The sequence below is a fragment of the Phaeobacter sp. HS011 genome, assembly GCF_018101215.1.
Lineage (GTDB): Bacteria > Pseudomonadota > Alphaproteobacteria > Rhodobacterales > Rhodobacteraceae > Phaeobacter > Phaeobacter inhibens.
Genome location: NZ_JAGEUF010000007.1, coordinates 223,634 through 264,912 on the forward strand (window position 1 = coordinate 223,634; position 41,279 = coordinate 264,912).

At 59.6% G+C, this 41,279-nt stretch carries 31 protein-coding genes and 1 riboswitch; of the genes, 24 read left to right on the forward strand and 7 right to left on the reverse strand.

Annotated features, from left to right (window positions below; genetic code table 11):
- The first annotated feature begins 181 nt into the window (after positions 1 to 181).
- The 3 genes from J4721_RS15315 to J4721_RS15325 all read left to right on the forward strand — a co-directional run bounded on the left by J4721_RS15315 (position 182) and on the right by J4721_RS15325 (position 3,349).
- A complete protein-coding gene (locus J4721_RS15315; protein ID WP_014875267.1) occupies positions 182 to 505 on the forward strand; it encodes a 2Fe-2S iron-sulfur cluster-binding protein in 324 nt (107 codons plus the stop codon).
- On the forward strand, positions 505 to 1,368 hold the full coding sequence (locus J4721_RS15320) for a VCBS repeat-containing protein (protein WP_102858922.1): 864 nt from the start codon (positions 505 to 507) through the stop codon (positions 1,366 to 1,368). The genes J4721_RS15315 and J4721_RS15320 overlap by 1 nt, the downstream gene beginning before the upstream one ends.
- Before the next feature lie 205 nt (positions 1,369 to 1,573).
- Positions 1,574 to 3,349: a DUF1217 domain-containing protein gene (locus tag J4721_RS15325; protein ID WP_211002938.1), complete on the forward strand. Its 1,776-nt coding sequence runs from the start codon at positions 1,574 to 1,576 to the stop codon at positions 3,347 to 3,349.
- A gap of 634 nt (positions 3,350 to 3,983) precedes the next feature.
- Here the strand turns inward: J4721_RS15325 and J4721_RS15330 are convergent.
- The 3 genes from J4721_RS15330 to purD form a co-directional block, all read right to left on the reverse strand.
- Positions 3,984 to 4,616 (reverse strand): LuxR C-terminal-related transcriptional regulator, encoded by a 633-nt coding sequence (locus J4721_RS15330; RefSeq protein ID WP_211002937.1) that lies wholly within the window; start codon positions 4,614 to 4,616, stop codon positions 3,984 to 3,986.
- Positions 4,617 to 4,760: 144 nt separating this feature from the next.
- On the reverse strand, positions 4,761 to 5,642 hold the full coding sequence (locus J4721_RS15335) for a bestrophin family protein (protein WP_211002936.1): 882 nt from the start codon (positions 5,640 to 5,642) through the stop codon (positions 4,761 to 4,763).
- A gap of 414 nt (positions 5,643 to 6,056) precedes the next feature.
- A complete protein-coding gene (gene purD, locus J4721_RS15340; protein WP_211002935.1) occupies positions 6,057 to 7,322 on the reverse strand; it encodes a phosphoribosylamine--glycine ligase in 1,266 nt (421 codons plus the stop codon).
- A gap of 144 nt (positions 7,323 to 7,466) precedes the next feature.
- On the opposite strand from purD, the gene xseA reads away from it, so the two are divergent.
- A complete protein-coding gene (gene xseA, locus J4721_RS15345; RefSeq protein WP_211002934.1) occupies positions 7,467 to 9,032 on the forward strand; it encodes an exodeoxyribonuclease VII large subunit in 1,566 nt (521 codons plus the stop codon).
- Between the two features lie 77 nt (positions 9,033 to 9,109).
- Here the strand turns inward: xseA and J4721_RS15350 are convergent, their stop codons facing one another.
- Positions 9,110 to 9,523 carry a hypothetical protein gene (locus J4721_RS15350; RefSeq protein WP_102849413.1) on the reverse strand — a complete coding sequence of 138 codons (414 nt, stop codon included), beginning with the start codon at positions 9,521 to 9,523 and terminating at the stop codon, positions 9,110 to 9,112.
- A 230-nt stretch (positions 9,524 to 9,753) separates the two neighbouring features.
- On the opposite strand from J4721_RS15350, the gene J4721_RS15355 reads away from it, so the two are divergent.
- The 16 genes from J4721_RS15355 (at position 9,754) to J4721_RS15430 (ending at position 30,382) form a co-directional block, all read left to right on the forward strand.
- A complete protein-coding gene (locus J4721_RS15355; RefSeq protein ID WP_211002933.1) occupies positions 9,754 to 10,431 on the forward strand; it encodes a lysoplasmalogenase in 678 nt (225 codons plus the stop codon).
- A gap of 112 nt (positions 10,432 to 10,543) precedes the next feature.
- Positions 10,544 to 11,791, forward strand: coding sequence for a signal recognition particle-docking protein FtsY (ftsY, locus tag J4721_RS15360; protein WP_211002932.1), 1,248 nt, complete (start codon positions 10,544 to 10,546; stop codon positions 11,789 to 11,791).
- A gap of 98 nt (positions 11,792 to 11,889) precedes the next feature.
- A complete protein-coding gene (locus J4721_RS15365; protein ID WP_014875257.1) occupies positions 11,890 to 12,792 on the forward strand; it encodes an EamA family transporter in 903 nt (300 codons plus the stop codon).
- A 123-nt stretch (positions 12,793 to 12,915) separates the two neighbouring features.
- Positions 12,916 to 13,530, forward strand: a complete 615-nt coding sequence (locus J4721_RS15370) for an inner membrane-spanning protein YciB (protein WP_014875256.1) — start codon at positions 12,916 to 12,918, stop codon at positions 13,528 to 13,530.
- 162 nt (positions 13,531 to 13,692) lie between these two features.
- A riboswitch (SAM riboswitch) is annotated at positions 13,693 to 13,771 on the forward strand.
- 60 nt (positions 13,772 to 13,831) lie between these two features.
- A complete protein-coding gene (gene metZ / locus J4721_RS15375) occupies positions 13,832 to 15,022 on the forward strand; it encodes an O-succinylhomoserine sulfhydrylase (protein ID WP_211002931.1) in 1,191 nt (396 codons plus the stop codon).
- A gap of 210 nt (positions 15,023 to 15,232) precedes the next feature.
- Positions 15,233 to 16,336 carry a GTP cyclohydrolase FolE2 gene (gene folE2 / locus J4721_RS15380; protein ID WP_014875254.1) on the forward strand — a complete coding sequence of 368 codons (1,104 nt, stop codon included), beginning with the start codon at positions 15,233 to 15,235 and terminating at the stop codon, positions 16,334 to 16,336.
- 224 nt (positions 16,337 to 16,560) lie between these two features.
- Positions 16,561 to 17,319, forward strand: a complete 759-nt coding sequence (locus tag J4721_RS15385) for a hypothetical protein (protein WP_211002930.1) — start codon at positions 16,561 to 16,563, stop codon at positions 17,317 to 17,319.
- A 64-nt stretch (positions 17,320 to 17,383) separates the two neighbouring features.
- Positions 17,384 to 18,832 carry a TrkH family potassium uptake protein gene (locus tag J4721_RS15390; protein ID WP_211002929.1) on the forward strand — a complete coding sequence of 483 codons (1,449 nt, stop codon included), beginning with the start codon at positions 17,384 to 17,386 and terminating at the stop codon, positions 18,830 to 18,832.
- Between the two features lie 157 nt (positions 18,833 to 18,989).
- Positions 18,990 to 20,228 (forward strand): aspartate kinase, encoded by a 1,239-nt coding sequence (locus J4721_RS15395; RefSeq protein ID WP_014875251.1) that lies wholly within the window; start codon positions 18,990 to 18,992, stop codon positions 20,226 to 20,228.
- 45 nt (positions 20,229 to 20,273) lie between these two features.
- Positions 20,274 to 22,514 carry a phosphoenolpyruvate--protein phosphotransferase gene (gene ptsP, locus J4721_RS15400; protein WP_211002928.1) on the forward strand — a complete coding sequence of 747 codons (2,241 nt, stop codon included), beginning with the start codon at positions 20,274 to 20,276 and terminating at the stop codon, positions 22,512 to 22,514.
- Positions 22,515 to 23,176: 662 nt separating this feature from the next.
- Positions 23,177 to 25,471 carry a bifunctional salicylyl-CoA 5-hydroxylase/oxidoreductase gene (locus tag J4721_RS15405; RefSeq protein ID WP_211002927.1) on the forward strand — a complete coding sequence of 765 codons (2,295 nt, stop codon included), beginning with the start codon at positions 23,177 to 23,179 and terminating at the stop codon, positions 25,469 to 25,471.
- The gene (locus J4721_RS15410) at positions 25,468 to 26,241 is read left to right on the forward strand and encodes an SDR family NAD(P)-dependent oxidoreductase (protein ID WP_102849408.1); all 774 of its coding nucleotides are present in this window, start codon (positions 25,468 to 25,470) and stop codon (positions 26,239 to 26,241) included. Before J4721_RS15405 ends, J4721_RS15410 begins: the two co-directional genes overlap by 4 nt.
- Positions 26,241 to 26,699, forward strand: a complete 459-nt coding sequence (locus J4721_RS15415; RefSeq protein ID WP_076616317.1) for a MarR family winged helix-turn-helix transcriptional regulator — start codon at positions 26,241 to 26,243, stop codon at positions 26,697 to 26,699. The genes J4721_RS15410 and J4721_RS15415 overlap by 1 nt, the downstream gene beginning before the upstream one ends.
- Complete coding sequence (locus tag J4721_RS15420) at positions 26,696 to 27,499, forward strand: enoyl-CoA hydratase family protein (RefSeq protein WP_014875246.1); 804 nt, start codon at positions 26,696 to 26,698, stop codon at positions 27,497 to 27,499. The genes J4721_RS15415 and J4721_RS15420 overlap by 4 nt, the downstream gene beginning before the upstream one ends.
- A 104-nt stretch (positions 27,500 to 27,603) precedes the next feature.
- Complete coding sequence (locus tag J4721_RS15425; RefSeq protein ID WP_061049052.1) at positions 27,604 to 28,764, forward strand: acyl-CoA dehydrogenase family protein; 1,161 nt, start codon at positions 27,604 to 27,606, stop codon at positions 28,762 to 28,764.
- Position 28,765: 1 nt separating this feature from the next.
- A complete protein-coding gene (locus J4721_RS15430; protein ID WP_211002926.1) occupies positions 28,766 to 30,382 on the forward strand; it encodes an AMP-binding protein in 1,617 nt (538 codons plus the stop codon).
- Positions 30,383 to 30,414: 32 nt separating this feature from the next.
- Here the strand turns inward: J4721_RS15430 and J4721_RS15435 are convergent, their stop codons facing one another.
- Together J4721_RS15435 and J4721_RS15440 are read right to left on the reverse strand one after the other, a co-directional pair.
- Positions 30,415 to 31,536 (reverse strand): glycosyltransferase family 2 protein, encoded by a 1,122-nt coding sequence (locus tag J4721_RS15435; RefSeq protein ID WP_211002925.1) that lies wholly within the window; start codon positions 31,534 to 31,536, stop codon positions 30,415 to 30,417.
- A 3-nt stretch (positions 31,537 to 31,539) separates the two neighbouring features.
- Entirely contained in the window at positions 31,540 to 34,605 is a 3,066-nt protein-coding gene (locus J4721_RS15440; protein ID WP_247656147.1) for a glycosyltransferase family 2 protein, read from the reverse strand.
- A 699-nt stretch (positions 34,606 to 35,304) separates the two neighbouring features.
- Between J4721_RS15440 and J4721_RS15445 the strand changes: the two genes are divergently transcribed.
- Positions 35,305 to 35,985: a hypothetical protein gene (locus J4721_RS15445; protein ID WP_247656148.1), complete on the forward strand. Its 681-nt coding sequence runs from the start codon at positions 35,305 to 35,307 to the stop codon at positions 35,983 to 35,985.
- Positions 35,986 to 36,128: 143 nt separating this feature from the next.
- Here the strand turns inward: J4721_RS15445 and J4721_RS15450 are convergent, their stop codons facing one another.
- A complete protein-coding gene (locus J4721_RS15450; protein ID WP_014875240.1) occupies positions 36,129 to 36,920 on the reverse strand; it encodes a DeoR/GlpR family DNA-binding transcription regulator in 792 nt (263 codons plus the stop codon).
- A gap of 149 nt (positions 36,921 to 37,069) precedes the next feature.
- Here J4721_RS15450 and J4721_RS15455 point away from each other — a divergent pair, with 149 nt between their 5' ends.
- The 3 genes from J4721_RS15455 (at position 37,070) to J4721_RS19930 (ending at position 41,115) form a co-directional block, all read left to right on the forward strand.
- Positions 37,070 to 39,493 (forward strand): FAD-dependent oxidoreductase, encoded by a 2,424-nt coding sequence (locus J4721_RS15455; RefSeq protein ID WP_247656149.1) that lies wholly within the window; start codon positions 37,070 to 37,072, stop codon positions 39,491 to 39,493.
- 17 nt (positions 39,494 to 39,510) lie between these two features.
- A complete protein-coding gene (locus J4721_RS15460; protein WP_211002922.1) occupies positions 39,511 to 40,437 on the forward strand; it encodes a choline/ethanolamine kinase family protein in 927 nt (308 codons plus the stop codon).
- 243 nt (positions 40,438 to 40,680) lie between these two features.
- On the forward strand, positions 40,681 to 41,115 hold the full coding sequence (locus J4721_RS19930; RefSeq protein ID WP_371816082.1) for an HAD family hydrolase: 435 nt from the start codon (positions 40,681 to 40,683) through the stop codon (positions 41,113 to 41,115).
- Positions 41,116 to 41,279: the final 164 nt, after the last annotated feature.

The window sequence follows — 41,279 nt, forward strand, 5'->3', positions numbered from 1 at the left end:
CCGCTGCCCAGGGACGGGTGCCACACCCACGGCCCAAAAAGGGCAGCGCAGGGCGCAAATGGGTCAGGGTGCCCCGGCGCCGGATCGCAGGAGTTTTACCCAAGCCGCGGTTTCTGACTGGCGCGGTGGCCGGTGGTTGGCTACAACCTCGGACGCAACGCGAAAAAGGATGCAGCTGACGATGGCAAAGATCACTTATGTCGAACACAATGGTGCCGAACACGTTGTGGAGGTGGCCAACGGCCTGACCGTGATGGAAGGCGCGCGCGACAACAATATCCCCGGTATTGAGGCAGATTGCGGCGGTGCCTGCGCCTGTTCGACCTGCCACGTCTATGTCGATGCCGGTTGGGTGGAAAAACTCCCCGCCAAGGATGACATGGAAGAGGACATGCTGGATTTCGCCTATGAGCCTGATCCCGCCCGCTCACGCCTGACCTGCCAGATCAAGGTGACGGATGATCTGAACGGTCTTGTGGTGCATATGCCCGAGAAACAGATCTGATGCTGTCGGGGTCTCAGGCGCGGCGTTCTCTGTCGCGGGCCTGGCCCCGGTTCATGCGCCGCGCAGCGCGGGCCTTGCGTCTGTGGCAGGCGGTGGTTGGTGGCGACGGCGCCAAACGGTCGGATTACGCCGGGATCTGCGGCGTTGTCCTGCCGCTTGTCTTTAGCCTTGGTGCCGGAGCAGCCGCGAACGCGCGGCCGGTCCTGACAGACGCGCAGTTCGAAGGGCCGGTCACCCATTATCCGCACGGGGTCTTGGGGGATCGTATTGAGTATTCTGCGATGGTGCTGCGGGACAGCCGTGGGCGCAGCCATCGCATCGACCTGCCTGTCGGCGGGGCTGTCTTTGAGGATCTGTCACCGCGACTGTGGGATGTGACCGGAGATGGTCAGCCGGAGGCGGTGGTTGTTGAAAGCGATCCGCAGGCCGGCGCACAGCTGGCAATCTATGGCCTGCGCGGCGGGGCATTGCACAAGATCGCGGCAACCCCGCATATCGGCACCCGGTTTCGCTGGCTTGCGCCGGTTGCTGCGGCGGATCTGGACGGCGACGGCCATATCGAGATCGCTTATATTGACCGACCGCATCTGGCCAAGACCCTGAGGGTCTGGCGCTACCGGAACGGGGCGTTGCAGCAGGTGGCGCAGAAGGTGGGGTTGACCAATCACCGCATCGGCGAGGATTATATCACCTCCGGGCTGCGTGACTGCGGGGCCGGGCCTGAGCTGATCACGGTTGATGCCGGGTGGACGCGCATCATGGCAACGTCGCTGGTGGCCGGTCGGTTGATCAGCCGTGATATCGGCGTGTTTTCGAACCGGGACCAATTGACGGCGCGCTTGCACTGCCTGGACCCGGCATAGCCGGATAGGCATGCGGTGGGCGCCATCAAACCCATTGATAAAGTTACGCGTATTTTTTCCCCGCTGCCTGCGCTGCGCGCCCATTGCGTTGCAGGTTTGTTCACCAATTTGCCTGTAGTCTCTTGCCAAAGACACCTCCCGGGGGGCTGCGGATTAGGCCGGGGCGATCCGTGGCGGACCTCGTTTGCAAGCAGGAGACAGGCGCGTGACCTTTTCACCCTATGTGCTGGGCACCGGTATCGCCGGATGGAATTTCCTGGACCGAACCCGTGTCCAACAGCAGCAGATTTTTGAGAAATCGCCGATCCTGGATCGGGCGGTGCAGGATTTCACCCAGAAGATCGAGGGTATCCAGAGCTCGGATCAGCTGCTGGATGACTATAATGTGCTGAAGGTCGCGCTGGGGGCCTTTGGCCTTGATGAAGATATCAACAACCGCGCGTTTATCAAAAAGGTGCTGGATTCCGATCTGTCGGAGCCGACGTCATTTGCCAACCGCCTGAACGATAACCGCTATCTTGGTCTTGCTCAGACCTTTGGCTTTGGCAATGATGCAGGGCCGCAGTTGCCCAGCTCCAGTGTTGAAAAACCCTATGCCAATGTCGCCAGCCCGGAGGATCTGCTGTCCAACCAGACCCTGCTTAATCAGGCGCTGGACGATTTTGGTCTGAAAAAATACGCGGGCAACGAGTTCTTTCTCATGCGGGTTCTGGAATCCGACACCACCGATCCTGCGTCGTTTGTGAACCGGCTGAGCGACAGCAAGCTGGCCGATTTCGCCAATGCGTTTCAGTTCAATCAGCCACCTGAGTACACCAGCAGCATGGAGGCGCTGGTGGGGGAATTCAATGCCATGAATGATGGCAATGGCCCTGCCAATGCGGATGAGTTGTTGGGAAATGAGGACCTGTTGAAGGCGGTCGTCGACAGCTTCGATCTGGAATATACTAATACCATCTTCCTCAAGCGGATGCTGGAATCCAATCCATATGATCCGGATTCACCGGTGAACCAGCAGGAGGATCCGCGCTATCTGGCGATGTCGCGGGCCTTTGGCTTTGGCATTTCCGACATCAACAGCTTTACCAGCCCGGAGGAGCTGCTGGCGCAGCCCCAGCTGCTGGAAGATGCACTGGAGCAGTTCAATCTCAGCAACCCCGGTGAACAGTATATCCGGGATGTGCTGGAGTCGGATCTGTCGGATCCGAATTCCTTTGTGAACCAGCCAAGCAATCTTGCCTTCTATGACTTTGCCGAAGCCTTTCAGAGTGAGTGGCCAAGCGCGCCCAGCCGGATGCAGGTGCTGGCCGATGAGGTGGGTGGCAAACTGGCGGGCTATGAACAGCCACAACAGTTTGTCTTTGATTTCGACGCCTTTGAGGCGGGGCTTGATGTGTTCAATATCAGTGAGCGGGAGCTGGATTTTGACGTAATGATCAAGGCGTTTGAATCCGACCTCTCCTCCGAGATTTCATATGCAAACCTGCACCGAGATCCGAACCTCAAGGCAATGGCGCATGCTTTTGCCTTCAACCCGGGGGGCAGTGATCACACCTATCCGGCTGGCTTTGCGCAGGAAATCGCAGATCTATACAAGGATCGGAATTTCGAAATCGCTATCGGAGAAAGTGACCCGAACATGCGTCTGGCGCTGTCGCTGGAGCGTGAGTTGCAGTCGATCGCGGATGCGGGGGGCAGCGAAGATGCTCATTGGTTCGGGATCATCGGATCGCCGCCGCTCAAATCCATGTTCGAGACGGCGCTTGGCCTGCCTGCGAGTTTTGGGCAGCTTGATGTCGACCGTCAGGTGAATGAGATGAAAGAGCGTGCGCAGACATCCTTTGGCACGACGCATCCGGCTGATCTGCTGGAGCCGGAGACATTGGACGCGTTTCGCAACCGCTTCCTGCTTCTGAGCGGGCTGAACAGCGATCAGGCGGCAAATGGGTTCAGTGATCCGATCTTCACCCTGTTCCAATAGGGCTGATTGGGTGCTTGGTCACCGTGATGGTTGCACGGTTTGACTTCGGGCGTCGATGCCTGACTGTTGGGGCGGCGTGCTGGGGTAACTAGCATGATGGAGTGGTGGATTTGTACAGGTGTGCGCTTTATCTGGCCATGGGGGCACGGATGAAATGATCTGCGGCATGTGTCCTGACGCCATGATTTTGACAGATGCACTAGACAATGGTCCGAGCATGTAGGGCCAGATCTCAGCGAGCTTGGTCATACCTGGTTGGGCCATCAGACTTGATCACTTTGCAATGTCTCACATCGGGTTCGATCAGACCTGGCCGCCTGATACTGGGATGGACCATACCGGGCGTGAATAACCCGAAGCTGGACCGCCTTGAGCCAGGCCATGATTGGCGCTGGACGTCTTCTGTGTCGCATGTCCCGAAATTGACAGAACACGGGCGCATGACATGCCGCATGACTGTACCAATCAGATTGAACGGGCAGAAGATTGGGCGGACCAATGTGGACGGAAACCGGTGAAGCCCGCAGATCGACACGGACCGAGCGGTCTGCCGTGGCTCACCGGCAAATCGCTGCCGGATTTGGATTGGCTCAGGTCCGAGATTGCCGCCCAGTGCAGAGACCGCCGCGGAGGATCAAGGCTCGGCGCTGCCAACCACATGGTCCCCATCGATATCGCCAAGCGAGGAGAACAGTGCGGCAGTATTGCTGACCCCCATCTTTTTCAGCAACCGCGCCCGGTGGACCTCCACTGTGCGATAGCTCAGACAGAGGCTTCGGGCGATTTCCTTGCTGGTCTTGCCCTCGCAGAGCAGGGAGTAAACTTCCCGTTCGCGCCGGGTTAGCGGTTGATAGGGGCGTGAGCGTGACAGATCAGCGAAGCTCCAGACCGCGCGCGCCAGCGGATCCTCAGGGGTGAAACTGTGGCCACGCACCCGCACCCAGAACAGGCTGCCATCCTTGCGCCGCATGACCCGTTCGTCCCAATAAGGGGCCCCTGTGCCCAAAGTATCGTCACCGCGGCTGCGGAGGTTCAAAAACTCCTCCTCAGAGGGGTAGAGAAAGGCAAACAGCTGGTCGAGAAGTTCCGCGCGGGGATAGCCGAAGATTTCGCAGAACCGCCGGTTGCAGTCCCTGAGCACCCGGTTTTCTGTGACGACGATTCCGACCGGCAGGAAGTCATAGGCCAGCCGCATCAAATCACGATTGGCAAAGAGCTGATCAAGTGTTTCGGGGCTGGGATGGGTCTGCGGGGGCTGGGCCGTCATCTGATCTTGCTGGTGCTCCTCGGGTGGCCATAGGGGGGATCAAACCCGCTGACGTGACATGAGTTGCGGGTGGTATGGCTGTTATTGCGGGGACCTTAGCGGAGTGATGCCATCGTGAAAACCGGCTGCAGGACGCGCCGGTGATCAGGACAGGTAGTAATCCACCGGCTGCAGTGGTGGTGGCGGCTCCTGTCCCAGTTTTGGGGCCAGTGTTCGCTCTATCGTGCGGCAGATCGCATCCAGCGGCAGGCTATTCACGGTTTCACCAAAGGGATGCGACAGCTCCTCGGTCACTTCGGCAAGACCAAAGAATACATAGGCCACAATGCCCACAAATATCGGTGTTAGCCAGCCCGCGCCGTTTATCAGTGCAAAGGGCAGTAACAGGCAGTAGAGATAGGTCGTGCGAAACACCAGCAGCGAATAGACATAGGGCAGCGGCGTGGTGGCGATGCGTTCACAGCCGGCCTGCGCCAGCGCGATGCTGGCCGTGCGTTCGGCCAGTGCCTTGCGGGCAAATCCATCGTCAGCACCAATGGCAACCGCTGCGGTGAGCGCATCCAATGCGGCGCAAGGGGCATGTGGTGATTCCGAAAAATCATCGCTTGCCCAGCGGATTGCGGGGGATGTGTCGGCTTCCTTGCGCAGATTGATGCGGTGCAGGTGCAGGAACCCAAGGGCGAGCCGCAGGATTTGCGCCCGCCTGTCAGGCTCCGCAACGAAGAGGTCGACTTCGCGGCTGAGGCTGCGCAGATCCGCTACCAGCTGGCCCCACAACCGCCGCCCTTCCCACCAGCGATCATAGGCGGCGTTGTTGCGAAACCCCAGAAACAGCGAGAGCGCGATGCCAAAAACCGCGAAAGGCGCCGCATTTGTGTGGGGCAGCCGCATGACGTTGGCGTCGATCCACAATACCAGCGCAGACAGGGCCGAAAGCCCGAGGATCCGGGGCAGAATGCGGGGCAGGACGGAGCCGCGCACCGCAAACAGCAGCTGCATCAGTCCGGGTTTGTCACGAAGGATCATCGTCGGTGGGCTCCGAAGGAAGATGGGCGGGCAAGTACATGCTGGCGCGGGGCTGGCAGATTTCTGCGCTAATTTTTGGCGCATAAGAGGTCGGCGGAAGCTTAGACCGCAATCAGGTGCATGGCGGTGCCGAAAACGGCAGCTTACAGGCGTTTGCGGCGGTTTGCTGTCGGGTTTGCAGAGGCGAGATTAGGGGCGCGGGTGGTCTGGCCACGGCCGATGCCTTGCAGTGTAGAGCGACCGGCGTTCTCCATGGGGGGGTATCGGCAGAGCTGCGCGGATATTCGGGCGTTCAGAGATGCAGAGATCCGGTTGGAAGCGATGCCGCCGGGCGCTTTGCGCCCGGCCATGCCCAACTGTGTCGGGCAATCTTTGATTGATCGTGAACAGGCGGGAGGGCCTGCTGTGCGGGTTCTATTTCAGCGCGCGCCAGCCGATATCGCGACGGAAGAACCCTTGCGGCCAGTCGATGCCATCGACCATCGCATAGGCACGGTCACGGGCCTCTTGCAGGGTGTCGCCCCGCGCGGTCACATTCAGCACCCGGCCACCCACCGCCTGCATCTTGCCAGCTTCGGCCTTTGTGCCTGCATGGAATACCATATTGCTGCTGTCTTCGGGTAGGGCTTCCAGGCCTTTGATTTCAGATCCTTTTTTGTAGCTGCCAGGATAGCCTTCCGCTGCCATCACCACGGTGATCGCATGGTCGTCGGCCCAGTTCACCTGTGTTTCAGCCAGACGGCCTTCAGCGGCGGCCTGCATCAGATCCAGCGCTTGCGCGCCGAGGCGCATCATCAGCACCTGACATTCCGGGTCGCCAAAGCGGACGTTGTATTCCACCAGCCGGGGCTGCCCGTCCTTGATCATTAGACCGGCATAAAGCACGCCCTGATAGGGCATACCGCGCTCGGCCATCACCCGCATGGTGGGCTTTACGATCTCTTCCATCGCTTTGGCCTCAATCTCCGCCGACAGCACCGGCGCGGGGGAATAGGCCCCCATGCCGCCGGTGTTCGGGCCGGTGTCGCCTTCGCCAACGCGCTTGTGATCCTGGGCGGAGCCGATGGCCAGCACATCTTCGCCGTCCACCAGCACAAACAGGGAGGCTTCTTCGCCCTCCATGAATTCCTCGATCACCACCTCGGCGCCGGCACCCCCAAAGGCACCGCCGAACATGTCGTCGATTGCCTTGATTGCCTCGGCTTCTGTCATGGCGATGATCACGCCCTTGCCTGCGGCCAGACCGTCAGCCTTGACCACCGTGGGCGCGCCGTGGTTGCGCACATGCGCCTTGGCCGCTTCGGCGTCGGTGAAATGGCCGTAAGCTGCGGTGGGGGCTTTTGCCGCGTCGCAGATTTCCTTGGTAAAACTCTTGGAGGCTTCGAGCTTTGCCGCGGCCTCAGACGGGCCGAAAACCAGAAGCCCGGCGTCGCGCAGCCGGTCCGCAACCCCAGCGGCAAGCGGCGCCTCGGGACCAATGATCACGAAATCGATGGCGTTTTCCTCGGCGAATGCGGCCACCGCGCCCCCATTGTCGATGTCGAGGGAGGCGCAATCGGCGATCTGGGCAATGCCGGCGTTGCCCGGTGCCACGATCAGTTTGTCGCATTTGGGGTTCTGCATCACCGCCCAGGCCAAAGCATGTTCGCGCCCGCCGCTGCCGAGGATAAGGATGTTCATTGACGCATTCTCCGATCTGCCTGAGCCCTGTGACTCCCCGGCGCCAGCCGGGGCTTGCCTTGCTTGCCGCGGGTTCTATGCTGCGCGGACTTTCAAAACAAGAACTCAGTAGGTGCCTTCGCGCCGCAGGAGAGCAGCCCCGCCATGTCAGACCTGTTTGATGATCCAGCCCCATCCGACCGGCCCGGGCAGAATGCCCCCGAATTCACCGTTTCGGAGATCTCCGGCGAGGTGAAGCGCACGCTGGAGGGGACCTTCGGCCGCATTCGGGTAAAGGGCGAGGTGGGCCGGGTGTTCAAGGCGCGCTCCGGGCATCTCTATTACGATATCAAGGATGATCGTTCAGTGCTGGCCTGCACCACGTGGAAGGGGCAGATCGCGAGCCTCTCCGTGGTGCCGGAAGAGGGGCTGGAGGTGGTTGTGACCGGTCGGCTGACAGCGTTCGGCGGGCAGTCGAAGTACAACATGAACGTCGATGAGGTCGCGGTGGCCGGGCAGGGCGCGCTGATGGCGCTCCTGGAAAAGCGCAAGAAACAGCTGGAGGCCGAGGGCCTGTTTGCGCCCGAGCGTAAGAAACCGTTGCCGTATCTGCCGGAGATCATCGGGGTGGTGACCTCGCCCTCGGGGGCCGTGATCCGCGATATCCTGCACCGGCTGCGCGACCGTTTCCCGCGCAAGGTGCTGGTCTGGCCGGTAGCGGTGCAGGGCGCCAACTGCGCGCCGGAGGTGGCCCGCGCCATCGAGGGGTTTAATCAGCTGACACCGGGGGGCGCGTTGCCACGACCGGATCTGATCATTGTCGCCCGTGGCGGTGGCTCGATCGAGGATTTGTGGGGCTTTAACGAGGAAACCGTCGCCCGGGCTGTCGCGAACAGTCAGATTCCGCTGATCTCAGCCGTGGGGCATGAGACGGATACCACATTGATTGATTTTGTGTCCGACCGTCGCGCCCCGACCCCTACCGCTGCAGCGGAGCTGGCAGTGCCGGTGCGGCTGGAACTGCTGGGCTGGACAGAGACTCAGGGCGCGCGGCTGGTGCGCTCTGCCGGGCAGGCGGTGCAGCAGCGACGGCAGCGGCTGAACGATCTCGCGCGGGCTCTGCCAAAGCCCGATACGCTGCTGGAAACGCCTCGCCAGCGACTGGACCGGGTGTCCGAACGGTTGCCCGATGCGTTGATCCGGGGGGTGGAGCGTCGCCGCCTGCGGCTGAGCGAGGCCGCTGCGGCGCTCCGGCCCAGCACGCTGCGCCAACTGGTTGGTGCCCGTCAGGACCGGCTGCGCAATCTCTCGTCGCGGCTGACGTTGCGCCCGATCCAGCAGGATCTTGCCCGTCAACATGATCGCATTGGCCAGCTGACGCAGCGGCTTGAGGCCGTGCAGACACAGCGGCTGGACCGACACCGGCAGCGGCTGGAGGCAACAGGTCGACAGCTGGAGATCCTCAGCTACAAGGCCACGCTGGAGCGCGGCTACGCCGTGGTGCGCAGCGATGACGGCGTGATCACCCGCGCAGCAGAGGCGGCTACCCAGCCACGGTTGCGGATCGAATTTGCCGATGCAGCGATTGACGTGACGCCTGCGGAGGCAGGGGGCGGAGACGGGGTGACGCCGCCCGCAAAGGCACCCGGCGCGCCCAAATCAGAAGGGTCCAAAGCAGTGAAACGCCCAAGCGGCAAGGCGCCGCCGGATGATCAGGGGTCGCTGTTCTGAACAGGTCGCGCAGCTGAGGTGGCGCGGAAGCACCTACGTCGATGCGGTTGCGGGTCAGGGGTGTGCGTCGATGCCTGTCAGACGCCGATCTTGGGACCAAGGCAGAGCATGTCCTCGCCGAGGTCTTCGGCCTCATAGAGCTCGGTGGCCTCCGGGTCGCCGTCAAACTGCGCAATCAGCCCGTCCTCGCCGATTGAGAACTGCCAGCACTGCGGCGTGCCGATTTCATCGTAGACAAAGCAGATCTGATCCGCCTCAGGGTACCATTCGCCATCCTGACATTGACCATCCAGAAACGACCAGATCACCCGGCGGTTTGGCAGATAACGTTCAACCCCGTAGGGCACGCCGTCGAAGCCGTAGAACAATGTACGGCCTTGGGTGTAGCGGTCGAACTGATCAGCGGTGAGCGGCGCGCCAGCCCAAGCGGGGCGGCCCTCGGGCAGGAGGCCACAAAGCGCGGTCGAAAGAATCAAGCTGAGCAGTCGCATGGGGCAACTGTGCCAGAGGCCCAGGGCTCTGGCCAATGTTTCCGTGGTCCTTGTCCTGCGAAATTTTGGGATCTGTCACGCGGTCGGCTTTGTCACTGGCTTGCGCGGCGTCACCTTTGACCGGTGGCAGAGAGGTGGGCAACATCGGGCCGGGTACCGGCCACCTTGAGGCACGGCAGGCAATGCAAGCGTCGGCGCAGACCGCAACTGCAACAAAAGGGGAGAGCGACATGCCAGATTTGGGAAGCAGCCCGGTAGGGGATGTGTTGATTGTGGCGGCGGCGCTCCTGGCGCTTTTGTACCTTGGGCTGACCGCACGACCTCCCAGCGCGCTGCGCAGTCTGAGTAAGACGCTGGCGGTGCTACTGCTGGCCGTCGCGGCCTGGCTCGGGGCGGTGCCGCTGCTGCTGACCCTGGCGCTTGGCCTTTGCGCGGTTGGTGATTTCTGCCTGTCGCGCGAGGGGGAGGGCGCGTTCATGGCCGGGGTGGGCGCCTTTGCAGCAGGCCATCTCGTCTATATTTTCCTGTTCCTCGGGCAGGGGGACAGTGATTTCGCGCGGCTGATTCAACTGCCGCAGCTGGTTGGCGTGCTGGTGCTGGCTGTGGCCGGGCTTGCCATGGTGCGGCTGCTGGCGCCGCGCGCTGGTGCGTTGAAGGGACCGGTATTGGCCTATGTGCCAATCATTTTGGGCATGGGGCTGGCGGCGCTGACCCTGCCGCTGGGCGGTGGGCTGACAGGTCTGACGCTGGTGCTGCCCGCGGCAGTGGCCTTCATGGCTTCAGATATCGTGCTCGCGTTTGAGACCTTCGTGCTGGCCGAAGATCACCGGGCACGGCGGGTGACGCCTTATGTTGTTTGGCCGCTCTACTGGGGCGCGCAGGCGGGGTTTCTGCTGGCGTTTCTGTAGGGACAGTGCTGGATTTACGTCGGTTGAGGTGGCGAGGTGCTTTGCACTTGCCGCAAAACCGCATTAGGTGTCCGCGTAACAACTCGCACCGACCCAATATGCGGAGACCGACATGGCGTTTTTCTCAAAACTGAAGGACCGGCTGTTCAAGTCGTCGAATAAGCTTGAGGAAGGGCTGGATGCCATCGTCGAGGAGGGCGCAGCGGATGCGGCCCCGCAACAGACCGCACCGGAAAAGATGCCCGAGGTACCGCCGTCCGCACCGCCGGTCGAGGTCCCAGCTGAACAGCCTGCTGAGGCACCAAAGGCTCCGCCTGTGGAGGTGCCGTCTGAAGCGCCGTCTGAGATCCCCGCAGAGACCCCTGCCGAGATCCGCCCAGAGACGCCCGAACAGACGGCCCGCACAGCGGAGCCAATGGCGAAACCAGCGATGAAACCGATGCCCGCGCCGACCCCGGACCCGGTTCCGGCAGCGCCTGGGCTTTTGGGGCGCCTGATGGGGCGCGGCAAGGCGGATGAGCCGCGCCGCGCGCTGGACGATGACATGCTGGAACAGCTGGAGGATCTTCTGGTCGGGGCTGACATGGGGGTTGATACCGCGCTGCGTGTCACCGCGAATATGGCCGAGGGCCGATTGGGGAAACGGCTTTCCACCCGCGAGATCAAGGAACTGCTGGCCGCAGAAGTCGCCCGGATCATGGAGCCGGTGGCCCGCCCGATGCCGATCTATGCAAAACGGCCGCAGGTGGTGCTGGTGGTGGGGGTTAACGGCTCCGGTAAGACCACCACGATCGGTAAGCTTGCCAGCCAGTTCAAGGCGGCAGGCAAGAAGGTTGTGATCGCGGCTGGCGACACCTTCCGCGCGGCAGCAGTGGAGCAGCTGCAGGTCTGGGGAGATCGCGCGGGCGTACCGGTCCTGACCGCACCGGAAGGGTCTGATCCGGCCAGCTTGGCTTTTGATGCGATGACCCGCGCGCAGGAAGAAGGCGCGGATCTGTTGATGATCGACACCGCAGGACGTCTGCAAAACCGCGCCGACCTGATGGAAGAGCTGGCAAAAATCGTGCGGGTGATCCAGAAAAAAGACCCCAGCGCGCCGCATAATACGCTTTTGGTTCTGGATGCCACCACCGGGCAAAACGCGTTGAACCAGGTCGATACCTTCCAGAAATTGGCGGATGTGTCGGGGCTGGTGATGACCAAACTGGACGGCACGGCCAAGGGGGGCGTTCTGGTGGCGCTGGCAGACCGCTTTGGCCTGCCAATCCATGCCATTGGCGTGGGTGAGCAGATCGACGATCTGGCTCCCTTCGATCCCGAAGACTTCGCCGCCGCACTAACGGGTCTGGAGAAATCCTGATCCCCAATCTGTGATGGCATCTTCTGGCTGAAAATATCCTCGGGGGTCCGGGGGGGGGAACCCGCCCGACCTCTCGTCATTGTACAAAGGTTGTTTGTTTGAGCGATTGGCTGATCTCGCTGGAGGGCACGGAGGCGGGGCATCATGCGGCGTTGGTGCTCGCAGTGCTTGCGGCGGTGCTGCACGCGGTGTTTGGCGCCTTGCAAAAGGGGCGATACGATCCCTGGCTGTCGCGCGGGGCAATTGATTTTTCCTACGGGATGATGGCGATGCCATTGGCGCTGTTCGTGGTGCCCTGGCCGGAACCACATATGTGGCCAATCTTTGCGGCCGTCTGGGGGATCCATGTGCTCTACAAGATCCTGCAGGGGCTGGCTTACAGTAAGGGCAGCTATACTGTGGTCTATCCAGTGGTGCGCGGCACCGGGCCGCTGTTTACAGTGATTGGCGCCACGGTGCTGTTCGATGAGCGGTTTACGGCGGTACAGTGGCTGGGGGTTGCTGTCTTGCTGGCAGGTATCTTTGGTCTGGCGCTCTACAACTTCCGCAATCTGACCAGCAATCGCGAGACACTTGGCAGTGCGTTGGCACTGGCTGTGGCCACCGGTGTCTTCGTGGCGCTTTATACCACTTATGATGCCTATGGCATCCGGGCGACTGCGGATCCTTTCACCTTTCTGGCGTGGTTTTTCTTCATCGACGGGCTAGCGATGCCGCCCTATGCCTACATGCGTTGGCGCGCGATGGTGCCACGCCCTGACCCGGGCCCCTTGATGGCCAAGGGGCTGCTCGGAGGTGTGATCGCCTTCGGTTCCTTTGGGGCGGTGATGCTGGCCACCCGGCTGGACAAGGTGGGCGAAGCGGCGGTGCTGCGCGAGACATCGACCGTGTTTGCGGCCCTGATTGGCTGGCTGGTCCTGAAAGAGACGGTCGGTCCGCGCCGGATTGCGCTGATGGCTTTGATCGCGCTGGGGGCCGTGATAGTGGAGATGGGCGGCTGATCCGCTGGCCCTTCACCACCCTATGATGATCCAACAGGTTGAAGACCAGAGGCAGGCAACCCAGATTTCGCAGAACAGACCGCGACCGCTGATCACGCACGGGCGCAACAGGCAGGAGATCCCATGGCGGGCAAACCCATCAACCCAACCCTGAAACTGGCGCTGGAATACGGCCCGCTTGTTGCGTTCTTCGCAGGCTATCTGTGGCTGCGCGACGAGATGTTTGTGATTGGTGGCGAAGAGTACCGGGGGTTTATTATTGCCACCGCAGGCTTCATCCCGCTGATGATCCTCTCAAGTCTGGCGCTGTGGCGGCTCACCGGACATATCTCCAAGATGCAGGTCGGCACGCTGATTATCGTGGTGCTGTTTGGCGGGCTGTCTGTCTGGTTCAATGATGAACGGTTTTTCAAGATGAAGCCGACGATCCTCTATGTGCTGCTGGGCGGTGCCTTGGCGATCGGTCTGATGCGGGGCGAAAGCTATCTGAAGGTGGCAATGGATGAGCTGATGCCGCTGCAGGATGCCGGTTGGATGATCCTGACCCGGCGGCTGTGTTATTTCTTCTTTGCCCTGGCGGTGACCAATGAGCTGGTCTGGCGCAGCCTGAGCGAGGAAACCTGGGTCTATTTTAAGACGTTTGGCCTGTCGTTGGCGATGTTTGCCTTCTTTATGACCCAGGCGCGGGTGTTTCAGGCCTATGCGCTGCCGGATGCAGAGGTCGATGAGGCCGAGTGAGCGGGGCGTACTGGTTTTCTAAGGACCACTGGGATGTCGGATGTCGCAGGCTTCTCGTCGTCTTTGAATTTAGGTCACGCGGGTGTGATGTAACACCGGGGACTGAAGGGCGCGCAGCGCCGCTGCAGACTTGACCAAACGGCGGTTTCGGCTTATCCGAAGCTTACATATCGTGGCGATTTGTTACCGGATTGCGGGCCACGTAAAACAATCCCGCTAAAGAGGTCAGGATGTGAAGGACCCCCTTTCGCTTGGCCGAACGGGGGTTTTTTAATGCGCAACACGCGCAAGGAGACAGAAGATGAGCGAGATCTGGAACAAACGTACCAAACTGGTGCATGGCGGTACCCGGCGCAGCCAGTACAATGAGGTCAGCGAAGCGATTTACCTGACGCAGGGCTTTGTCTACGACACTGCCGAACAGGCCGAGGCCCGCTTCATTGAGACCGGCCCAGATGAATTCATCTATGCCCGCTACGGTAACCCCACGGTGGCCATGTTCGAGGAACGTATCGCCGCGCTGGAAGGGGCCGAGGACGCCTTTGCCACCGCATCGGGCATGGCGGCGGTCAATGGCGCGCTGACGTCAATTCTGAAGGCTGGCGACCATGTTGTGTCAGCCAAGGCGCTGTTTGGCTCCTGTCTTTATATCCTGGAAAATATCCTGACTCGCTATGGGGTTGAGGTGACTTTTGTTGATGGCACCGATCTTGACGCTTGGCGGGCGGCGCTGCGGCCGGACACCAAGGTGGTGTTTTTCGAATCCATGTCCAATCCGACGCTGGAAGTGATCGATATTGCGGCGGTTGCCGAACTGGCCCATGCGGTCGGCGCTACTGTGGTGGTGGATAACGTGTTCTCGACCCCGGTGTTTTCAAACGCTATCGAACAGGGCGCGGATGTGGTGATTTACTCCGCCACCAAGCATATCGACGGGCAGGGCCGGGTCTTGGGTGGTGTCATTCTGGGCACGCGCGATTTTATCCGCGGCACCGTTGAACCCTATATGAAACACACCGGCGGAAGCCTCAGCCCGTTCAATGCCTGGACGTTGCTGAAAGGGCTGGAGACGATTTCCCTGCGGGTGAATGCCCAGGCGGAGACCGCGCTGGAGCTGGCACAGGCGCTGAGTGGTCATCCTGCCCTCAGTCGACTGATGTATCCTGGTCTGGAAGATCACGCCCAGCACGCGCTGGTCCAGCGACAACTGGGTGGTAAAGGCGGGACTGTGCTGTCTCTGGATCTGAAGGGCGGCAAGGATGCAGCCTTTCGCTTCCTGAACGCGCTGACCATCCCGGTGATTTCCAACAATCTGGGGGATGCGAAATCTATCGCCACCCACCCGGCCACCACCACCCATCAGCGATTGTCTGAGGAGTTGAAGTCCGAACTGGGTATCACCCCGGGGCTGGTGCGGTTTTCCGTCGGGCTGGAGGATGCAGGTGATTTGATTGCGGATCTGACGCAGGCGCTTGCGGTGGCCGAGGGCTGAATGCAGCGCCATCTGGACACGGTTGGGGCAGGGGGCATAGTGGGCTGCCTGCCTCGATCGGGAAGCGATCCTGAGTGATCTTGGGTCAATCGCCGGAAATACGCAAAACACGACGCTTTTGAATGATCTGTTTTGCGATCTGCAGCGTAACAGACTAAAACCAATCCTGCTGCCTGATGAACGGGCAGCGTCAGCGGAGGTCTCTGTGTCATGAACTCTCACTCGCGTAATCTGACCAAGGCGCCTGATCGAGCAGATGCAGAGGATGCGCTCGACCTGTTGCGCAAATGGGCCAGCACGGCAACCGAGACCGAAATTGCCCAGTTGAACCCGGCGGTTGCACGGCTTTTGCCGAACTCACCTGTTGGAAATTACCCCGATCTGTCGCGCCATTACCCTGAGGAGTTTGAGGCTGACAGCAGCTATCGTGCGACCCTGCCGGACTTGCAGAACGGCCCCTCCAGCCTGATACGCGGGGCACATGAGCAGATCCAGCACGTCGGAATTTCCAACTTTCGTCTGCCGATTCGCTTTCACACCCGCGACAATGGCGATCTGACGCTGGAAACCAGCGTCACCGGCACCGTCAGTCTGGACGCCGACAAGAAGGGCATCAATATGTCCCGGATCATGCGGTCGTTCTACAAACATGCCGAGCGGACCTTCAGCTTTGAGGTGATGGAAGCGGCGCTGGACGATTATCTGACCGATCTGGAGAGCCTGGATGCGCGACTTCAGATGCGGTTTTCCTTTCCGGTGAAGATCGAAAGCCTGCGGTCGGGTCTGTCGGGCTATCAGTACTATGATATCGCACTGGAAATCGTCGATCACGATGGCGAGCGGACGAAGATTATCCACCTCGACTATGTCTATTCCTCGACCTGCCCCTGTTCTCTTGAGTTGAGCGAACATGCGCGCAGCGCGCGGGGACAGCTGGCGACACCGCATTCGCAGCGCTCTGTTGCGCGGATATCGCTGGTGCAGGAACCGGGGGCTCCGGTTCTGTGGTTTGAAGATGTGATTGATCACTGCCGCCGCGCGGTGCCGACTGAAACGCAGGTAATGGTGAAACGTGAGGATGAACAGGCCTTTGCCGAGCTGAATGCGGCCAATCCGATCTTTGTGGAAGATGCCGCACGGCTGTTTTGCGAGGCGCTGCAATCGGACCCGCGTATTGGCGACTTCCGCGTGGTGGCCAGCCACCAGGAGAGCCTGCACAGCCACGACGCCATAAGCGTTCTGACACAAGGGCCGACATTTGCCGCGCGTAGCATCGATCCGAAGATGTTTGCGACCCTCATTCATCAGGGCTGAGGCTGCCTGAGGCGGCACATCCGCGCCGGGCTTGCCCTCTCAACTGCAACCGCCTGCCCATCCGGGCGGCGGTTCTTTGCGGTTTTCAACGGTCATTTGCGTTGCGGCATTTTTTTGCTGCGTTGCGGCGATAATCGGCTAAACTTGCAACCTGAAGGGGTGCACGCTTTGCGGCTCCCATCGTCAGGAGGCCGCAAAAGCTGCCCGCCAAACAGGAGATGTTGATGATCCCTCTACTCGACTTCACAGACCTTCCCCGAACCCCTGCTGCGCTGGCTGGCACGATTGTCGGAAACCAGTTGCGGTTCTGGCGTGGCGCCATGACCCTGATGGGGGCGATGCCTGCAGCGCAGATGGCCCTGGCCCGCGAGGCGATGGCTGCGACCTCCAGTGCCACTGGCGTCAAGACAGCGTTGATGCCATCGGCCAGCAATAGGGTCGCAACGCCCGCGCCGGTGAAAGCAACGTCACCCGCCCGCCGCAAGGTCACGCGCAAACCGGCCCGTCCGGCGCAATCCGCAGCGGTCAAAACGGTCAAAAAATCTGCCCCGGCCCCGGTCACGACCACAGAGGCGGCGGCCCCAAAGGACACCAAGGCAGCAGAAACGCCTACCCGGGCCACCGCTGGCCAGAGTGGGTTTTCCAGCCAAAGAGCCACCAGCGGCGGCAGCGCTGTAAAGCCGACCGCATCGACACCCCCTGCTGCGAACACAGCCAGCCGCAAAACACCCCGTGCGCCGTCGAAACCGGCGCAGATGCCTGCCCCGCTTAAGTCGTCCGCAGCCAAACCTGAGGCAAAGCCCGCTGCGTCCGATAGCCGACAGGTAGGTGTCAAACAGGCCGGAACCACCAGCGCGCAGGCCTTGATCGCGGGTCAGGCCGCAGGGGTGGCCCCACGACAACAGGATATCGGCAAACAGGCCGCCGCCAAACCTGCCACTGCGAAGGCCAAATCTGCGCCCAAGGCACGGACAAAACAATAGCGCCCGCCCGCCGGACGCGCGCATTCTCTTGACACTCTGCGCGAGGGAGGCCAACGCTGCGCCCATGTTGGATCTGCGTCCGGTTGGATATGTCATTGGCCTGTTGGTGGCCATTCTTGGGGCGACCATGGTGTTTCCTCTGGCCGTCGATCTGTACGACGGGCGGGGGGAGTGGCCGGTTTTTCTCGAAAGCGCGGTGATCACCATCCTTGGGGGCGGGCTGATTGCGCTGTCCTGTGCCAATGGGGTGCGTGAGGGGCTGACTATCCAGCAGACCTTTCTGCTGACCACACTGGTCTGGGTGGCGCTGCCGCTGTTTGGAGCCATCCCACTGATGCTGGGCGCCACTGAGCTACGGTTTGTTGACGCGTTTTTCGAGGCGATGTCGGGCCTCACAACCACCGGCTCCACAGTGATTTCCGGTCTGGACGATCTGCCCCGCGGTTTGCTGCTGTGGCGCGGCATTCTGCAATGGTTGGGCGGCATCGGCATTATTGTCGTCGCGATGGTATTCCTGCCCGAGCTACGGGTCGGCGGCATGCAGATTTTCCGCTCCGAAGCCTTTGACACCATGGGGAAAATCTTGCCCCGCGCTCAGGCAATCGCGAAGCAGATTTCACTGATCTATGTGGGGCTGACCGTCGCCTGCATGGTGGTCTATATGCTGTTGGGGATGGAGCCGTTCGACGCGCTGGTCCATGCGCTGACCACCTGTTCGACCGGCGGTTTTTCAAATTATGATGCGTCTTTTGGCACCTTCACCGGCGCACCCGAATATGCGGCATCAGTATTCATGATCCTCGCGGCGCTGCCGTTCGTGCGCTACGTCCAGATGATCAACGGCCATTCCAAACCGCTGTTTCGTGACAGCCAGATCCAGGCGTTTCTGGCGACAATTGCCCTGTTGGTCGTGGTGACGGCCTGTGTGCTGGTCTACGTCTTTCCGCATCATCCGGAACAGGCCGTGCGCGAAGCGCTGTTCAACATCACCTCGATCATTTCCGGCACCGGCTACGCCAGTGTCGACTATATGCAATGGGGCAGTTTTCTGGTCATGCTGTTCTTCTTCATCGGGCTGATCGGGGGCTGTGCTGGCTCCACCGCCTGTTCGGTGAAGATCTTCCGCTATCAGTTGCTGTTTGCGTCGATCCGGGTGCAGATCCAGCGGATCCATTCGCCGCATGGGGTGTTCGTGCCGCGCTATCAGGGGCGGGCGGTGGATACCGAGGTGCTGAGCTCGGTGATCTCCTTCTTTATGTTCTTTGTTGTCACGCTGGGGATTGTGGCCTGGGCGCTGGCGCTGACCGGGTTGGATTTCGTGACTGCGGTGTCCGGTGCTGCAACGGCTGTGGCCAATATCGGCCCCGGTCTTGGCGATCGGATTGGACCTGCTGGCAATTTCGCGACGCTGAACGACGGGGCGAAGTGGATTCTGAGTGCGGCGATGCTGATCGGGCGGCTGGAATTGATGGCCGTCTATGCCATTCTGACCATCCGGTTCTGGCGCAACTAGGCAGATCGACCGCAATGGGAGGCTCCGGCGCATCAATATTGCGTGTTGCCCCTGCGTTTCTATGTGTATCGCTACAATCCGTAGGCTTGCCCTCTTGGGGCCGCTCGCATAAGAGGCGGGGAGTTGAAACCCGCAAGCGCACGGAGAGTTTTGCCCAATGCCCGTTCTTGTGATGAAATTCGGCGGTACATCTGTCGCCAATCTGGACCGCATCCGCCGCGCCGCCAAACGCGTTGGTGTCGAAGTGGCCAAGGGCTACGACGTGATTGTGATCGTCTCTGCGATGTCGGGCAAGACCAATGAACTGGTCGGCTGGGTCAATGAAACCTCGCCGCTGTTTGATGCGCGCGAATATGATGCCGTTGTGTCCTCTGGCGAGAATGTGACCGCCGGGCTGATGGCGCTGACCCTGCAGGAAATGGATGTCCCGGCGCGCAGCTGGCAGGGCTGGCAGGTGCCGCTGAAGACCACCAGCGCCCATAGCCAAGCGCGGATTGAGGAAATCCCGCCGGAAAACATCAACGCCAAGTTCGGCGAAGGTATGCGTGTGGCCGTTGTTGCGGGTTTTCAGGGCATCAGTCCCGAAGGTCGCATCACCACGCTGGGCCGGGGGGGATCAGACACCACCGCCGTTGCTTTTGCTGCGGCGTTTGAGGCCGAGCGTTGCGATATCTACACCGATGTGGACGGAGTCTATACCACCGACCCGCGGATTTGCGACAAGGCGCGCAAGCTGGATAAAATCGCCTTTGAGGAAATGCTGGAGCTGGCGTCGCTGGGCGCCAAGGTTTTGCAGACCCGCTCGGTTGAGCTGGCGATGCGTTACAAGGTGAAACTGCGCGTGCTGTCCAGTTTCGAGGAACAATCGGACGAGGCCGGAACCCTGGTCTGCGACGAGGAGGAAATCATGGAATCCAATGTTGTGGCCGGTGTGGCCTATTCCCGTGACGAAGCCAAGCTGACCGTCCAATCGGTTGCCGACCGTCCCGGTATTGCGGCCCATATCTTCACCGCGCTGAGCGAAGCGGGCGTGAATGTGGATATGATCGTGCAGGATATCTCTGACGAGGGCCGCACCGATATGACCTTCTCCTGCCCGACCGATCAGGTTGCGCGCGCAGAACAGGCGCTGCAGGCGGTGAAGGAGAAGGGCGAGCTGAACTACGCAGAGCTACTGGCCGACCGGGACGTCGCCAAGGTTTCTGTGGTTGGGATCGGCATGCGTTCGCAATCTGGGGTTGCAGCGAAGATGTTCAAGGTGCTGTCCGATGAGGGCATCAATATCAAGGTGATCACCACCTCCGAAATCAAGATTTCGGTGCTGATCGACCGGAAATACATGGAACTTGCGGTGCAAGCACTGCATGATGCGTTTGAATTGGACAAGGCGGCCTGATCTGGACCTGGCCGCCTGACACCGAAACCTGTGTGAACGGCCCCCATGGTAAAGACGACCGAATCCGAAAGTCGCAACTTATTGATGCGCTTGCGCGAGGCCATGGCTGGTGATGATGCCGGTCAGGCCCGTCTGGACAAGATCACGCAGCTGATCGCCGACAGCATGCAGAGTGAGGTGTGCTCGGTCTATCTGTTCCGCGATGATGAGACGCTTGAACTCTGCGCGACGCAGGGGCTGAATGTCGAATCCGTGCACCAGACGCGCATGCGTATTGGTGAGGGGCTGGTGGGCCGTGTGGCGCGCTATGGCAAGGTGATCAATACGCCGGACGCGCCCAACGCCAAGGGCTTTCGCTATATGCCGGAAACCGGGGAGGAACGCTTTTCCTCCTTCCTTGGTGTGCCGATCCAGCGTCTTGGCGAAATGCTGGGCGTGCTGGTGGTGCAGTCCAAAGAGGCGCGTGAATTTTCCTCTGATGCGGTCTATGCGCTGGAGGTGGTGGCCATGGTCATCGCGGAGATGACCGAGCTTGGCGCCTTTGTTGGCGAAGGCGCGGCCTTGTCACCGCTGCACCAACAGCCCGTCTTGTTGCGCGGGACCATCGCGCAGGAAGGGGCCGTGGAGGGCCATGTCTGGCTGCACGAGCCGCGTGTTGTTGTGACCAACCCGATTGCTGATGACCCCCACCGCGAGCTGGAGCGTCTGCATGAGGCGGTTGAAGAGCTGCGGGTGGGTGTCGACAAGATGCTGGAGGTCACCCAGACCGGCGACAAAGAACAGTTGCAGGTGCTGGAAGCCTACCGGATGTTTGCCAATTCCAAGGGCTGGATGCGCCGGATGGAAGAGGATATCGGTCGCGGGCTTAGCGCCGAAGCGGCTGTTGAAAAAGAACAATCTCAGGCCCGTGCCCGCATGGGGCAGGTACAGGATGCCTATCTGCGCGAGCGTCTCAGCGATCTGGATGATCTGTCGAACCGCTTGTTGCGTATCCTGACCGGGCAGGGCAGCGAGACAGGCGCCGAACTGCCTGAAGACCCGGTTCTGATTGCGCGAAATATCGGTCCGGGAGAGCTGCTGGAGTATGGCCGCAATCTGCGTGGCATCGTGCTGGAAGAGGGTTCTGTGGGTTCTCACGCGGCGATCATTGCCCGCGCGCTGGCCATTCCGCTGGTGGTCCATACCAAACGCATCACCACCGAGGCGCTGAACGGCGACCACATCATGGTCGATGGCGAGCAAGGCGTGGTGCATCTGCGGCCGGATGATACCGTTGTCAGCGCCTTTCGGGACAAAATCGCGATGCAGGCCAAGGCGCAGGAGCGTTATGCCTCGATCCGTGACAAACAGGCGCTGACCCGGGATGGCCGCCGCGTGCATCTGCTGATGAATGCCGGGTTGATGGCAGATCTGCCGTCACTGCAAAATTCCGGCGCCGAGGGCGTCGGTCTGTTCCGCACCGAACTGCAGTTTCTGGTGCGCAATCAGATGCCCAAACGCTCGGAATTGGTGGCGCTATACCAGCGGGTGCTGGACGCGGCGGGGGGCAAGCGGGTGGTGTTTCGCACGCTGGACATCGGGTCGGACAAAGTGCTGCCCTATATGAAGCCTACGGATGAACCCAATCCGGCGCTTGGCTGGCGGGCGATCCGGGTCGGTCTGGACAAGCCTGGTGTGATGCGGATGCAGTTGCAGGCGCTGATCCGGGCCGCGAATGGGCGTCCCTTGACGGTGATGTTCCCGTTTGTAGCCCAGTTCGAAGAGTTCCGCGATGCTAAGGCAGAGGTCGAAAAGACGCTGGAGCGGGAGCGCCGTCTCGGCCATGCTCTGCCCGAAAAGCTGGAAGTCGGGGCGATGCTGGAGACACCTTCTCTCGCCTTCGCGCCGCAGAAATTCTTTGACGAAGTCGAATTCCTGTCGATTGGTGGCAATGATCTCAAGCAGTTCTTTTTTGCCGCTGACCGCGAGAATGAGCGGGTGCGCAAACGCTATGACACGTTGAATGTCAGCTATCTTAGCTTCATTGCGCAGATCGTTGAACGCTGTGAGAAATCCGGCACGCCGCTCAGTTTCTGCGGTGAAGATGCTGGTCGCCCGATTGAGGCCGTCTGCCTCGCGGCGATGGGGTTGCGGGTGCTGTCGATGCGCCCTGCCTCAGTCGGTCCGGTGAAATCGCTGCTGATGCGTGTGGATCTGAATGACATCCGCAAAATCATCACCGATGCCCGGCACAGAGGGGAGCAGACGGTGCGTCCGGCGGTCATGCAGTATCTGCGAGAGCTCTGAAGACATTCCAAGATAGCTAGGCCAGAGTCCTAAGACCGCGCGGCATCTTCCGCGCGGTTTATTCTGGCTGCGACTGCAGCTTATGGGTGTCATAGGGGAGGCACCTGTTGGTGAATTGCTGGAATTTTCCCGTCTGACGATTGATGGATATCGATTTTTCGCCCAAAAATATTCAATGAAAATTTTCGAAATCCTCAATTGTGTTGCAGAATGTTGATAATATTTCAGATGTCGCAGGGTTTGAGGTCAAGTCGTCCACCGGTTGAGAGTTCCTGAATTACCCCCTGACTTATCCACAGGGGTGTCAGTGTGTCTAAGATATACGTATCTTATTGAAATTAATCATTTAAATATTGTTCTGTTTGCGTTGAAGTGGGACTGAATTACGAAGTTCTCAACATCAACTGTGGCGCCTAGGTAGCTGAAATATTGAGAGAAATCTCGGTCACATTTTGCAGATTTCGTGCCCCCACAGGAAGAGATCCGGTGAAAACCGTGGAGTCCTGCCGCAGTCTAAAGTCTTTCAGGGTTGGGTGAATATTCCCTTAACAGGCCAAACCTGCTGTGAAGGTAAAAGCTTCAAGTATAAAAGTTTAAGCTTGAAGTTTATTGTGATCCGCTTATCCTGTCTGCAGCTTAGACAGCAATAGGGGAATGGCATCATGAAAATCGCCTGTTTGGGAGGCGGCCCGGCCGGCCTATATTTTGCAATCTCGACCAAGCTGCGCCAGCCTGACGCTGAGATCACGGTTTTTGAGCGTAACAAGCCGGATGACACGTTCGGTTGGGGGGTTGTGCTGTCTGATGATGCGCTTGAGAACCTGACAACAAACGACCCTGTCAGCGCCGGTCAGATCCGCGATAAATTTGCCTATTGGGATGATATTGCCGTGGTGCATGGTGGTGTGCGGACGGTCTCAGGCGGGCATGGTTTTGCCGGGATTGGTCGTAAGGCGATGCTGGTTATCCTGCAGGAGCGGGCGCGTGAACTGGGCATTGATCTGCAGTTCGAGACGGAGGTCGGGCCCGCGGCCTCCTATCAGGCGGATTATGATCTTGTCGTTGCCTGTGATGGATTGAACTCCCGCGTCCGCAGCGAATTTGCGGAACACTTCAAACCCAACGTCGATGTGCGCCCCTGTAAATTCATATGGCTGGGCACGAAGCAGAAATTCGACGATGCCTTCACCTTTATCTTTGAAAAGACACAGCACGGCTGGTTGTGGATCCATGCCTATCAATTTGATGCCGACACGGCGACTGTGATTGTCGAATGCTCTGCTCAGACCTGGGAAAACTGGGGGTTTGAAGTGATGAGCAAGGACGAGATCCTGCGGACCTGCGAGGAGATCTTTGCCGATCATCTCGGCGGGCATGCGCTGATCTCAAATGCGGATCATCTGCGCGGCTCCGCAGTCTGGATCAACTTCCCGCGGGTTCTGTGTGAGACCTGGCACCACGAAAACGTTGTACTGCTGGGCGATGCCTCGGCCACGGCGCATTTCTCGATCGGATCGGGAACCCGGCTTGCCTTTGACAGTGCGATTGCATTGGCAGAATTCATCACAACCGAACCGACGCTGGAGCAGGCTTTTGTGCGCTATCAGGAAGAACGGCGCCTGGACGTGCTGCGGCTACAATCGGCGGCGCGCAATTCACTGGAGTGGTTTGAAGAGGTCGAGCGATATCTGGATATGGATCCAGTGCAATTCAACTACTCGCTACTGACCCGGTCGCAGCGGATCTCCCATGAAAACCTGCGCCTGCGGGATGCTGACTGGCTCGCCTCGGCGGAGAAATGGTTTCAGGAGACCGCAGGTGCGCCTGCGGATGCAGCGACCCGTGCGCCAATGTTTGCGCCTTATAAATTGCGGGAGATGCAGCTGAAGAACCGTGTCGTGGTGTCGCCGATGGCGCAGTACAAGGCCAAGGATGGATGTCCGACCGACTGGCATCTTATTCACTATGGTGAACGCGCTAAGGGGGGCGCAGGGCTGGTCTATACGGAAATGACCTGTGTCTCGGCCGAGGGACGGATTACACCCGGCTGTCCCGGCCTATACGCGCCAGAGCACGAGGCCGCGTGGGCGCGGCTGACGGGTTTTGTCCACGCTGAGACCGACGCGAAGATCTGCTGTCAGATTGGCCATTCGGGTCGCAAGGGATCCACCCAATTGGGCTGGGAGACCATGGATGCACCGCTGCGGGATGGGAACTGGGAGACGGTCTCCGCCTCGGCCATCGCGTGGTCCGATGGTAACGCACCTCCCCGGGAGATCACGCGGGCGGAAATGGACGCCATCAAGGGTGAATTCGTTGCCGCAGCACAGATGGCTGAGCGGGCGGGGTTTGATATGATCGAACTCCATGCGGCCCATGGCTATCTGATTTCTTCGTTTATTTCGCCAAAATCCAACATTCGGACGGATGCCTATGGTGGGGCATTGGCAAACCGCCTTCGTTACCCGCTGGAGGTGTTTGAGGCCATGCGTGCGGTCTGGCCTACGGACAAACCTATGTCTGTTCGTATCTCTGCCAACGATTGGGTGGGCGACGAAGGCGTGACGCCGGAAGAGGCGGTCGAGATTGCGCGGGCCTTCACCGCGGCGGGTGCGGATATCATTGACGTGTCTGCGGGGCAGACCTCAACGGAGGCGCAGCCGGTCTATGGCCGTATGTTCCAGACGCCATTTTCGGACCGGATCCGCAATGATGCCGGGATCGCGACCATGGCGGTGGGCAATATCTACGAAGCGGATCACGCCAACTCCATCCTGATGGCAGGGCGAGCTGATCTGGTCTGCGTTGGGCGCCCACATCTGGCGGATCCCTATTGGACCCTGCATGAGGCAAGCCGTGTCGGCGATCGTCATGCGGACTGGCCGCTGCCCTATCTGGCGGGACGGGATCAGGCCTGGCGTCTGGCAGACCGCGATGCAGAGGTGATCCGGGCATGAGCAATCTGGCGGGTAAAGATCTAGCTGGCAGACATGTGGTGATTACCGGTGGCGGGTCCGGCGTGGGCGCTGCACTGGCGCGCAGCTTTGCGGGGCAGGGCGCGTGGCTCACACTGCTTGGTCGGCGGATTGAACCGCTGGAGGAGGTGGCCGCTGAAACAGGTGCCCTGCCGCTTGCCTGTGATGTGACCGAGGCAGAGGCGGTGCATGCGGTACTCGCTACGGCGCGACAGCAATATGGACCGGTGACCGTCGCTATTGCCAATGCAGGTGCTGCGCCGTCGAAACCCTTTTCCAAGATGGATCTGGCGGATTTCGAGGCAGCCCTTGCTGTCAACCTGTCGGGGGTGTTCAACCTGTGGCAGGCCGCCCTGCCTGATATGAAGTCGGCAGGCTGGGGACGGATGATTGCCGTTGCCTCAACTGCCGGGCTCAAAGGCTATCCTTATGTTTCGGGGTATTGTGCGGCAAAACATGGGGTTGTCGGCCTCACGCGGTCGCTTGCGCAGGAACTGGCACGCAGCGGCATCACCGTGAATGCGATTTGCCCGGGCTTCATTGAGACGCCGCTGCTTGAGCGTTCGATTGCGACCATTGTGTCCACCACCGGGATGAGCGAGGAAGAGGCTGCAAAATCGCTGCGCGCAGGCAACCCGCAGGGCCGGTTTATCCAGCCGGAAGAGGTGGCGGATGCTGCGCTTTTCCTTGCCTCCTCTTCGGCAGCATCCATCAACGGCAGCGCGCTGCCCATCACCGGAGGTGAGATCTGATGCAAACCGACCGTTCCAAGGACCGGCTGCGACTGTGGCTGAAAGTACTCAAGGCAACCCGCGCCGTGGAAAGCGAAATTCGCGAGAACCTGCGACAGGAGTTCACCACCACGCTGCCCCGGTTTGACGTCATGGCAGCCCTTAGCCAGCATCTCGACGGGCTGAAGATGAGCGAGCTCTCCGGCGTGCTGAAAGTGTCCAATGGTAATGTCACCGGGATCGTTGAACGGCTGGTGGATGACGGCCATGTGCAGCGCGAGAAGGTCCCCGGAGACCGACGTGCCAGCCGGGTACGGCTGACGGAGGCGGGGATTGCGGAATTCGCCCGTCAGGCCGCCGCCCATGAGGCCTGGATTGACCAAATGTTTGACAGCGTGCCCGAAGCCGAGGTTCAGACGCTCTCTGATGCGCTGGATCAGGTGGCCAGACGGCTTGAAAATGAAGGACGCGACGGATGATTTCGACGGACACCAAGTATTTTCTGTGCAGTATTGAGGACGGCATCGCCACCGTGGCACTGGACCGCCCCGAGCGAAAGAACCCTCTGAGCTTTGACAGCTACGCGGAGCTGCGGGACTGGTTTCGTGACCTGCATTATGATGACGACGTGAAGGCGGTGGTGTTCGCTCCCAATGGCGGCAACTTCAGCTCTGGTGGTGATGTCCATGATATCATTGGACCATTGACCAGAATGTCGATGAAAGACCTGCTCGCCTTTACCCGGATGACCGGCGATCTGGTCAAGGCGATGGTGAATTGCGGCAAGCCGATCATCGCAGCGCTGGACGGTGTCTGCGTGGGGGCGGGTGCGATTATTGCCATGGCGTCGGACATCCGGATCGCCACGCCAGAAACCAAGACGGCGTTTCTGTTCACCCGCGTTGGACTGGCAGGCTGCGATATGGGGGCCTGTGCGATCCTGCCGCGCATCATTGGCCAGGGGCGTGCGGCAGAGCTGCTCTATACCGGGCGATCAATGAGCGCGGATGAAGGGGCGGCCTGGGGGTTTCATAACAAAGTGGTGCCCGCAGATTCACTGCTGGGCGAGGCACGCAGCTGGGCAGAGCGGATCGCGGCGGGGCCGAATTTTGGTCACATGATGACCAAGACAATGCTCGTTCAGGAATGGTCGATGTCGATTGAGCAAGCCATCGAGGCGGAGGCACAGGCACAGGCGATTTGCATGCAGACAGCCGATTTCGAACGCGCCTACCAGGCCTTCGTGAAAAAGGAAAAACCCCTGTTCGAAGGGGATTGATACGGCCCCTGCGGGGCGCTGCGCCGGAGGAGGGTGCGGGGCCTCCGGCGGGAGTATTTAGAGAAAGATGACAGGCGGCGTGTGCCGCTGCCGGGAGGAGCGATATGGCGGATAAGACATTTCTGAGCTGGCCGTTTTTTGAAGACCGCCACCGCGCACTGGCGGCGGATCTGGACAGGTGGGCAGAGGATGCGCTGGCGCATATTGATCACAGTGATACCGATGCTGCCTGCCGCGGGCTGGTGTCGTCCTTAGGGGCTGCGGGCTGGACGCAGCATTCCGGCGCCATGGCCGGGGAGGCGCTGGACGTGCGCACGCTGTGCCTGATCCGTGAGACCTTGGCCCGGCACGATGGTCTGGCAGATTTTGCCTTTGCGATGCAGGGGTTGGGAACAGGGGCGATTTCTCTCTTTGGTACGGAGGCCCAACAGGCAGAATGGCTGCCGCTCACACGCAGCGGCAAGGCGATTTCTGCCTTTGCGCTGACCGAACCGCAATCAGGATCCGATGTGGCCAATTCCACCATGACCGCAGTGCGGGATGGGGAACACTATGTTCTGAACGGCGAAAAGACCTGGATCTCCAACGGCGGGATTGCTGACGTCTATACGTTGTTTGCCCGTAGCGGCGAGGGGCCGGGGGCCAAGGGGCTCTCGGCCTTTGTCGTGCCTGCGGGGCTGCCGGGGTTTGAGGTGGTGGAGCGTCTGGAGACGCTGGCACCGCACCCGCTTGCGACCCTGCGGTTCAGCGATTGCCGTATCCCGCGCAGCGCGTTGCTGGGGGCGCCGGGCGCGGGCTTCAAAATTGCGATGTCGGTGCTGGATGTGTTCCGCTCCACTGTGGCGGCGGCAGCATTGGGGTTTGCACGTCGGGCCCTGGATGAGGCGCTGGCACGCGTAACAAGCCGTCATGTTCAGGGGGCGCCGCTGGCGGATCTGCAGATGGTGCAGGGGCATATCGCGGATATGGCGCTGGATGTGGATGCAAGTGCGCTGCTGGTCTATCGCGCGGCCTGGGCCAAGGACAGTGGCGCCGCGCGCATCACTCGGGAGGCCGCAATGGCGAAGTTGTTCTCTACCGATCAGGCGCAGAAAATCATCGACAAGGCGGTTCAATTGCATGGCGGCGACGGGGTGCGGCAGGGTCAGAAGGTCGAGGAACTCTACCGCGATATCAGAGCGTTGCGGATCTACGAAGGCGCATCTGACGTCCAACGTGTGGTGATTGCCCGTCAGGCGATTTCCACGTTTCAGAAGGGAAGCTGAGATGCTGGGACCAAGCGCACATACCGACACATTCACCCGCGACAACCTGCCGCCGGTGGATCAGTGGCCGGAGTTCCTGACGGACGGATATGACTATCCTGAGCAATTGAATGCGGCAGTCGAACTGACCGATGCCATGGTCGCCAAAGGGTTCGGGGATCATACGGCACTGATCGGCAACGGGCGGCGGCGGACCTATAAGGAACTGACCGATTGGACCAACCGGCTGGCCCATGTTCTGGTGGAGGATCTGGGGGTGCAGCCTGGCAACCGGATCCTGATCCGCTCTGCCAACAATCCGGCGATGGTGGCCTGCTGGCTGGCGGCGACCAAGGCAGGCGCTGTGGTGGTGAACACCATGCCGATGCTGCGGGCAGGTGAGCTGGCGAAGATCATCGACAAGGCAGAGATCAGCCATGCGCTGTGTGATACCCGGCTGATGGAGGAGCTGGTTGCCTGTGCCAAAACCTCGGCGCATCTGAAGTCCGTCGTCGGGTTCGATGGCACCTCCAACCATGATGCGGAACTGGATCGGTTGGCGCTGGAAAAATCGGTGCGGTTTGAGGCGGTGGCGACGGGCCGCGATGATGTGGCCCTTCTGGGGTTCACCTCAGGCACCACGGGGTCACCGAAAGCGACGATGCATTTTCACCGCGATCTTTTGATGATTGCCGATGGCTATGCAGCGGAGGTGCTACAGGTCACGCCTGAGGATATCTTTGTCGGCTCGCCGCCGCTGGCGTTTACGTTTGGACTGGGCGGTCTGGCAATTTTTCCGCTGCGGTTTGGGGCGGCGGCGACCTTGCTGGAGAATGCATCGCCGCCGAATCTTATTGAGATCATCGAGACATATAAGGCAACGGTCTGCTTTACCGCGCCGACGGCCTATCGGGTGATGCTGCGCGCGATGGAGGAGGGGGCAGATCTGTCATCGCTCAGGGCGGCAGTGTCCGCCGGGGAAACCCTGCCAGCGCCGGTTTATGACGAATGGATAGCCCAGACTGGCAAGCCGATGTTGGATGGGATCGGGGCGACGGAGATGCTGCATATCTTCATCTCCAACCGGTTTGACGACCACCGCCCCGCCTGCACCGGCAAACCTGTGAAGGGCTACCGGGTGCGGGTTCTGGACAATGATGGCAATGAAGCCCCGCGCGGAGCGGTTGGCCGACTGGCGGTGAAGGGGCCGACCGGGTGCCGCTACCTCGCGGATGCGCGGCAGGGTGAGTACGTCAGGGATGGCTGGAACATCACCGGCGACAGTTTCGTGATGGACGTTGATGGCTATCTGCACTTTGCTGCACGCAATGATGATATGATCGTCTCTGCCGGGTATAACATAGCCGGTCCGGAGGTCGAGGCGGCGCTCTTGTCCCATGACCTGGTGGCGGAATGTGCTGTGATCGGTGCCAGCGATGACGCGCGCGGCGAGATCGTGCAGGCCCATGTTGTGCTGGCCGAGGGGGCGCAGGCGTCGGAGGTCCTGACCAGGGCGCTGCAGGATCACGTCAAGGCAACCATTGCACCCTATAAATACCCCCGCGACATTGTCTACACTGACGCCCTCCCGAAGACCGAGACCGGAAAGATTCAGCGGTTCCGCCTGAAATCGACATAAGAGGCAGCGGGTGCCAGTCTCTGGTCCTGATGCTAAAGCACTGGTACTTGTGCCAGCCGATCCATCAGGTCGGCAGAAATTGCGTCGGGGCCGTCGTTGAACTGCGCGCGGGAGACAAAGTTCAGGTGCCGTGAGAGAAGCGTCAGCTTGGGCGACGTGATCTCATCGTAGAACCTCTTCATATCCTCACGCGCCATTAGGTCGGTGATCTTGCTGCGATGGGCGGTGACGGCCGCCTCATGCAGCGCTTTGATGCCTTTGAGACGTTTGAGCCGGGTCAGTTCCTTTTTCGTTGCAGCTAGGCGGCGTTGAATGGAAAAGTCCTGCTCCATGTTGAAGTTCATCCGCATCCAATAGGCCAACCCCTGATCACGTTCCACGTGGTTCACGCGGCCACGGTCCCGTTTGACGAGGAAGCTTTCGGTGCTGCGCACAGCGTAGTGGTTGAGAGTGACCATGTCATAACCATGGTCGCGAATGCCAAAACGCCAGCCCTGATCTGCCATATCCTCAGGCACCGGTCGGCCGGTGCCCGCAACCCAGTTTGGCATACCTGCAATGCGCCGTTTCAGCGGACGGTGAACACCGATGCGGTCATAGCTTCCCGCCACATGATCACCAGCTGTTTTGAACAGGGTCTTGATGCCCCAGGCCTGGATCGGGGCAGGGCAGTATTTCGGTGCGCAGTAGCTGTGCCGTTGCGTTAGCAATACGTCGTCGTAGCTGTTTCGGAAGCTGTTGCCGAACAGGCGCCACTGCATCGAGATCATGTCAGGATCATTGGTCGCGGCAAAGAGGCTGTCGAGATCCCCATCCCCAACGTGGATATTCACGAATTCGTCAACGTCGGAGACCAGAACCCACTCCGCCTGCTGGACCAGATTGAGGCTCTCGGCGAATTTGAGTGCGCCCTTTTGCGGATTATAGCCGCTGCCCATCTCCTGATAGGGGTTGTCCATGCGGCTAACATAGCCGCGCTCTGCCAGCCCATCCAGCAGTTCAACCGTGCCGTCGTCGCAGTCGTTCGTGAAGACCAGCATATGATCGAAGCCGATAGCGCGGTGGTGGGCCACCCATTCCAGAATGAAGGGGCCTTCGTTCTTCATACAGGTGATGATCAGGCGCTTTGCCTTGGCAGTTGGGGCGGCGGTCATGGTTTATCCTTCCGCTTTGGCAAGGTCGGCACGGAGGCGGTCAAGAGAATTGCGGATGTTCTTGGCATCGCGTTTTTTCAACGTGTATTCGCAGACCTGAATGGCGAGCTTTGGGTGGTTTTTCTCCTCAGCCTTCATCAGCAGATCATGCTGGAATCGGGGAAGATCACGACGGGCGCGCAGCAATTGGTAGAACCGCTGGGCGGTAAGGCGACCCTCAAAAATCTCGCTCAGTATCGGTTTTAGAATGCCCATATTGACCAGCGCCTGCGGCAACTGGTGGCCGAAAAATGGCATTCTCAACTTGCGGATATTGTCACCTTTCAGGCGGTCGACCTGCTGCACATCCGGTTCGAAGTAGGGGTCATATAGGACCACCATATCATCGGCCAGATGGGTCGCCTCTGCGGCGTCCGCGTAGCGATCATCCCAGTCCAGTCGCGCGGTCCAGCCCCAGCGATCATCATCGGGCAGAAGGCGGCGGTCCAGCGTGGTTTGCGGCGCGATGGCAAATACCTTGGCCCCGGGCGCGCATTGTGAATAGGTCAGTGCGCCATATGCCCCCATGGAGGCGCCGTAAAACAGGACCTCATCGAATTGATCAAAGAAACCACTGTCGCGCAGGTGATCAAAGCTATCATGAACAAAGGGGCTCCGGAACCAGTTGCGCTTGGAGCCGATCACACCGAGGACCGAACAGCCCAGCGTCTGCGATAGCAGTTTGTAGCCCCAGGGCCATCGCTGACCCTCTTTTTGCTGAACCACATGGATATTGTCGAAGGTGACCACAAGCCGCTTGCCAAAAGGTTCGAAGAACAGCGCGTTTTCATCACTCTCCCAGAAAAAACCGGCTCGCTGAGCAGCATGAGACCGCATGTCGGTGAACCTGGGGTCACCAGCAGCGGGTGCCGTGGTGTCTGGAGCCTTGGGAAGCCAGATCGGCGCATGATCCAGCCTCTGCTGATCGCTGGGGTTGGGTGCAACGGGTGCAACCTTGACCACACGGGCCGCGGTGGGCTTCTGTGGCGTGGCAGCGGGCGCCACCCGAGGCGTTTGCTGCATTTTCTGGGCCAGATCCGAGACATCCATCGACACGCCCAGCTCCGCTTCACGGCTGCGCAGATCCGCAACACGGATCTTGCCTTGCACCATCTCCTTCAGCAGCTGTATCTTCGCCTCAATCTGGTCGGGAGAGAGCAGCAGCGCTTCAGGTTCGGGGATATGGACATCCGCCGGGGTTCCGGCCTCAGGCTGATCTTCCAGCTTGGTGAGATAGATCGCATCCGGGCGCGCGACTTCGGTCAGGCTCTCGTAAAGTGCCGCGTATTCCGGTCTTGATTTCAGGTCAGCGATCTTGGCCTTGTGCCATTGAACCGCTTCTGCATGCAGGCTTGCCAGCTTGGCGTCGGCCATCAGCGTGTCCAACTCAGCGCGCATCATCGGCGCGCGGTTGTGCATGCGTGCGTCGGTTTCGGAGGCGTAGTTGCGCCGGGCCCAGTAGTCGATACCCTGATCTTGTTCCGTATGGTTGATCCGGCCTCGGTCCCGTTTCACCAAAAAACTGTCGGCGGAGCGCAACACGTAATGGTTTAGCGTCGCCATGCGATACCCAAGTGACCGCTTGGTTGAACGCCAACCATTGTTGGTCAACAGCATCTCCGGCATGACACGCCCAGAGCCGTTGACCCAGCGCACCTGCGAGATGTTTTCTTCGTCGTCGATTTTCAACGGACGGTGGACGCCGATCTTTGTGTAAGGCGCAGACTTATGCAGCATGCTTTTGAATCCCCAACCTAGTCGTGGCTTGGGAATGAACTCTGGAGCGCAGGCGGTGAACTGTTCGGTGATCGGGCGGTCTTCGTAGTCGGCAACGCCACCATTGCCGAAAAATTTCCAGGTGAAGGAGATGACATTGGGGTCGCCAGCCGCTTTGAACAGGTCAGCAAAACGTCCATCGCCGACATGGATATTCACAAATTCATCGACATCAATGGTCAGAACCCAATCCGCAGCCTGGTATGCGGGTTGCTGCATCGCGTCAGCCAGCGCCACATGCTGAGGCTTTTTGCCGGAGGTCGGATCCCATGGGTTGGCGACGCGGGTGACCAGACCCAGCTCTGCCAAGCGATCCAGGATCTCATTTGTGTTATCGCTGCAATCGTTGGTGTAGACGAGGAAATGCTTGGCCCCGATCGCCTTGTGATAGGCGATCCACTCCAAAATGAAGGGCGCCTCGTTCTTCATTGAGGTCAGGATCAGGATATTGTCGTTTGAAATCGGCTCTGGCAGCGGTGACAGCCGGTCGCCAATGGTCTCGATGCGCAGCTCAAGGTTATCAATCGCGCGTTGGTAATGCGGGCTTTGTACCAGTTGGTCCAGCGGCATGGTGAGACGCGGGTGCTGGGTGGGCTCAGCGGCAGGGGGGGAGACTTTGGCCGCCGGGGAGGAGGCTTTGGCTCTTGCTGCCAGCTCGGCCTGCGTCGGTTTTCCCTCTGGTGGGCGGTCGGGGATCGGGGCTGCAGCGGCATCAATGTCATGGCGGATCAACGCGCGGCCAAGATAGCTCTCCGGGTGGGGAATGCCGCCTTCATGGGTGATCAGGCGGCGGCTCAGCCGACGGTTCCAGAGATGCACACCATAGCAGCCATCATCGATCTTCTTCTCGACGATATAGCCCGGCGATAGCAGGTTGCGGCGCTCCTTGAACGAAATCTGGAAAAAGGCCATCTGTGGCTTCACATGCGCCATCTCGCCAGTTTCATTGAGGAAATGCGTCAGCGCTGAGGGGCCCCAGACGCCCCATTTCAGCTCGGATACATGCACCGGATTGCCAGCTGCATGTGCCGCCTCAAGCTGTGCCCGTTCTTCCCCCTTTGCCCAGGGCGGGATCGGGTATTCGTTTTCGCAAAAGGCATTGAGCCGCTGCAGCGTTCGGGAGAACCGGGGCAGGCCGAGGACGGCATTGCAGACCAGACGCCCGGTTTTTTCCCAACCAAAAACCCATTGATCCTGAAAATCCCACGGCTTCACGCAGAGAACATCAGCGTCCACCCAAATGACATTCTGCATCAAGATCATCTTGTAGCGAAAGGCATCGGCATGAACGGCTGGGGAACCAGACACCTTGTGCCGGATGAAGTCTGACGCCGGAAAAATTCGGTTCGCGTCCATCAGCTCAACACCGGGTGGGCAATTGTCTACAGTTTCATAGGTGTAAAGAAGGGTGCGATGTCCGTGATCCGCAAATGATTTCAGACAGGTTTGCTCAAGATAGCTTAGATTTCCCCCAATCCAGAGGGAGGCGATTACCGGGAGGTCAGACATTATATTCCGCACTGCTTCGTTGTTTTATGGAAAAGGCCAAGAGGGCGATAGTTGGGTCGCTTGGAAATCGCATCTTTCGCGGGGCGAAATTGACGAATTGCAAAGTCGAGCCTGAAAAACTGCTCCCTGTCCAGCAGTGCCTCGTCCGACACTCATCCTCATTACCACAAGGGGGGCTCCATGGGTATGTCGACACCAGTCTCTCAGCGTTGAGGTGGCTCGTGCGTATTCATATCTGCTTTATCAACCTCTTGGGCCGGTTGTCCGCCTGCCTGTGATCATTGCCCGAGGTCACCCCGCATGTCATAAGCGGACGATACCCTACCTTCTGAGCGCGTTCAAATGATTGTAAGCCACAAGCACAACTTTGTTTACGTGAAGCCGGGGAAGACTGCTGGCAGCTCAATCGAACTCGCGATCAGCCGATATTGTGGCCCGCAGGATATGATCACCAAATTGCGCCCGCGTGAGGAAACCCAGCGGGTGGATTGCGTCGCGCGGGTCGAAAATCCGCGATTTGTGAATATCAATTCCGGCGAAATGATCGAGCTGCAAAACCACTCCAGATATTGTGATGCGCTGCGCATCTACGGTGAGGATATTGTGGATTACGATGTGGTTTGCACCGAGCGTAACCCTTGGGAGAAGGCGATTTCCTCCTTTTTCTGGAAGGGTAACCGGCGCCCGGAGCGCCCGGTAGCACCGCGGTTCAAAAGGTTCGTCAGCGATGGCCGCTGGCCGCAGGATTTTGATGTCTATTCGCTAAATGGTGTCTGCGTTGCGGATCATATCATTCGGGTCGAGCGCCTGAAGGATGACTACCGTGACTTTTTGACGTTCCTCGGAATTCCAGTGGAGGGAGACATTGTGTTTCCATCATCCAAGGGCTTCCAGCGCCCGAAGGAGGCGACGCGAGAGGCGATGTACACGCGCCCCTGGGTGGTGCGAACTGTGTTTGAGCATACCGAACAGCTGCGTGCAGTACTGCCTTACCGTTTTGAAGACCGCTCCGCGCCCGATATCCGGCTGCACGAGGATCGCCGGGCGGCGCGCTACAAGTTTCTCGAGGAGAATGACTGCGGTCCTGTCTACTGGGAGCCGGTTCAGGCATCTGCCTCGGTTTAGGGCGGGTTTTGCAATCCCAGACAACGGATGCTGCTTGAGTGTATGCGACACCTTTCCGTCGTGAGCGGACGAAGAGGTTGGGGCAGCGGCAGAGTGGTATTGGGTATCGCAGATTGTGACGGCATCGGGTCTGCGGCGCATTTTCAGCTGCGGCTGCCACTCGCTGCAGTGGTAGATCCATCTGCGATCAGCAATTCCGCCTTTCCGGGGAGGGCGCGGTAGGCGGGCGGAGGGCGACGGTCGGTGACTATAAGGTCATGCGCTGCGAGCTCGGGCAGGCGCAGTGCGGGGGTGCTGTCGGCATCACTGAATTTCGTTGAGTCAACGGCCATGAACGTTCGCTCGGCAATGTCAGTCATTGCAAGTGCCATGTCCGCCTCGCACTGATCATACACCATGAAGCCTCTCACGGGGTGAACCAGAGAGGCGGAAAGCACGGCAGTCTGCACTGACACACCGGCAATCACGTCGTAGGCGGCCCTGTCGAAAGCAGCGCCGTCGTGATTGCGCAGTTGCGTGCCGGCCATGAAGACCCGGTTTCCCTCTTCCATCGACAGCGTAGCAGCGATGAAAGCTGAGTTGGTCACCACCGTGAGGTTCTTACGCCTGCGCAGGGCTTGGGCAACGAATCCGGAAGTAGAGCCAGTATCAATGGCGATAGCGGAGCCGTCAGGGATCCATTGAGCAACAGCATTGGCAATCGCCACCTTGGCCGCGCGGTTTTGCGACATCCGGGCGATGAAGGGGGGATCCAGTACGTTCTGGGTGCTGACCAATGCGCCATGCACCTTGGACAGGCGTCCGTCTTCGACCATCGGCTTTACGATTCGCCGGACGGTTTGATCCGAAACCTGGAGAATTCGGGCCAGATCCAAGACGGAAACACGCCCATGCAAGTTCACGGTGCTGAGGATGTCTTGCTCATATTTCGACATTTTTGACGCTTTTACGTTGTTGGGTGGAGGTTATGGGCAGCGTTGCCCACAATCAACCGACAAATTTCAACTAATTATAACAAATAATGTTGATTTATGTTGATTTGGTGAGTTTGATGTCTCCAACTGTTTTTAACCAGGAAAACGCTATGACCACTCATTCAGCCAAGCATCTCATTATTGGTGGCGGCATCATCGGATGTTCCATCGCCTATCATCTGGCCCGCGCAGGCGAAAAAGATGTGGTTCTGTTGGAAAAGGCATCGCTGACTGAAGGCGCGACCTGGCACGCGGCGGGTCTCGTCGGGCAGTTACGCTCATCGCGCAATACGACGCGGATGCTGAAACGCTCAGTGGCGCTTTATGACCGGCTTGCGGATGAAACCGGAATGGAATTCGACTGGAAGAAAGTAGGCAGCCTGCGTCTTGCGGCAACCAGAGAGCGCCTGTTGGAGGCCAAGCGGCTGGCGACAATGGCGCGCAGCTTTGATCTGGAAATGGAGATCATTACGGCAGCGGAGGCAAAGGAGTTATTCCCTTATATCGATGCGAAAGACCTCGAAGGGGCGGCATTCATTCCATCAGACGGTCATGTGGATCCTGCCAGTCTCTGCCAGGCGATTGCGGCAGGAGCCCGCATGCACGGGGCAAAGATCTGCCAGGGCGTCAAGGTTGAAGACTTCGACGTGCATGGCGGACGCATTACCAAAGTGATGACATCCCATGGAGGCTACGAAGCGGAAATCGTTGTTCTGGCTACCGGAATGTGGAGCCGGGAGCTGGCAGCAAAACTGGGTGTGGTGGTGCCTGCCTGTGCGGTCGAGCATCAGTATATCGTGACCGAACCGCTTCCGCAGCCAGAGCTAGTCAAAGGGCTTCCGACCCTGCGCGATCCGGAGCGGTTGGTGTACTACAAACCCGACGCAGGCGGTCGGCTGGTGATAGGCGGTTACGAAGAGGGCACCTTGCCGTTTGGTGACAGGGGCATCCCGGGTGAATTCGTGCGCCAGCTGCTGCCGGACAATCTGGACAGGTTCGCGCCGTTGGCTGAGCTGGCAGGTCAGGTCACCCCGGTGGTCAATGAGGTTGGAATTCGTCAGGTTATCAATGGTCCTATTCCCTATTCCGCAGATGGTGATTTCGTCATGGGCTGGGCCCCTGAACTGAGGAACTTGATGCTGTCGACCGGCTTCCTTTACGGTATCGCCGCTGGTGGCGGTGCTGGGGAGATGATTGCAGAATGGATTTTGGAAGGCCGCCCGAGTTTGGATCTGTGGCCGCTGGATGTGCGCCGTTTCAGCCCGCATCATGCGACCCGTGCTTTCATGTATCCGCGTGCGGTGGAGCACTACGCGCATCACTACAAGATGCGCTATCCCGGTCAGGAGGCGGAAACCGCGAGAAACCTTAGACTGTCGCCGCTGCATGACCGCCTTAAGCAGCATGGCGCGGTGTTCGGGTCAAAGAATGGCTGGGAACGCCCACTGTGGTTCGCGCCCGAGGGGGTTGAGCCGGTAGACCAGCTGGACTTTCTGAACCCGGGCTGGAAGGTCTTTGCGGAGCAGGAGCATAGCGCCGCACGGAACGGTGTTGTGCTGATCGACCAGTCGAGCTTTTCGAAGTTCGAACTGATCGGCCCCGGGGCCTTGGCCGCTATCCAGAACCTCGCCGTGTCGAACATGGACAAGCCGGACGGTGCGGTAATCTATACACAGCTCTGCAACATGCAGGGCGGAACCGAGGCTGACATTACCGTAACGCGTCTGGGACGCGATCATTTCTACATCGTGACCGGCGCTGGGTTTGGCGTCCATGATGCCGACTGGATTCGGCGCCATCTGCCTGAGGGTGGGTCGGCACAGCTGATTGAGATGACTTCGGCCCGTGCGGTAATAAATCTATGTGGGCCTAAGTCGCGCGAGGTGTTGCAGGCTGTTTCGGAAGAAGATGTCTCTAACAGGGCCTTTCCCTTTGCGACCGCGCAGGACATCACTCTGGGGGCTGCCACCGTGCGTGCTGCGCGGATCGGGTATACTGGCGAACTGGGATGGGAGCTCCATGTCCCTACTGAGTTTGCACTGCATGTCTACGACCTTCTGTGGCAGGCAGGTCAAGAGCACGGTATCCGCGACATCGGCTATCGGGCGATCGAGTCGCTTCGGCTTGAAAAAGGGTACGTGTATTGGAGCGCCGATATCACACCTGATTATTCCCCTGTCGAGGCAGGTCTTGCGGGTCGCGTGCATCTGAAGTCGAAGGAAGATTTTCTGGGCCGAGCGATCCTCGACCGGCAGAAAAGAGAGGGCACTAGCCAGCAACTCTGTACGTTTACGGTGGATGAGCGGCTGCCGATGACAGGTGGGGAGACCATCTTGCACAAAGGGAAAGCAGTGTCCTTGGCTTCGAGTGGTGGCTACGGGCCGACTGCAGAAAAGACGATCGTTTATGGCTATCTTCCGACGGCGTTGGTTGGAGAACGGGATTTTGAACTGGAACTGTTTGGCAGACGTCAGGCGCTGCGCCAGGTGGACGGACCACTGTATGACCCGACCAATGATCGCCTGAAAGCCTGAGTGAGGAGGCCATGAATATGGAATATGTCACGCAAATTACTGCCGCATTGCAAAATCTGGAGGGATTCGAAGGCCTTGACGCCCAGAAACTCGAGGTTCAGCGCCTGGGAGGTTTGACCAATCTTGTCTATCGTGTGGAAGGCGGCCCGCAGATTGTGATCGTGCGTATTCCGGGGGAAGGAACGGAAGATTACATTGATCGTTCCGTGGAGATTCATAATGCTGAGGTGGCTGCGGACGCCGGTGTCGGGCCATTGGTCTTATGGGCGGATCCTGAAACCGGGGTGATGATCAGCCAGTGCGTTCCAAGTATCGCGACCATGACCCCGGAACTGTTTGCAACGCGCCGGGAGGCACCGGCCCGGGCAGGGCGGGCGCTGCGAAGGCTGCATGACGCGCCTGCGCCTTTCAAATTTCGTTTTGAGCTGTTCGCAATGATCAACGGTTACATGAAGATCCTTGCGACAAAGGATGCGAGCCTCCCTGAAGGTTACGCAGCGGTTGTTGCTGAAGCAGCTCCCATCAGGGAGCTGTTGAGGAATAAGCCCGGCACGCTGGTGCCCAGCCATTGCGACCCGCTCTGTGAGAATTTTCTGGATGACGGGCGGCGGATGTGGATTGTTGATTTCGAATACTCGGGCATGAATGATGCACTTTGGGATTTGGGTGATCTGTCAGTCGAAGCGTGCATGACCACAGTCCAGGAGCAGGAAATGCTGACGGCCTATTTTGGCGCACCGCCGAGTGCAGCACAATACGGGCGGATGGTCATCTATAAGGCGATGTGTGATTTGCTCTGGACGCTCTGGGGGCTGATCCAGCACGCCGACGGGAATCCAGCGGAGGATTTTTGGGCCTATGCCACACGTCGCTTCGACCGTTGCAAGGCCTTGATGCTGGGGCCCTCATTTGCCGAACATTTGGCGGCTGTTGCTGCTGAATAGTGGTATCGTTTCTGCCTGACACTTGCGGGCGGTGTTCCGCGCTGTACACGGGATTACTTGGGGGGAGCGTGTGATTGTCTTCGACTTCGACGGTGTGATTGCGGACTCGCTTAGAATGTGCGTGACAGCATGCGGTCGTGCTGCAAGGCGGCAGGGCTGCGAGCAGTCGCTCGCGGAAAATCCCTTTGCCAGTCTGAAACAGGTTAGTTTTGAAGGCTTGGCTATGAAACTGGGCTCCAGCCCCTGGCCTTTGCAGCGGATGCTTGTCGGTATCTTGCTGATTGTGATGAGGTCGCACCGGTTTTTGAGGGTGTTCCCCAAACCTTGCAACGCGTCGCATCATTCAGTCCGATCATTATTCTGTCAGCCTCTGCACGGAGCAGCATAGAGCCCTTCCTTTACTTCCACGGATGCGCAGCCCATGTCTCAGCGATACTCTCGCGGGATACAGCGGGTGGAAAGAGTGAGAAACTGAAAATCCTGCAGAACAAGGCGACGAGCCCAGTCTGTTGCATCGTAGGAGATGGTATCAGCGACATGGAGGCCGCAAAACTGGCGAATATTCCAGCAACTGGTGTGGCCTGGGGGTGGCAGGCACCGGATCTGTTGCGTCACGCCGGTGCGGATTTTATTGCCGATACTCCTGCAGATATCATCCAGATCCTGAACTCTCTCTGATCAATATTCCGATCCGGATTAACGCGCCTATGCGGAATGGCGCCAGGATCTTGGTTCATTTGCCGGTTTTCTCTGCAGGCGCTTTGGTCTGCTTCGCAATGATATAGCGCCTCCTGCGGATAGCCCTGCTGGAGGCGTTAGAGATAACCTAGAGGGCATTCATA

Coding starts and splice junctions, on each gene's coding strand:
- J4721_RS15315 (WP_014875267.1), top strand. CDS start 182: ATGGCAAAGATCACTTATGTCGAACACAATGGTGCCGAACACGTTGTG.
- J4721_RS15320 (WP_102858922.1), top strand. CDS start 505: ATGCTGTCGGGGTCTCAGGCGCGGCGTTCTCTGTCGCGGGCCTGGCCC.
- J4721_RS15330 (WP_211002937.1), bottom strand. CDS start 4,616: ATGACGGCCCAGCCCCCGCAGACCCATCCCAGCCCCGAAACACTTGAT.
- J4721_RS15335 (WP_211002936.1), bottom strand. CDS start 5,642: ATGATCCTTCGTGACAAACCCGGACTGATGCAGCTGCTGTTTGCGGTG.
- purD (WP_211002935.1), bottom strand. CDS start 7,322: ATGAACATCCTTATCCTCGGCAGCGGCGGGCGCGAACATGCTTTGGCC.
- xseA (WP_211002934.1), top strand. CDS start 7,467: ATGTCAGACCTGTTTGATGATCCAGCCCCATCCGACCGGCCCGGGCAG.
- J4721_RS15350 (WP_102849413.1), bottom strand. CDS start 9,523: ATGCGACTGCTCAGCTTGATTCTTTCGACCGCGCTTTGTGGCCTCCTG.
- J4721_RS15355 (WP_211002933.1), top strand. CDS start 9,754: ATGCCAGATTTGGGAAGCAGCCCGGTAGGGGATGTGTTGATTGTGGCG.
- ftsY (WP_211002932.1), top strand. CDS start 10,544: ATGGCGTTTTTCTCAAAACTGAAGGACCGGCTGTTCAAGTCGTCGAAT.
- J4721_RS15370 (WP_014875256.1), top strand. CDS start 12,916: ATGGCGGGCAAACCCATCAACCCAACCCTGAAACTGGCGCTGGAATAC.
- metZ (WP_211002931.1), top strand. CDS start 13,832: ATGAGCGAGATCTGGAACAAACGTACCAAACTGGTGCATGGCGGTACC.
- folE2 (WP_014875254.1), top strand. CDS start 15,233: ATGAACTCTCACTCGCGTAATCTGACCAAGGCGCCTGATCGAGCAGAT.
- J4721_RS15385 (WP_211002930.1), top strand. CDS start 16,561: ATGATCCCTCTACTCGACTTCACAGACCTTCCCCGAACCCCTGCTGCG.
- J4721_RS15390 (WP_211002929.1), top strand. CDS start 17,384: ATGTTGGATCTGCGTCCGGTTGGATATGTCATTGGCCTGTTGGTGGCC.
- J4721_RS15395 (WP_014875251.1), top strand. CDS start 18,990: ATGCCCGTTCTTGTGATGAAATTCGGCGGTACATCTGTCGCCAATCTG.
- ptsP (WP_211002928.1), top strand. CDS start 20,274: ATGGTAAAGACGACCGAATCCGAAAGTCGCAACTTATTGATGCGCTTG.
- J4721_RS15405 (WP_211002927.1), top strand. CDS start 23,177: ATGAAAATCGCCTGTTTGGGAGGCGGCCCGGCCGGCCTATATTTTGCA.
- J4721_RS15410 (WP_102849408.1), top strand. CDS start 25,468: ATGAGCAATCTGGCGGGTAAAGATCTAGCTGGCAGACATGTGGTGATT.
- J4721_RS15415 (WP_076616317.1), top strand. CDS start 26,241: ATGCAAACCGACCGTTCCAAGGACCGGCTGCGACTGTGGCTGAAAGTA.
- J4721_RS15420 (WP_014875246.1), top strand. CDS start 26,696: ATGATTTCGACGGACACCAAGTATTTTCTGTGCAGTATTGAGGACGGC.
- J4721_RS15425 (WP_061049052.1), top strand. CDS start 27,604: ATGGCGGATAAGACATTTCTGAGCTGGCCGTTTTTTGAAGACCGCCAC.
- J4721_RS15430 (WP_211002926.1), top strand. CDS start 28,766: ATGCTGGGACCAAGCGCACATACCGACACATTCACCCGCGACAACCTG.
- J4721_RS15435 (WP_211002925.1), bottom strand. CDS start 31,536: ATGACCGCCGCCCCAACTGCCAAGGCAAAGCGCCTGATCATCACCTGT.
- J4721_RS15440 (WP_247656147.1), bottom strand. CDS start 34,605: ATGCAGAATGTCATTTGGGTGGACGCTGATGTTCTCTGCGTGAAGCCG.
- J4721_RS15445 (WP_247656148.1), top strand. CDS start 35,305: ATGATCACCAAATTGCGCCCGCGTGAGGAAACCCAGCGGGTGGATTGC.
- J4721_RS15450 (WP_014875240.1), bottom strand. CDS start 36,920: ATGTCGAAATATGAGCAAGACATCCTCAGCACCGTGAACTTGCATGGG.
- J4721_RS15455 (WP_247656149.1), top strand. CDS start 37,070: ATGACCACTCATTCAGCCAAGCATCTCATTATTGGTGGCGGCATCATC.
- J4721_RS15460 (WP_211002922.1), top strand. CDS start 39,511: ATGGAATATGTCACGCAAATTACTGCCGCATTGCAAAATCTGGAGGGA.